Origin of the sequence: Thauera carbonicopians (assembly GCF_025699485.1) — a bacterium.
Lineage (GTDB): Bacteria > Pseudomonadota > Gammaproteobacteria > Burkholderiales > Rhodocyclaceae > Thauera.
Window position 1 is genome coordinate 1 of the sequence record NZ_JANUXN010000020.1, and the last position, 56,301, is coordinate 56,301.

The 56,301-nt window shown below is 66.6% G+C and carries 51 protein-coding genes and 1 tRNA gene (1 of these 52 only partly in view); 21 read left to right on the forward strand and 31 right to left on the reverse strand.

Going from position 1 to position 56,301, the window contains the following annotated elements:
* Positions 1-440: 440 nt before the first annotated feature.
* The 4 genes from NX068_RS18120 to NX068_RS18135 form a co-directional block, all read right to left on the reverse strand.
* Positions 441-1,682: an ATP-binding protein gene (locus NX068_RS18120; protein WP_263462669.1), complete on the reverse strand. Its 1,242-nt coding sequence runs from the start codon at positions 1,680-1,682 to the stop codon at positions 441-443.
* An 84-nt stretch (positions 1,683-1,766) separates the two neighbouring features.
* Positions 1,767-2,150 (reverse strand): DsrE family protein, encoded by a 384-nt coding sequence (locus tag NX068_RS18125; RefSeq protein WP_263462670.1) that lies wholly within the window; start codon positions 2,148-2,150, stop codon positions 1,767-1,769.
* Positions 2,147-2,629, reverse strand: a complete 483-nt coding sequence (locus tag NX068_RS18130) for a glycine cleavage system protein H (RefSeq protein ID WP_263462671.1) — start codon at positions 2,627-2,629, stop codon at positions 2,147-2,149. The genes NX068_RS18125 and NX068_RS18130 overlap by 4 nt, the downstream gene beginning before the upstream one ends.
* Positions 2,630-2,648: 19 nt before the next feature.
* A tRNA-Sec gene (locus NX068_RS18135) sits at positions 2,649-2,745 on the reverse strand.
* Positions 2,746-2,803: 58 nt separating this feature from the next.
* Between NX068_RS18135 and NX068_RS18140 the strand changes: the two genes are divergently transcribed.
* From NX068_RS18140 to NX068_RS18155, 4 genes are all read left to right on the forward strand, one after another.
* Positions 2,804-3,283, forward strand: a complete 480-nt coding sequence (locus NX068_RS18140) for a DUF2946 domain-containing protein (protein ID WP_263462672.1) — start codon at positions 2,804-2,806, stop codon at positions 3,281-3,283.
* 177 nt (positions 3,284-3,460) lie between these two features.
* Positions 3,461-3,940 carry a copper chaperone PCu(A)C gene (locus NX068_RS18145; RefSeq protein WP_263462673.1) on the forward strand — a complete coding sequence of 160 codons (480 nt, stop codon included), beginning with the start codon at positions 3,461-3,463 and terminating at the stop codon, positions 3,938-3,940.
* Positions 3,941-4,006: 66 nt separating this feature from the next.
* Positions 4,007-4,408: a DUF2946 family protein gene (locus tag NX068_RS18150; RefSeq protein WP_263462674.1), complete on the forward strand. Its 402-nt coding sequence runs from the start codon at positions 4,007-4,009 to the stop codon at positions 4,406-4,408.
* A gap of 130 nt (positions 4,409-4,538) precedes the next feature.
* Complete coding sequence (locus tag NX068_RS18155; protein ID WP_263462675.1) at positions 4,539-6,617, forward strand: TonB-dependent copper receptor; 2,079 nt, start codon at positions 4,539-4,541, stop codon at positions 6,615-6,617.
* A 62-nt stretch (positions 6,618-6,679) separates the two neighbouring features.
* Here the strand turns inward: NX068_RS18155 and selB are convergent, their stop codons facing one another.
* A complete protein-coding gene (gene selB, locus NX068_RS18160) occupies positions 6,680-8,638 on the reverse strand; it encodes a selenocysteine-specific translation elongation factor (protein WP_263462676.1) in 1,959 nt (652 codons plus the stop codon).
* Between the two features lie 290 nt (positions 8,639-8,928).
* Between selB and NX068_RS18165 the strand changes: the two genes are divergently transcribed.
* Positions 8,929-9,270: a helix-turn-helix domain-containing protein gene (locus tag NX068_RS18165; protein ID WP_263462677.1), complete on the forward strand. Its 342-nt coding sequence runs from the start codon at positions 8,929-8,931 to the stop codon at positions 9,268-9,270.
* Between the two features lie 74 nt (positions 9,271-9,344).
* On the opposite strand, the gene NX068_RS18170 is transcribed toward NX068_RS18165, so the two are convergent.
* On the reverse strand, positions 9,345-9,533 hold the full coding sequence (locus tag NX068_RS18170; protein WP_263462678.1) for a hypothetical protein: 189 nt from the start codon (positions 9,531-9,533) through the stop codon (positions 9,345-9,347).
* A 94-nt stretch (positions 9,534-9,627) separates the two neighbouring features.
* Positions 9,628-14,034: a toll/interleukin-1 receptor domain-containing protein gene (locus NX068_RS18175; protein ID WP_263462679.1), complete on the reverse strand. Its 4,407-nt coding sequence runs from the start codon at positions 14,032-14,034 to the stop codon at positions 9,628-9,630.
* Between the two features lie 211 nt (positions 14,035-14,245).
* On the opposite strand from NX068_RS18175, the gene NX068_RS18180 reads away from it, so the two are divergent.
* Positions 14,246-14,470, forward strand: a complete 225-nt coding sequence (locus NX068_RS18180; protein WP_263462680.1) for an AbrB/MazE/SpoVT family DNA-binding domain-containing protein — start codon at positions 14,246-14,248, stop codon at positions 14,468-14,470.
* An 87-nt stretch (positions 14,471-14,557) separates the two neighbouring features.
* Here NX068_RS18180 and NX068_RS18185 read toward each other — a convergent pair whose 3' ends face one another.
* The 8 genes from NX068_RS18185 to NX068_RS18220 all read right to left on the reverse strand — a co-directional run bounded on the left by NX068_RS18185 (position 14,558) and on the right by NX068_RS18220 (position 25,256).
* Complete coding sequence (locus NX068_RS18185) at positions 14,558-15,937, reverse strand: FAD-dependent oxidoreductase (RefSeq protein ID WP_263462681.1); 1,380 nt, start codon at positions 15,935-15,937, stop codon at positions 14,558-14,560.
* Between the two features lie 237 nt (positions 15,938-16,174).
* Positions 16,175-17,587, reverse strand: coding sequence for an L-seryl-tRNA(Sec) selenium transferase (gene selA / locus NX068_RS18190; RefSeq protein WP_263462682.1), 1,413 nt, complete (start codon positions 17,585-17,587; stop codon positions 16,175-16,177).
* Between the two features lie 139 nt (positions 17,588-17,726).
* Entirely contained in the window at positions 17,727-18,674 is a 948-nt protein-coding gene (gene fdhE / locus NX068_RS18195; RefSeq protein WP_263462683.1) for a formate dehydrogenase accessory protein FdhE, read from the reverse strand.
* 77 nt (positions 18,675-18,751) lie between these two features.
* Complete coding sequence (locus NX068_RS18200) at positions 18,752-19,375, reverse strand: formate dehydrogenase subunit gamma (protein ID WP_263462684.1); 624 nt, start codon at positions 19,373-19,375, stop codon at positions 18,752-18,754.
* Positions 19,372-20,259 (reverse strand): formate dehydrogenase subunit beta, encoded by an 888-nt coding sequence (gene fdxH, locus NX068_RS18205; protein ID WP_263462685.1) that lies wholly within the window; start codon positions 20,257-20,259, stop codon positions 19,372-19,374. The genes NX068_RS18200 and fdxH overlap by 4 nt, the downstream gene beginning before the upstream one ends.
* 10 nt (positions 20,260-20,269) lie before the next feature.
* Positions 20,270-23,326, reverse strand: coding sequence for a formate dehydrogenase-N subunit alpha (fdnG, locus tag NX068_RS18210; protein ID WP_263462686.1), 3,057 nt, complete (start codon positions 23,324-23,326; stop codon positions 20,270-20,272).
* A 156-nt stretch (positions 23,327-23,482) separates the two neighbouring features.
* A complete protein-coding gene (locus NX068_RS18215; protein ID WP_263462687.1) occupies positions 23,483-24,433 on the reverse strand; it encodes a DMT family transporter in 951 nt (316 codons plus the stop codon).
* 82 nt (positions 24,434-24,515) lie between these two features.
* A complete protein-coding gene (locus tag NX068_RS18220; protein WP_263462688.1) occupies positions 24,516-25,256 on the reverse strand; it encodes a helix-turn-helix transcriptional regulator in 741 nt (246 codons plus the stop codon).
* A gap of 251 nt (positions 25,257-25,507) precedes the next feature.
* Between NX068_RS18220 and NX068_RS18225 the strand changes: the two genes are divergently transcribed.
* Positions 25,508-26,212, forward strand: coding sequence for an SDR family NAD(P)-dependent oxidoreductase (locus NX068_RS18225; RefSeq protein ID WP_263462689.1), 705 nt, complete (start codon positions 25,508-25,510; stop codon positions 26,210-26,212).
* Positions 26,213-26,277: 65 nt separating this feature from the next.
* On the opposite strand, the gene NX068_RS18230 is transcribed toward NX068_RS18225, so the two are convergent.
* Positions 26,278-27,033 carry an enoyl-CoA hydratase gene (locus NX068_RS18230; protein ID WP_263462690.1) on the reverse strand — a complete coding sequence of 252 codons (756 nt, stop codon included), beginning with the start codon at positions 27,031-27,033 and terminating at the stop codon, positions 26,278-26,280.
* Between the two features lie 19 nt (positions 27,034-27,052).
* Positions 27,053-27,778, reverse strand: coding sequence for an NAD(P)H-dependent oxidoreductase (locus NX068_RS18235; RefSeq protein ID WP_263462691.1), 726 nt, complete (start codon positions 27,776-27,778; stop codon positions 27,053-27,055).
* Positions 27,779-27,949: 171 nt separating this feature from the next.
* Between NX068_RS18235 and NX068_RS18240 the strand changes: the two genes are divergently transcribed.
* Positions 27,950-28,945 carry a GlxA family transcriptional regulator gene (locus NX068_RS18240; protein WP_263462692.1) on the forward strand — a complete coding sequence of 332 codons (996 nt, stop codon included), beginning with the start codon at positions 27,950-27,952 and terminating at the stop codon, positions 28,943-28,945.
* 79 nt (positions 28,946-29,024) lie between these two features.
* Here NX068_RS18240 and NX068_RS18245 read toward each other — a convergent pair whose 3' ends face one another.
* Both NX068_RS18245 and NX068_RS18250 read right to left on the reverse strand, forming a co-directional pair.
* On the reverse strand, positions 29,025-29,480 hold the full coding sequence (locus tag NX068_RS18245) for a universal stress protein (RefSeq protein ID WP_263462693.1): 456 nt from the start codon (positions 29,478-29,480) through the stop codon (positions 29,025-29,027).
* Positions 29,481-29,727: 247 nt separating this feature from the next.
* Positions 29,728-30,204, reverse strand: a complete 477-nt coding sequence (locus NX068_RS18250) for a cytochrome P460 family protein (protein ID WP_263462694.1) — start codon at positions 30,202-30,204, stop codon at positions 29,728-29,730.
* A gap of 313 nt (positions 30,205-30,517) precedes the next feature.
* Here NX068_RS18250 and NX068_RS18255 point away from each other — a divergent pair, with 313 nt between their 5' ends.
* A complete protein-coding gene (locus NX068_RS18255) occupies positions 30,518-31,045 on the forward strand; it encodes a hemerythrin domain-containing protein (RefSeq protein WP_263462695.1) in 528 nt (175 codons plus the stop codon).
* A gap of 43 nt (positions 31,046-31,088) precedes the next feature.
* On the opposite strand, the gene NX068_RS18260 is transcribed toward NX068_RS18255, so the two are convergent.
* The 4 genes from NX068_RS18260 to NX068_RS18275 form a co-directional block, all read right to left on the reverse strand.
* Positions 31,089-32,717, reverse strand: coding sequence for a peptide chain release factor 3 (locus tag NX068_RS18260; protein ID WP_263462696.1), 1,629 nt, complete (start codon positions 32,715-32,717; stop codon positions 31,089-31,091).
* 290 nt (positions 32,718-33,007) lie between these two features.
* The gene (locus NX068_RS18265) at positions 33,008-33,226 is read right to left on the reverse strand and encodes a YMGG-like glycine zipper-containing protein (RefSeq protein ID WP_068637205.1); all 219 of its coding nucleotides are present in this window, start codon (positions 33,224-33,226) and stop codon (positions 33,008-33,010) included.
* Between the two features lie 334 nt (positions 33,227-33,560).
* Positions 33,561-34,961 (reverse strand): sensor histidine kinase, encoded by a 1,401-nt coding sequence (locus NX068_RS18270; protein WP_263462697.1) that lies wholly within the window; start codon positions 34,959-34,961, stop codon positions 33,561-33,563.
* On the reverse strand, positions 34,954-35,625 hold the full coding sequence (locus NX068_RS18275) for a response regulator (RefSeq protein ID WP_263462698.1): 672 nt from the start codon (positions 35,623-35,625) through the stop codon (positions 34,954-34,956). The genes NX068_RS18270 and NX068_RS18275 overlap by 8 nt, the downstream gene beginning before the upstream one ends.
* Before the next feature lie 196 nt (positions 35,626-35,821).
* Here NX068_RS18275 and NX068_RS18280 point away from each other — a divergent pair, with 196 nt between their 5' ends.
* From NX068_RS18280 to NX068_RS18315, 8 genes are all read left to right on the forward strand, one after another.
* The gene (locus NX068_RS18280) at positions 35,822-35,989 is read left to right on the forward strand and encodes a hypothetical protein (protein WP_263462699.1); all 168 of its coding nucleotides are present in this window, start codon (positions 35,822-35,824) and stop codon (positions 35,987-35,989) included.
* 140 nt (positions 35,990-36,129) lie between these two features.
* Positions 36,130-37,110, forward strand: coding sequence for a Bug family tripartite tricarboxylate transporter substrate binding protein (locus NX068_RS18285; protein WP_263462700.1), 981 nt, complete (start codon positions 36,130-36,132; stop codon positions 37,108-37,110).
* Between the two features lie 134 nt (positions 37,111-37,244).
* Positions 37,245-37,709, forward strand: coding sequence for a tripartite tricarboxylate transporter TctB family protein (locus NX068_RS18290; protein WP_263462701.1), 465 nt, complete (start codon positions 37,245-37,247; stop codon positions 37,707-37,709).
* Positions 37,710-37,712: 3 nt separating this feature from the next.
* A complete protein-coding gene (locus tag NX068_RS18295) occupies positions 37,713-39,233 on the forward strand; it encodes a tripartite tricarboxylate transporter permease (RefSeq protein ID WP_263462702.1) in 1,521 nt (506 codons plus the stop codon).
* Positions 39,234-39,403: 170 nt separating this feature from the next.
* Complete coding sequence (locus NX068_RS18300; RefSeq protein ID WP_263462703.1) at positions 39,404-40,561, forward strand: sugar diacid recognition domain-containing protein; 1,158 nt, start codon at positions 39,404-39,406, stop codon at positions 40,559-40,561.
* 153 nt (positions 40,562-40,714) lie between these two features.
* Positions 40,715-41,869: a glycerate kinase gene (locus NX068_RS18305; protein ID WP_263462704.1), complete on the forward strand. Its 1,155-nt coding sequence runs from the start codon at positions 40,715-40,717 to the stop codon at positions 41,867-41,869.
* Between the two features lie 32 nt (positions 41,870-41,901).
* Positions 41,902-42,837 (forward strand): AEC family transporter, encoded by a 936-nt coding sequence (locus NX068_RS18310; protein ID WP_263462705.1) that lies wholly within the window; start codon positions 41,902-41,904, stop codon positions 42,835-42,837.
* A gap of 90 nt (positions 42,838-42,927) precedes the next feature.
* Entirely contained in the window at positions 42,928-43,878 is a 951-nt protein-coding gene (locus NX068_RS18315) for an AEC family transporter (RefSeq protein WP_263462706.1), read from the forward strand.
* A 15-nt stretch (positions 43,879-43,893) separates the two neighbouring features.
* Here the strand turns inward: NX068_RS18315 and NX068_RS18320 are convergent, their stop codons facing one another.
* A complete protein-coding gene (locus NX068_RS18320) occupies positions 43,894-44,415 on the reverse strand; it encodes a hypothetical protein (RefSeq protein ID WP_263462707.1) in 522 nt (173 codons plus the stop codon).
* 138 nt (positions 44,416-44,553) lie between these two features.
* On the opposite strand from NX068_RS18320, the gene NX068_RS18325 reads away from it, so the two are divergent.
* The 3 genes from NX068_RS18325 to tpx all read left to right on the forward strand — a co-directional run bounded on the left by NX068_RS18325 (position 44,554) and on the right by tpx (position 47,262).
* The gene (locus tag NX068_RS18325; RefSeq protein WP_263462708.1) at positions 44,554-46,158 is read left to right on the forward strand and encodes a glycoside hydrolase family 19 protein; all 1,605 of its coding nucleotides are present in this window, start codon (positions 44,554-44,556) and stop codon (positions 46,156-46,158) included.
* A gap of 144 nt (positions 46,159-46,302) precedes the next feature.
* Complete coding sequence (locus NX068_RS18330; protein WP_263462709.1) at positions 46,303-46,656, forward strand: hypothetical protein; 354 nt, start codon at positions 46,303-46,305, stop codon at positions 46,654-46,656.
* A gap of 105 nt (positions 46,657-46,761) precedes the next feature.
* Positions 46,762-47,262 carry a thiol peroxidase gene (gene tpx, locus NX068_RS18335; protein WP_263462710.1) on the forward strand — a complete coding sequence of 167 codons (501 nt, stop codon included), beginning with the start codon at positions 46,762-46,764 and terminating at the stop codon, positions 47,260-47,262.
* Positions 47,263-47,359: 97 nt separating this feature from the next.
* Here the strand turns inward: tpx and NX068_RS18340 are convergent, their stop codons facing one another.
* The 5 genes from NX068_RS18340 to NX068_RS18360 form a co-directional block, all read right to left on the reverse strand.
* Entirely contained in the window at positions 47,360-48,187 is an 828-nt protein-coding gene (locus NX068_RS18340; protein ID WP_263462711.1) for a hypothetical protein, read from the reverse strand.
* Positions 48,188-48,268: 81 nt separating this feature from the next.
* On the reverse strand, positions 48,269-48,886 hold the full coding sequence (locus NX068_RS18345) for a tetratricopeptide repeat protein (RefSeq protein WP_263462712.1): 618 nt from the start codon (positions 48,884-48,886) through the stop codon (positions 48,269-48,271).
* Positions 48,887-49,092: 206 nt separating this feature from the next.
* On the reverse strand, positions 49,093-50,421 hold the full coding sequence (locus NX068_RS18350) for a hemolysin family protein (protein WP_263462713.1): 1,329 nt from the start codon (positions 50,419-50,421) through the stop codon (positions 49,093-49,095).
* Between the two features lie 492 nt (positions 50,422-50,913).
* Positions 50,914-52,410 carry an AMP nucleosidase gene (locus tag NX068_RS18355; protein WP_263462714.1) on the reverse strand — a complete coding sequence of 499 codons (1,497 nt, stop codon included), beginning with the start codon at positions 52,408-52,410 and terminating at the stop codon, positions 50,914-50,916.
* Positions 52,411-52,468: 58 nt separating this feature from the next.
* On the reverse strand, positions 52,469-52,966 hold the full coding sequence (locus NX068_RS18360; RefSeq protein ID WP_263462715.1) for an LEA/WHy family protein: 498 nt from the start codon (positions 52,964-52,966) through the stop codon (positions 52,469-52,471).
* A 236-nt stretch (positions 52,967-53,202) separates the two neighbouring features.
* On the opposite strand from NX068_RS18360, the gene NX068_RS18365 reads away from it, so the two are divergent.
* Positions 53,203-53,856: a DUF1294 domain-containing protein gene (locus NX068_RS18365; protein ID WP_263462716.1), complete on the forward strand. Its 654-nt coding sequence runs from the start codon at positions 53,203-53,205 to the stop codon at positions 53,854-53,856.
* 38 nt (positions 53,857-53,894) lie between these two features.
* Here the strand turns inward: NX068_RS18365 and NX068_RS18370 are convergent, their stop codons facing one another.
* Together NX068_RS18370 and NX068_RS18375 are read right to left on the reverse strand one after the other, a co-directional pair.
* Positions 53,895-54,401: a DUF302 domain-containing protein gene (locus NX068_RS18370; protein ID WP_263462717.1), complete on the reverse strand. Its 507-nt coding sequence runs from the start codon at positions 54,399-54,401 to the stop codon at positions 53,895-53,897.
* 6 nt (positions 54,402-54,407) lie between these two features.
* Positions 54,408-56,301 carry the 3' portion of a TonB-dependent receptor family protein gene (locus NX068_RS18375; protein ID WP_263462718.1) on the reverse strand. The gene runs 203 nt beyond the window's last position, so the window shows 1,894 of its 2,097 coding nt (coding positions 204-2,097); the start codon falls outside the window, past its right edge; it ends in the stop codon at positions 54,408-54,410.

Here is a 56,301-nt window from a genome sequence, read left to right on the forward strand (position 1 = left end):
ATTGATGGAGCCAGCGACGAAGCATGCTTAGAAATGATTCAGCACCGATGAAAGCGATTTATTCAGCGCTTCCCTAACGAGTGTAGTAGACGGAACGGGTGGGCAGTTGGGTAGACGGAATCCACATACTACCTGCTCCAAATTATCCTACTTTCATTTAAATGCCCGCTTTTTACGCTCCTACGCTGCATCGGAAACGAGGTTAGTTCAGGCTCATATCGTGGTCAAAGCAATACGTCACGGTCGTTCGCTTTTGCGTAAGTGTCGGTTTCCACTAGGCAAACCCGGTGTAGCCTGTATCCGCGCTGTCAACGGCCAGCGGATCGCCAGCCACTCGGTGGCTGCCGTGGAGGCTTGGCTGTGGGAGAGCTGGGGAAGACGGGGATCGACCGTCGTCCGCTAGATCACGGCGCCATGCTGTAAGCCTCGCGCCTCGATGTTCAGCGCGGCTGCGCCCACCACATCGACATCGGCACCGCGAACAGCTTCTCGCCGAACGGGACTATGTCCCGCCCGGTGTAGAGCACGATGCCGCGCTGGAAGCGTTCCGGCTCGGTCTCCTGCAGGTGCTTCAGCCCTTTGAAATCCTTCCGGTCGACGCTTGCGGCGGCCTTGACTTCGATGCCGGTCAGCCGGCCCTGGCGGTCTTCGAGCAGGAAGTCGACCTCGACGCCGGTCTGAGTGCGGTAATGCCATAGCGACAGCCCGCGCGCCGAAAAGGCGAGATGCTTGAGCAGTTCGGCGGCGACGAAGGTTTCGACCAGATCGCCCGGCAGGCCCTGGGCGGCGTCGAGGGCGGCGGCGCTGTGGCCGCAAAGATGGGCGAGGAGGCCGGAATCGGGCAGGAAGATCTTGGGCGCCTTGACCAGCCGCTTGGCCGGGTTGCGTTCCCAGGCGGGAATGCGCTGGACGAGGAAAAGCGTTTCGAGCAGGGTGAAGTAGCGTTTGAGCGTGGTCTGCGCCAGGCCGCTGCTGCGCGAGAGTTCGGCGAAATTGAGCAGGCTGGCACTGCGGTGGGCGAGAAGCTGGACGAGATTGGGCATCTCGGTGAGCTGTTCCAGATGCGCCAGTTCGCGCACGTCGCGCTGCAGCACGGCTTGCAGATAGCTGTCGAACCAGGCTTCGCGGCGGCGTGGCGTGCTGCGTGCCACGGCTTCCGGAAAGCCGCCGGCGAGCAGGGTGTCGATGAAGAACTCGCGTTCGCAGGGCGGCAGCGGCTGTGCGGCGATATTGCCATCGAAAAGCCAGTCGGCCCGATTGAAATGTGGGAAACCCGCCTGTTCCGCGCAGGACAGCGGCGTGAGCTGGACGATTTCCATGCGTCCGGCGAGCGAGTCGGCCAGCGCCGGCAGCAGCATGACGTTGGCTGAACCGGTGAGCAGGAAACGCCCTGGTTGGCGGTTGCGATCCACCGCCGCCTTGATGGCGAGAAAGAGTTCGGGGGCGCGCTGGATTTCGTCGATCGCAATTGGGCCGGCGAGGGCCGTGATGAAGCCGCTCGGATCGGAGCGCGCGGCAGCCAGCGTGGTGTGCTCGTCCAGCGTCAGGTAGCGGCGCGGCGTGGCTTCGCGCAAGGATTGGGCGAGCGTGCTCTTGCCGGTCTGACGCGCGCCGTTGATCAGGACGACGGGCGTATCGGCCAGGGCTTCGAGCAACTGGGGGGTGATGTGGCGATCGAGCATGGTCCCCACTCTACGCCGCTGAGTGGCCGAAAATCAACCGTTGAATGGCTGAAAATCATCCATTGAGTGGCAGATTTTCAGCCATCAAAACGTCAGTGTCCGCCATGCCGGATCGAGCGTCCGGCCGATGAAGGCGGCGGCGCCGGCCTGGCCGTGGACTTCGGTGCGCAGCGCTTCCGGCGCCACGCCATGGGCCTGCATCGCCGTCGGGCAGGCGTACAGGTGGGCGCCGTAGCGGACGGCTTCGTGCAGGAAATGGGACAGCGGCGGCATGTCGCTGCCCTGCCCGCCCGGATGCAGCGTTTCGGCCACACCGGGCATCAGCAGGCGCACCGAGCGGGCGGTGAAGTACATCTCGACTTCGGCATCCATCGCGGCGGCAGCGGCGGCGAAGTGGAAAGGCGTGGCGCACAGATGGGGGCTGTCCGGATCGGCGGCCCAGACGAGGATGGCGAGGCGCTCGCTCATTCGCGCAGGCCTTTCGCGCCTTCACCCAGCAAGGGTGCCTGGAAACCCTGCAGGTCGTCGAAGCGCCACAGGTCCATCTGCGCGGCGATGCCGGCACAAGCCTCTTCCCAGCGCAGCAGGTGGCTGGCGGCATCCGCCGGCGCGATGCGCAGGCGCACCAGCCAGGCGGCATAGGCGTCGGTGTTCATCTGTGCGGCGGAACTGGACAGGACCTCGTTGCCTTCGACCAGCATGGCCTCGACCGGCGTTTTTACCGGGAATACGGTCTTGCCCGCTTCGAGCAGGCCGAAGGCGCGCCCGGCGGCCAGCGTGCGCCCGGCCGGCTTGGGGGTGAACAGAAGAATCTCGCCGGCGATGGCGACGCCAAAAGGTGTCACGCCGACGCGCCAGACATCGTCCGCCTCGGCGGCAAACCACAGGTGGTTGGCCGGGTCGTAGCGGAGGTCTTCCGGAAAGCTGCAGCCGCGGAGTTCAGCCATGGCGGATCGTCGGAAAGGATGGCGGAAGAGAATGGGAGTCGAACCCACCTGGGACCGGCTGACGGCCCCACCTGGTTTTGAAGACCAGTCGCCCCACCGGGGAACGCCTCTCTTCCATCGGAATGGGGATTGTAGCCCGCAGGGCTGGATTCTTCACCAGGCGAAAGTTCGTTCTTGATCTCTGTCATTGCCGCATGCCCAAGGGACTGGAGAGACTGGAAACGTGGCTATAATCGGCCCGCTCTGAACAGCATTGCTGCCATGACCATTGCCCGCCCTTCGCGCTTTACCGCCTGGATCGCCGCCTTCGCGGTGGTGCTGGCTGCGCTGATGCCCACGCTTGCCCAGGCGTCGGCTGGCGGTGGGCAGATGAAATGGATGGAAGTGTGCACCGTGGCCGGCATGAAGCTGGTGGCCGTGCAGGACAGCGACCATCCGGCCGGCTTCGGCAGTGACGGCTCGACCATCCTGAAGGTCGAGCATTGTCCTTACTGCTGTTCACATGCCGGCAGCTTTGCCCTGCCGCCTTCAGCAACACCTCTGCTGGTGGCGCCGCTCGCCACCTATCGGCAACCTGCCTTCCTGCCGACGGCCCCCAAAGCGCTCCAGCGCTGGGGCATCTTCCTTTCCCGCGCTCCCCCGGCACTTTCCTGATCGCATCGTGCTGCACGCCACCGTCGTTCGCTCGGAACACGGTGAATCGGCTGCCATGTCGGCAGCACGCGCATTCATACGCAGCGAGCACCTGCATGCCCGCTGCTCCGCTCGACTGGTGCGTCCTCGATCCCGAGGGCGCTGCATAGGGGGCAATCCCCCGCAAGGAGAGGAAGCATGAAAAGGAAAGTCGTCGTATCGCTGTTCGCCGCATTGCTGTCGTCCGCCGCATTGGCCCAGGTGGAGGTGGCCGAACCCTGGGTGCGTGCCACGGTTGCGCAGCAGAAAGCCACGGGCGCCTTCATGCGGCTGACCGCCGCCAGGGATGCACGCCTGGTCGAGGCTCGATCCCCGGTTGCCGGCGTGGTGGAGATCCATGAAATGAAGATGGAAGGCGACGTGATGAAGATGAACGCCATCGCCGCGCTCGACCTGCCTGCCGGCAAGGCGGTCGAGCTCAAGCCTGGCGGCTATCACGTGATGCTGCTCGATCTGCATGCCCAGGTGAAGGAAGGCGAGATGGTGCCGCTCACGCTGGTGGTCGAGGATCGTGACGGCAGGCGCGAACAGATCGAAGTGCAGGCACCGGTGCGCCCGCTGGCCGCAGGGCGCGGAAGCCAGCGCGATCATGGCCATGCCATGGAGCACAAGCACTAGAGAGGCGTTCGCGCAATCCGCCGGCCTGAGCGCCGCTTCTCCCTTCTGTCCATGATGCCGCGTTCCTTGCGTCGTCTCCGCCTGTTCGCCCGTTTCGCCGCGCTGGTGATTCTGGTGGGCACGCTCGCGCCCTCGCTGATGCAGGCCGGCGTGCGTGCGGCCGATGCCGAGCGCTGGATGGAAGTGTGCTCGGTTGCCGGCATGATCCGCGTCGCCAGTCCACCGGTCGATGCGGACGGCGATGTCCGATCAGGAAATTCGCTCGATCTGCGCTATTGCCCGCTGTTCGTTCCGCTGGGCGGCCATGTGGCGCTACCCGGCAGCGTGGCATGGCTGCCGCCGACGCTGCCGAAGGTGCATGTACAGCCCGTCCATGCCGACCTGCCCGCGACTACTGCGCGAACCTGGCGGAAGACCTGGCCGCGTGGCCCGCCGGATTCCTCGATGCCGTTCATCGCTTTCGCCTGAAAGCGCCCGGCTCCCTCTTCGGGTGCCGGTACACCTGCCTTTCCCGACGACACCGCACATCGCCACGCCGGCTGCGCATGGCGGCGCCCGTCCGTGTCGATCGGTCGAACCCGCTTCAAGGAATCCGACAATGAAATCCCTGCCGTCTCCCAGCCGTCTGGCTCTGGCGCTATACGCCATGCAGGCCGGCATGCTTGCCTCTCCGGCGGTATTCGCCGCCGATACCGAAAACGCCTTGGGTGCCGTGGTGGTCACCGCTCCCACCAGTACCGAGCCGCTTACCGTGGTCACCGACCCGAAAGCGCCGCGCCAGCCCATTCCCGCGCACGACGGCGCGGACTTCCTGAAGAGCATTCCGGGCTTCTCGGTGATCCGCAAAGGCGCCACCGACGGCGATCCGGTCTTCCGCGGCATGGCCGGCTCGCGCCTGGGAATCTTCCTCGACGGCCAGGAAATCTACGGCGGCTGCGGCGGCCGCATGGATCCGCCGACGGCCTATGTGTATCCCGAGTCCTACGATCGTGTGACCGTGCTGAAAGGGCCGCAGACGGTGCTTTACGGCGCGGGTTTTTCGACCGGCGCGGTACTGTTTGAGCGTGACCTGCGCCCTTTGAAGGAAACCGGCTGGAGCCTGAACGGCAGCCTGACGGTGGGCAGCTTCGGGCGCAACGACCAGGTCATCGACGTGAAGGGCGGCACGCCGCAGTTCCAGGTTCGCGCGGGCGCCACCTACGTGGATTCCAACGACTACGAGGACGGCGATGGCACCCGCATCCACTCGCACTACCGGCGCTGGAACACCCAGGCCGCATTGGCATGGACGCCGGACGAGCACACCGCGCTGGAGCTGTCGGCGGCGCGCAGCGACGGCAAGGCGGCTTATGCCGACCGCGGCATGGATGGTTCGCGCTTCGCGCGCGACAACGTCGCGCTGAAGTTCGAAAAGCGCGAACTGTCGCCGCTGGTGCAGAAAATCTGGGCACAGGCCTACTACAACTACGTCGATCACGTGATGGACAACTACAGCCTGCGTGATCAGCCGCTGGCCAACCGCTTCTCGGCGATGAACCCGGATCGCATCACCGTGGGCGCACGCGCCGGCATCACCCTGACGCCGGGCGAAGCCTGGAGCGTCACCCTGGGTGCCGACACCAAGCGCGATACGCATCGTGGCCGTAACGTCATGAACGCATCCAGCAGCGATGCCGCGAAGGCTGCCTTCCGCGATCAGCCGTATGAGGAGGACATGAGCTTCCGCCAGTTCGGTGTGTTCGGCGAGATGGCCTACACCATGGCCGACGGCGACCGCGTGGTGGGTGGTCTGCGCGTGGATCGCCATGCGGCCAAGGACAGCCGCCATTGCGTCAATGGCATGTCCATGAACGGCATGTGCATGATGGCACCGATGAACCAGACCCGCGGCAAGACCGACCGCGACACCCTGAGCAGCGGTTTCCTGCGCTACGAGGGCCTGTCCGAACTGGGCAACTGGTACGTCGGCCTCGGCCATGCCGAGCGCTTCCCCGATTACTGGGAGCGACTGCTGCGCGACGAGGACACGCTGAACAGCGCCTTCCTCAGCATCGAACCGGAAAAGACCACCCAGCTCGACGTGGGCATGAACTGGCAGCATGGCGCATGGAACGGTTCGGTATCGGCCTACTACGGCAAGGTGCAGGACTACATCCTGCTGAAGTGGGTGGCGCCTGCCCGCGTGCGCAACGTCGATGCCACCATCTACGGCCTGGAAGCCGATGCGAGCTGGCGCTTCGCGCGCAACTGGAGCACGACCGCCACGCTGGCCTGGGCGCAGGGCGCCAACGACACCGACGGCAAGGCGCTGGCCCAGCAGCCCCCGCTGGAAGGCCGGCTGTCGCTGGACTACGACGACGGCAGCTTCTCCTACGGTGCGCTGCTGCGCGTGGTCGCAGCGCAGAACCGCGTCGATATCGGCTCCGGCAACATCGTCTCGAACGGCCAGGACATCGGCAAATCCTCCGGCTTCGGCGTGTTGTCGCTGAACGCCGGCTGGCGGCCGAAGAAGGGCGTGCTGCTGACCGCCGGCATCGACAACGTGTTCGACCGTAGCTACGCCGAGCACCTGTCGCGCACCGGGGCATCGCTGCCGGGTTTCGTATTCCCGGCCGACACCCGCATCAACGAGCCGGGCCGCAATGCCTGGCTGAAGCTGCAGGTCGCGCTGGATTGAAATCTGCGCGGTGTCTCGTTTGCAGCAGTGCCGCGGGTGGCATTGCTGCAAGCCCTGTCGGGCTATGCGTCCTCGGTGACAGGCGGTTCGCCGCGCAGGATGTGGGCGCGCTGGCTGCCTTCGCCGACGCGGCGGGTGAAGCCGAAGCGGTCGAAGAATTCGAGGATCTGGATGGCGCGCTTGCGGCCGCCGCCGATGCGGTCGCGGAAGTCGGCGGCGCGGATGCGGCCGTCGTTGCCGGTGGCCAGTTCGCGGACGATGCCGACCATCCGGGCGACGGTTGTGCGCGGATAGAACAGGTCGCGGACGATCTGGAACACTTCGCCGCGCATCGCCACGCGGCGCAGCAGGCGGCGGACGTCGGCCTCTTCCATGTTGCAGCTCGCGGCGAGATCGCGCACCCAGGGCGGATCGAAAGCGCCGTCGGCCAGGCGTCGCAGGATTTCGTCGGCACGAACCCGCTCGGCGGGCGAAAGCTCGGCGGTATGGGTCGGCAGATGCCAGGCCGAGCCGGCGCGGCGCAGGCGCTCGTCGACCAGCAGGCTTTCGAGGCGGGCGAGGAAGATCGCCGGCGGCAGTTGTGGGGCGCACATCCGGCGCAGGCGTTCGCGTTCCACGCCCGGTTCGTCGGCAAAGGCTTCATGGTGCGCTGCCAGGCGGGCGAGGATGCGCTCGGCGAGTGCTTCCCAGGCCACAGGCGAGAACAGCCGGGTGCCGCCCTTGGTGGCGACCACCTGCACTTCGGGCAGGCGTTGCTGCCAGGATGGTGCATCGGCACCGTACAGGTTGTGGGCGGCAGCCAGTTCCTCGGCGTCGGCGCCGAGTACGGCGGCGTCGATCAGCGCGCGCAGGCGAACGTCGACATCGCGGTGTTCGAGCGCCGCCAGCAGGGCGAGGCGTTCCGGCCGGCGGCGGTGGCGCGCGGGCGGGAAGGGGTCGAGCACGACGCCGCCGCCCAGCGTCTCGCGGCCGGCGGCATCGCGGATCACGATGCGGTCGCCGCAGCAAGCGAACAGCGGCCGGTCGAGCACGGCCTGCACCAGGCCGTCGTCCCCGCCCTTCAGGCCGCCCGCCTCCAGCGCGCCGTCGAGCAGCACCAGCCGCGCCATCGCGTGGCCGCCGGCATGGTGCAGGGTCACGCCTGCCCACTGCCCGAGCTTGCGCCGCAGCTCCGGCAACAGCTGCAGGCGCAGGTCGAGGCGGTCGGTGCTACGTACCGGATGCGGCGACAGTAGCCAGTCGCCGCGCTCGATGTCGCGGTATTCGATGCCGGCGAGGTTGACCGCGCAACGGCTGCCCGGCCCGCCGGCCTCGGCCTTGCGGTTGTTGACGTGCAGCCCGCGCACCCGCAGTTCGCGCGCCTCGCCGTCCGGCCGGGCCAGCAGCACGGTATCGCCGACGCGCAACTGGCCGGCATGCACGGTGCCGGTCACCACCGCGCCGGCGCCGGCGATGGCAAAGCGGCGATCCACCACCAGGCGCAGGCCGCCCTGCACGCTGCGCGCGTCTTCGGCGGTCGCGATCGCTTCGAGATGGGCGCGCAGCGCTGCCACGCCCTCCCCGCTCTGTGCCGACACCGCGAACACCGGCGCATCGGCCAGCTGGGTCGGCGCCAGCAGTGCCGCCACTTCGGCGCGCACTTCCTCGATGCGCGCTGCCGGCACGCGGTCGCTTTTGGTGATCGCCACCGCGCCGCGGTCGATGCCGAGCAGGTGGACGATGGCGAGATGCTCGCGCGTCTGCGGCATCACGCCGTCGTCGGCCGCCACCACCAGCAGCGCAAAGTCGATGCCGCTGGCGCCCGCCAGCATGGTCGGGACGAACTTCTCGTGCCCCGGCACGTCGATGAAAGCCAGCGTCCGCCCTTCGCCATCGTCCGCCAGCGGCGCATAGGCATAGCCCAGTTCGATGGTGATGCCGCGCTGCTTCTCTTCCGGCAGGCGGTCGGTGTCCACCCCGGTCAGGGCGCGGACGAGCGTGGTCTTGCCGTGGTCGATGTGGCCGGCGGTGCCGATCAGCATGGGGAGGCTTCCTGTGTCGGGGCGAAGGAAAGGTCAGGCTCAGGCCAGCCTGAGATACCGCTGGTGGTGCGTGAGATCTCTGCTCATGCAAGCTCTCTTTACTTTGCGGCTCTTTTAGTTAAAGAAAACACAGTATCTTTAACTAACGAACAGCTCAAGGTAACGGTCGAAAGCATAGACCCGGCTGCGCTGCTGACCCATGATCTCAATCAGAATCTCTTTATCGATCAAAGATTTGATCAGGCTGTTTCGGTTGAAGGTCGCCGAGGTTTTTGTGCAGGAGCTACGAAATGCAAAGAAGGGTCATTGACGGCATCGAGGTTCAACGCAGCTCGGGCAATGTCTTTGCCGATCTGGCATTGCCCGACGCCGAGAAGCTCAAGCTCAAGATCAAGACCGACCTGGTGATCGAGATCCGGAAAGCCATGCGTACCCTGGGGCTGACCCAACAGGAAGCAGCCAAGCGCATGGGTATCTCGCAGCCGAAGGTGTCGGGCATGATACGCGGTGATTTCACCAACCTGTCCGAGCGAAAGCTGATGGACTGCCTGAACCGCCTCGGGTACGACATCGAGATCGTCGTGAAACCCGCTTCGGAGCGGATCGGCCACCTGACGGTCGCTGTGGCATAGCGTATATGCTTCCGACCACAGTTCGATGTCGACGAGATCGTCCATACCCGATGGCCGGGCCTTTTCGCCGCCGTTCATGCTTGCCGCTGCTCCCTGCGTAGTTCTTCCGCCGTGATGTGCACAGGCTTGCCATCCTTCACCACGACGATTTCCGTATCGGTCTGAATGGCGGTCTTGCGCGCCATCTCCGCTGCACGCCGCATGGCGACCAGCGAGGCGCGCAGATCAGGGTTGGTCGCCTTGGACAGTTCCTGTTGTGTCATCAGCTTTTGTCGCGCATGCCATTTCCGATACGAGTGGTAATGCGGTAAGTCTCAATGCTTCAGCACTGCAGTAACCAACAGCGTGAATCGATAGCTACTTTCTGAATGCCCATCCAAGCAGGCGCTCCAGGGCGTCGTTCCACCACTGCGTTACGGGTATGGCACATACATCCTCTCCTTCCCGGCCAAGCAGAATTGGCACGGCTTCTGTTGTGTGCCGGTCAAGCAGGCGAGGAAAAGGTGTGTCGTGGCCATCCTTGGCTTTTGCCAGGCTGCCGCCCAATTTGGTATCGCATGCGTTGGAGACCAGTTCTGGCGTTGCATGCGTGGTCATGGCCCAGTTCACCGGCCAAATGCGTGTTACCCCTTCTGAATCCCAAGTCAGGATCTTGGCACCGTGCAGAAATTTAGCGCCCCTTCCGTTTGGATGCCGAATGTCGACACCGGTCTGCATACCGGTTGCTACATCCCAGAGCCGAGCTCCGGTTCCATCCCAAGTCAGAATCCGGGTGCCATCGGCCGAGAAGATGGCCACTGGCATACCCGCATGGCGGATGTCATTGCCGATCTGCTTTGTGCTTGTCGCATCCCAGAGTCGGACGGTTCCTGCCCAATCCCACGTCATAACCCGGGTACCATCGGCCGAGAAGATGGCCTTTGACATACCCGCATGGCGGATGACATCGCCAATCTGCTTCGTGCTTGTTGTATCCCAGAGCCGGGTGGTTCCGCCCCAAGCCAAGGTCAGGATTCGGGCGCTATCAGGCGACAAAATGGCCTTTGACATATTCTCATGGCGGATTTCATTGCCGATCTGCTTGGTGGTTGCTGCATCCCAGAGCCGAGCGATGCCTTCTCCGCCCCAAGTCATAACCCGGGCACCATCGGCTGACAAGATGGCCTCTGACATATTCTCATGGCGGATGTCATCGCCAATCTGCTTTGTGCTTGTCGTATCCCAGAGCCGGGCGATGCCCTCTCTACGACTCCAAGTCATAACCTGGGTGCCATCGGCCGATAAGATGGCCTCTGACATATCCTCATGGCGGATGTCACCGCCGATCTGCTTGGTGCTTGCTGCATCCCAGAGCCGGGCGATGCCTTCTCCACGACTCCAAGTCATAACCTGGGTGCCATCGGCCGACAAGGTGGCATCGGACATAGCTTTGTGGTGGATATCCTTCCCGATCTGCTCGCCGGTTACCGCATTTCGGAGCCGCGCGGTTCCTTCCTCATCCCAGGTCAGGATTCGGGTCCCATCAATTGACAAGATGGCCTTCAGCATACCCTCATGACGCATGCCGTTCCCGATTTGGCCGGTGATCGTTGCATCCCAGAGCCGGGCGGTTCCCCTGCCGTCCAAAGTCAGGAGACGGGTGTCATCGATCGAAAAAAGTGCCCCCCTCATCCCTTCATGGCGCATGTCGATGCTGATCTGCATACCGGTTGCCGCATCCCAAAGCCGAGCGGTTCCAGCCCCATCCCAGGTCAGGATTCGGGTGCCATCGGCCGAGAAGATGGCCCCTGACATACCCGCATGGCGGATGTCATTGCCAATCTGCTCCGTGCTTGCTGCATCCCAGAGCCGGGCGGTTCCTTCTTCGTCCCAAGTCATGACTTGGGCGCCATCGGCCGAGAAGATGGCCCCTGACATACCCGCATGGCGGATGTCATTGCCGATCTGCTTGGTGGTTGCTGGATCCCAGAGCCGAGCGATGCCTTCTCCGCCCCAAGTCGCAACCCGGATGCCATCGGCCGACAAGATGGCCTTTGACATATTCTCATGGCGGATGTCATTGCCGATCTGCTTCGTGCTTGCTGCATCCCAGAGCCGGGCGATGCCCTCTCCATCCCACGTCCCCCAAGTCAGGATTCGGGTGCCATCGGCCGACAAGATGGCCTTTGACATACCCTCATGGCGGATGTTATCGTCGATCCGCTTCGTGCTTGCTGTGTCCCAGAGCAGGGCGATGTCCTCTCCATCCCCAAACCCCCCCCAAGTCAGGATTCGGGTGCCATCGGCCGACGAGGTGGCCTCTGACATACCCAAATGGCGGGTGTCATTGCCGATCTGCTTCGTGCTTGCTGCATCCCAGAGCCGGGCGGTTCCTTCTTCGTCCAAAGTCATAACCCGGGTGCCATCGGCCGACAAGATGACCTCTAACATATCCTCATGGCGGATGCCATCGCCGATCTCTATACCGGTTGTTGTATCCCAGAGCCGAGCGATGCCTTTTCCAAAAGTAATAACCCGGACGTCATCGGGAAACAGGACTGCTCCTGAGACGTAATCCCCGTGCACGAAAGTCATGTTGAAACGCGTTTCTTGAGCGCTGGAAGCAAAAGCTGCATGCGCTTCGGCTGTTGTGGGGGACAAGAACGTGTCTCGGGTGGCCAGAATGGCAAGGTGCAGTGCCCGCAGCCCGTCACCTTCTTTCAGCATCCGTTCAGACATGCGTGCAAGCATCTGTGATTGCGACTGAGCAACTTCCCGCCGCTCCTTGACGACGAACCAGGCACCATAGAAGAGCCCGGCGAAGCCTAGCATCAGGATTGCGGTGGCCGTCCAGCGCCATCGCTTGGCGCGCTGTTCTGCTTTCTGTTTCTGTCTTCTTTCGTCGTCCTCAATCTTTTGGCATGCTGAAAGATAAGACTTCGCGGACTCGAGCTGCGTGCGGAATTCTTCATGTTCAGCCAGCGACTCGGCGTCGGCAAGCCGTTCCCCGCGGCGGATGAGATCGCGGGGCTTGCAGCCATTGGTTTCCCACTGCTCGGCTTCCCGCCGTATGGCGTCACGCAAGATCAGCTTTTCTCTGAGTTCGCGCAGCCAGTCGCTGAGCGGGGGTTGTCGTAGCAGCGCTTCGTGGGCGACTTCCACGCTGTCTTCGCTTTCCGTGAGAAGCCGAACGTCGACAAGCGCTTCGACAAGTGGCCTGAGTGTGGCGCGTTCCTCGTCCAGCAAGGTGTTGCGTGCGACGCGCAGCCGCTTCGGCGCATCGGCTGTTTCATCCCAGGTGGCCAGTTCCGGAATGAAGAGGCGCCGCAGGGCTTGGTCGTCGCCTGCTATACCTGCAGCTCTGCGCGCGTCGGACAGTGCGCGGGAGATCGAACCGCTGACCCGGCCCATCTGCTCGTACTCGGCAAGTTCGAGCTTGCCGTCGGCACCGAAATCCCGATCCAGCCGAGCCAGCGTGAAGGCGAGCCATGGCAGGCCGTCAGCGCCTTGTGTTTCTTCGACCAGCGTGTCGATGAGCATGGGCTCGATCGACAGCTTGCGGCCCGAATGGTTGGCAACGCCGATGGGGCCGGTGATGATCGACCGATAGGCGCTGTGATCGAGAGGCGGCAGGATGAAAGCCTCGGCAGGCTCCAGGTGCCGTTCCTTCATTGCCGACACCAGTGGCCCAATGCTGTCGGCGCGGATTGCGAGCACGACCAGCGGCTGGATGCCGGTAGGCGGTTCCCGCATCAGCGTCGCCAGGTGGTCGAGGAATAGCGAGTTTTCAGAATGACCGTCGGTGGCGAAGAGTTCCTCGGCCTGATCGATAGCGATCACGATGGTGGGCACTGCTGCTGCCTCGTTTCCGACCCGGGCTTCGGCATGTGCGATTTCGGCCGCCTGTTTCAACAGTTCGGCGAGGCCTTGCGGTTGTTGGATGGTGGCGGCAATGTTTCCAGGGTTGTGTGCGAGTCTAGCGCGGGAAAACCATCTTGCCAGCTCCAAGCCAAGTCCTTCCGATCCCGATATGACGCCGCCTGCCGGACGGACGATCGCAAGCGGTGCAAATGCTGGGTTGCGATTCAGACGTGGCCACAGACCGGCACGCAGGAATGAACTCTTGCCTGCGCCGGAAGGGGCCTGAATCGCCAGTACGCGAGGACGCTCGGCACGGCGCAGCAGATTGAGCCGATCGAGTCCGCGCACGATGTCGGCATCGCGGCCGAAGAAGATTGCGGCGTCTGTTGCCCCGAAAGCTGCCAGCCCGGGGAAAACCGGTGCATCACGCCGATCCTTGGGCGGCCAGGGGAAGCTTTCCGGGGCGATTCCGATTGCGATCAGGCGTGTGCGCAGACTTTCGAGCGCGCTGCGTGCCAGCCGGATGGTGGCGGACGTTCCGTTGTGTTCGGCCTCGATTTCGACTTGCTCGCCCGCGGTTGAAAGGTCGACGATCTGTCTGTCCCGCCATGAGTTCAGCTTAGGATCATCGATCGCGAGGTCGCGGACGATTGCAGGGATGATCGGCTTCCCATAGTCCTCGGCCATGCGCAGTTCTACGGTGCATTCGTTCGAGGCCAGGGCCTCGGGCGACATCAGGAAAACGATCGCCTCGCAGCGGGCATTCGCGTCCTTCAGGGCTTTCTTCCAGCGCATACCGGCGCCGATGCCATGGAGGTCGAGAAAGACGTCGTCGGGACCCCAGCCATGGTTTTCCAGCCAGCGCTTGAAAGCGAGGGCGACGAAGTTGTCCTTGCTGGAATGACTGATGAAGATTCGTGCCATCGAAGGGGCTCCACACCAGATGCCTGAAACAGGCCAAAGCAATACTTCGCTGCCCTACCTGTCATGTCGGTCGAGGTGAGGCCGTGCCTATGGATGCAATATAAGCCAAGCACGCGTGATCCGCTTGGAGCCGGAAGTGGCGTTCGACATCGAGGACTGACCACGGTGACTTGTTGTCATACTGTCGATAAGCACTGTAAGGAGGCCGGAAATGTCCGAGGTCACGCTGACCAGCAAAGGGCGGATCACCATTCCTGCCGATATCCGGCGGGCACTGGGCGTCAGTGCGCACGATCGCATCACATTCACACTGATGCGTGATGGCACGGTGGTCTTGAGGGCCAAGAACAAATCCGTTCAGAGGCTCAAGGGTATGCTGAAGCCTCAGCGCGGTGCCAGCCTTGCGGTGGAAGACATGAGTCTGGGCAATCCTTGATGGCGGCGCTCAATACCAATATCTGACAACTTGGAAACCCGGCAGGCGGTCGGGGTAGTCACCTGCCGGGCAATCACGCAGGGCTTCTTATCCGAACATGTCCTCGTAAATCCCCCGCGCCCATTCGAAGTCCTCGCCCACCGTTTCCGGCTTGCGCTCGTTGAAGTCGATCTGGGTTTGCTCGATGATGCCGAGATCATTGACCTTGTAGTCGAACTTCACCGAGATCGCTTCCTGCGGCTGGGTGCTGACCATCATGAAGCACAGGTTGTCGGGCAGGCGGTAGCCCGGCTGGCGGTCGGCCTCGCGCTCGGCGATGTAGTGGGCGACGATGCGCGCGTGCTGGTTGGCGACGTGGCCGGCCTTGGGATAGAAGGAGAACTGCGGCGACACGTAGCCGACCGCGTCGCCGATCACGTACACGTCCTTGTCGTCCTCGGCGTGCAGGAACAGCGGGTCGACCGCGGCCCAGCCGTCCGGCCCGCCCTGGAAGGCTTGGCCGACGACGCCGGCTTTCCACGCCAGGTCGCCGGCCTGGTGCGGCGCCATCAGGATCGCGTGGTCGAAGTCGAAATCGCCGGCGGCGGTCTTGATGCGCTTGTTGAACGGATCGACTTCCTTGACGTGGGCGTTCGGCACGTAGGTGATGATGTCCTTGTACAGCTCCTGGAAGGCGGCCTTGAAGCCGGGGCCGATCGGCATCACGTCCGGCTTGTGGTCGAGGATGATGATCCGCGCGTTGAGCTTCTTCGCCTTGAACAGCGAGGCGATCAGGCAGGCGCGCTCGTAGGGGCTGGGCGGGCAGCGCTGCGGCGGCGGCGGCAGGGTCATCACCAGGTCGCCGCCCTTGAAATCCTGGATGGCCTGCTTGAGGCGGAAGTGCTCGGCGCTGGGGATGTAGGCTGCCGGGAAGCGGGCGCGGGTGGCTTCGGCCGCGCGGCGGTCGTTGCCGAACCAGGCTTCGTAGTTGTAGCGGATGCCGGGCGACAGGATCAGGTAGTCGTAGTCGAGCGCGCCGGCGGCGGTGACGACGCGCTTGGTGTCGCGCTCGATTTCGAGGATCTCGGTCTGGATGAAGCGGTAGCCGAGTTCCTCGGACACCTTCAGGTAGTCCTTGGTCAGGTACTGGGTGTCGACGACGTCCACCAGCCACTTGTTGCTCATCGGGCAGGAGAAGAAGTTCTGGTTGCGCTCCAGCAGCACCACTTCCAGATGCGGCACCTGCTGGCGCAGGTATCTGGCGGCGGTGATGCCGCCCCAGCCGCCGCCGCAGATGACGACCCGGCGCGCCTTGCCACGTGGGAGCAGGGTCTCGGTGCTGCGCCCGACCAGTGGCGGCAGCGGGCGTTCGGTGCCCGCGCGCGGCACTGCCGCCTGGGCCAGGCCGGGCGCTGCCAGCGCGGCGGTGGCGATGCCGCCGCTCGCCGCCAGGAAGCGGCGGCGTGAAGCATTGTGTCGATCAGTCATGGTGTTCCTCCCGATGGTGTTTTCAGCCGCCCCGGTGCGGGATGCCGCCGGGGTTTGATCGGCCGTGCGCAAGGCTCGGCCGTGGGGGTGGCGACCGGGGTCGCCTTGCCGGACGGCAGATATTCAGATCGGCCTGATGTGTCCGGCCGCCCGGGTGGCATGGCTGCCGTCCGGGCGGATTCTGCGAAGCGATGCCGGTCCGCGTGCCGGCTGCTTCAGTGCGCTTGCTGCGTTGTTTCAGCGCGGCCTGGCCGCGAGTTCGTGAAGCTGGGCGGCGAAGCGAGCTTCGTCGGTCTGCCGCAGGCAGCGCAGGTCCAGCCACAGCGCGTTGTCGGCGATGTGGCCGATGACCGGTACCGGCAGCCCGCGCAAGGCTTTTTCCAGCCGGTTCAGCACGCCGCCCTTGCGCTGCGGACGGCACACCAGCCCGGCGGAGGGCAGGCGGTCGACCGGCAGGCTGCCGGAGCCGATCTGCGAGCGCATCGGCTCCACGCTCACCGTCAGCGGCCACTCCGCCAGCGCGGTGGCCAGCGCCGGGTGCAGGCGTTCGGCCTGGGCGAGGATGTCGGTCTGGGCGCGGGTCAGCAGTCTCAGGGTTTCAAGCCGTTCCGGCAGGCGGTCGGGGTCGCGGTACAGGCGCAGCACCGCTTCCAGCCCGGCGAGGGTGATCTTGCCGACGCGCAGCGCGCGCTTCAGCGGGTTCTTCTTGATCCTGGCGATCAGTTCCCTGCGGCCGACCAGGATGCCGGCCTGCGGGCCGCCGAGCAGCTTGTCGCCGGAGAAGGTCACGAGGTCGGCGCCGGCGGCGATCGTTTCGCGTGGCGTCGGCTCGTGCGGCAGGCCCCAGGCTTCGAGGCCGGTCAGCGTACCGGAGCCCAGATCCTCGACGAAGGGCAGGCCGTGGGCATGGGCGATGGCGGCGATCTCGGCCTGCGGCACCGACTTGGTGAAGCCTTCGACCGCGTAGTTGCTGGTGTGGACCTTCATCAGCAGGCCGGTGCGCGGGCCGATGGCTTCTTCGTAGTCGCGCGCGTGGCTGCGGTTGGTGCAGCCGATCTCGACCAGCCGCGCGCCGGCCCGCTTCATGATGTCGGGTATGCGGAAGGCGCCGCCGATCTCGACCAGTTCGCCGCGCGAGACGACGACTTCCTTGCGCTGGGCCAGGGTGTTCAGCAGCAGGAACACCGCCGCGGCGTTGTTGTTGACCACGGTGGCGGCTTCGCCGCCGGTCAGCTCGGCGAGCAGGTCGGAGACGAGGTCGTCGCGGTCGCCGCGGCCGCCGGAATCGATGTCGTATTCCAGCGCGCAGGGGTGGCGGGCGGCCTCGACCATCGCGGCGATCGCTTCCTCGGGCAGGGTCGCGCGGCCGAGGTTGGTGTGCAGCACGGTGCCGGTGAGGTTGAAGACCTGGCGCAGCCGGGACTGGCTGTCGCGGGCGATGCGCTGGCGGATCGCGTCGATCAGGGCCGGGAGTGCCGGCAGCGCGGCTGGTGGGCTGCCGTTCCTGGCCGTTTCGCGCACCGCGGCAAGCTCGCTGCGGATGGCTTCGGTGACGAGCTGGCGGCCGTGGGTGGAAATTTCAGCGGCGATCGAGGGCTCGGTGAGCAGGCGGTCGACCGCGGGAAGGGAGGCAAGTGAGGATGTCGTCATGGCCTGGGCCCGAACCGGGCAACGAGGTCTATCGAAGATTGAAGCGTAGTCGATTCCGGGTTTCTCGGGTCGCACCGGCGGCCGGTGCTGCTGTAGCGTGATGGGCCGGCATTGCCGGCCCCGAACATCGTTGCCGTGCTCAGCCGTCCGTCCGGGATTCGGTGACGCCGCCCGGAATGAACAGCGGATTCGGCCCGCTGCGCAGGTAGCCGGCTTCATCGACCAGGATGTCCAGCGCCAGCGTGGCGAGGTCGTCGGCCACCGGGTCGGCGCTGGCGTCCTTGTCGCGCAGCACCTGCTTCAGGTAGCTGTGGCAGTCGTCGCAGACTTCGGCGCGCACGGCGTCGTGGGTGGTGTTGCCCTCGGCTTCGAGCACGCGGTAGGACACCTTGTCGGTTTCGCCGCAGCTCGTGCAGTTGGCGCGCACCAGGTTCCATTCGGTGTTGCACAGCGAACAGTGCAGGTAGCGCGCGCCGGTGTATTGGCCGGCCTGGATCACGCTGGATACCGGCAGGCTGCCGCAGCAGGGGCAGACGCCGGGTACGTCGAGCCGGGCCAGGCCGGCCAGCGCGGGCTGGGCGGCCATCCAGGTCCAATACACCTGCAGCGCGGCGGCGATGAAGGGCAGGCGGGCGCTGTGCGCGGGGTCGTATTCGGTGCGCAGCACGCCATCGGCCAGGACTTCCAGTTCGGCTTCGCCGGCAGTGAGCAGCCCGGCCAGCACCGGGCGCAGCGCTTCGGGCGCATGGGCTTGCAGGCCGCCGGCGAGGGCGGCGAGGTGCTTGCGCCAGACCGGGTCACGCTGCCAGCCGTTGGCCGGCAGCACCGGCATGCCGTGTTCGCGCGCCTGCGTGCGCGCGGCATCGGACGGCAGGGGTACGGCCGGGTGGGCCTTCAGCAGGTCGTGCTGGATGCGGCTCAGGCGGGCGAGAAAGGCGAGCCAGTCGCCCAGGGCGTGGCCGTCGGCCAGGCGTTCGAAACGCGCGGCACGGTCGGCGAAGACACTGGCCGGCACGGGCTGCAGCACCGCGGGCGCTTCGGAGCCCTGCTGCAGATTGGCGCCGGCGGCGGTTTGGGGCAGGTTCATGTGCTTCCTCACAAGGCGCGGCGGGCGGGGCCCGGTCAGACCGGACACCGCCCGCCGTGGGTCGGGGACAGGACCGATCAGTCCTTGCCCGTCATCTGGCGGTACCAGCCACGGTGGTGCTGCTTGGCCCAGGCCCGCGTCACCGTGCCGTAGAGCATGGCGCGGATGGTGCCGCGGGTCCAGATCGCGGCATACACGTGCACGAAGATCAGGCCGATCATGAACGCGGCGGCGGCGGCATGCACCACCACGGCGATGCGCACCAGCTCGGTCGGGAAGTCGAACTGGCTGCGCCACATCACCACGCCCGAGACGGTGATCAGCACCATGCACAGCGTCAGCAGCCAGAACAGCAGCTTCTGGCCGCCGTTGTACTTGCCTTGCTCGGGCATGTCGTGGTCGTTGCCGTCCACCATCTTGCCGACCTTGGACAGCCAGTCCCAGTCCTTCCCGCCCATCAGGTTGAGGCTGGCGAAGCGGAAGAACATGATGACGAAGAACACCGCCATCACCACGCCGATCCAGGGGTGCAGGATGCGCGCCCAGGTGCCGCCGCCGAACAGATTGACCAGCGGGAACAGCGCGGGGTGGAAAAAGGCCAGACCGGACAGCGCGAGCAGGATGAAGCAGATGCCCACGATCCAGTGGTTGGCGCGCTCGGAGGCGTTGTAACGCTGCAGGTCACGCGGATTGCGGATCATTTTGCGTCCTCCTTTTCCATTTCCGCTTCGAGCTCCTTGGAGACCTCGTTCGGACCCTTCATGACGTAATGGAACAGGCTGCCGATGGCCGTGGCGCCCAGCGCGAGCAGGGCGAGCGGCTTGGCGACGCCCTTCCACAGCGCCACGGTCGGGCTGATCTGCGGGTTCTCCGGCAGGTCGGCGTACAGCGTCGGCTTGTCGGCATGGTGCAGCACGTACATCACGTGGGTGCCGCCGACGCCTTGCGGATCGTAGAGGCCGGCGTTCTGGTAGCCGCGATCCTTGAGGTCGTCGATGCGCGCCTCGGCGTAATGCACCATGTCCTCCTTGGCGCCGAACTTGATCGCGCCGGTCGGACAGGCTTTGGCACAGGCGGGTGCCTGGCCGACCGCGACGCGGTCGGAGCACAGCGAGCACTTGTAGGCCTTGTTGTCCGTCTTCGACAGCCGCGGGATGTTGAACGGACAGCCGGTGATGCAGTAGCCGCAGCCGACGCAGTTCTCCTGGTGGAAATCGACGATGCCGTTGGAGTACTGGATGATGGCGCCCGGCGAGGGACAGGCCTTCAGGCAGCCGGGGTCGGCGCAGTGCATGCAGCCGTCCTTGCGGATGAGCCATTCGAGCCTGCCGTTCTCCTCGACCTCGGTGAAGCGCATCAGCGTCCACGTCTTGTCGTCGAGATCCTGCGGGTTGTCGTAGATGCCGACGTTGTTGCCCACTTCCGGGCGGATGTCGTTCCACTCCATGCATGCCGCCTGGCAGGCCTTGCAGCCGATGCAGGCGGACACGTCGATGAGCTTGGCGACTTCGGTGGTTTCGCGCACCTTGGGCGCCTCGGTGGTGGTCGCCGAGCGCCGCGCGATGTCTAGCGATTGCAGTGCCATGGGACCTCCCCTATGCCTTCTCGATGTCCACCAGGAACGCCTTGTACTCCGGCGTCTGGCTGTTGGCGTCGCCCACGAACGGCGTCAGGGTGTTGGTGATGTAGCCCGGTTTGGTCTCACCCTTGAAGCCGTAGTGCAGCGGGATGCCCACCGTATGGACCTTGCGGCCCTCCACCGTCAGCACCGGGATGCGCCGGGTCACCACCGCCACCGCCTTGATGTGGCCGCGGTTGGAGCGCACGGTGACGACGTCGCCCTTGCGGATGCCCTTCTCGGCCGCCAGTTCCTCGGAAATCTCGACGAAGTGCTCCGGCTGGAGGATCGCGTTGATCTTCGAGGTCTTGGTCCAGAAGTGGAAGTGCTCGGCCAGGCGGTAGGTGGTGGCGACATAGGGGAATTCGTCGGCCTTGCCGAACACTTCCATGTCGCCCTTGTACACCCGTGCCGCCGGGTTGCTGACCACCGCGGGCACGTCCGGATGCATCGGGTTCTTGCCCAATGGCGTCTCGAACGGCTCGTAGTGCTCGGGGAAGGGCCCTTCCACCATGCCGGGCGCGAACAGGCGGGCAACGCCCTCGCCGGTCATGATGAAGGCACCGACGCCCTCTTCCGGCGCGGCGTTGGGCCGCATGTCGGGCACGTCGTTGCCGCCCCAGGCCTTGCCGTTCCAGTGGAGGATGTTGCGGCTCGGGTCCCACGGCTTGCCGCTGGCGTCGCAGGAGGCGCGGTTGTACAGGATGCGGCGGTTGGCCGGCCAGGCGAAGCCCCAGTTGAGCGACTGGCCGAGGCCGGTCGGGTCGCTGTTGTCGCGCCGTGCGGTGAGGTTGCCGGCCTGCGACCACATGCCCGAATACAGCCAGTTGCCGCAGGCCGTGGAGCCGTCGTTGCGCAGCACGGCGAAGCCCGCGACCTGTTCGCCGGCCTTGACCGTGACGTTGCCGCTGGCGTCGGCCAGGTCGCTGACCGCATAGCCGCTGATCTCGCGCGCCAGCTCTTCCGCGGACGGATGGCTGGGAATGCGGTAGGGCCAGTGCAGCTTCATCAACTGCTCGGGGAAGGCGCCGCCTTCGCTGGTGTACATCGCCCGCAGCCGGGTGAACAGCTGGCCGAGGATCTCGGTGTCCTCACGCGTTTCACCCGGGCCGTCGGCAGCCTTCCAGTGCCACTGGATGACGCGGCTGGAGTTGGTGAAGCTGCCCTCGTGCTCGGCGAACAGCGCCGCCGGCAGGCGGAACACCTCGGTCTGGATCTGCGCCGGATCGACCTTGTTCAACTCACCGTGGTTCTTCCAGAACTCGGACGTGTCGGTGGCCAGCGGGTCGATCACCACCAGGTACTTCAGCTTGGACAGCGCGGCCGAGACCTTGCCCTTGTTGGCGACCGAGGCCAGCGGGTTGAAGCCCTGGCAGGCGAAGCCGTTCATGCGGCCCTGGTGCATGCGCTCGAACATCGCCAGCACGTCGTAGGCGGTGTCCTGCTTGGGCAGCCAGTCGTAGCCGAAGTTGTTGTCGGCGGTGGCATTCGGGCCGTAGAAGGCCTTCAGCAGGCTGACGAAGAACTTGGAGTAGTTGCTCCAGTAGTTCATCTGCCCCGGGCGCAGCATCTTCGGCGTCCGCTTGGTGACGAAGCTCTCCAGCGTCGGCTCGGCGTCGGTCGGCTCGTGCAGGTAACCCGGCAGGCTCTCGCCGAACAGGCACTGGTCGGTGATGCCCTGCACGTTGGCGTGGCCGCGCAGTGCGTTGATGCCGCCGCCGGCCATGCCCATGTTGCCCAGCAGCAACTGGATCATCGCCATCGTGCGGATGTTCTGCGAACCCACCGAGTGCTGCGTCCAGCCCAGCGCGTACAGGATGGTCATCGTGCGATTGGGCGCCGAGCATTCGGCGATCATTTCGCAGACCTTCAGGAAGGCATCCTTCGGCGTGCCGGTGATGCGGCTGACGGTGTCGGCGTCGTAGCGGGCGAAGTGCTTCTTCATCAACTGGAAGACGCAGTTCGGGTCCTGCAGCGTCGGATCGACCCTGGCGTAGCCGTCCTCGCCCATCTGGTAGCTCCAGGTGGACTTGTCGTAGTTGCGCTTGTCGGCGTTGTAGCCGCTGAACAGGCCGTCCTCGAAACCGAAGTCGGGGTTGATCAGGAAGGGCGCATTGGTGTGCGTCTTCACGTACTCGTGCTGGATCTTGTCGTTTTCCAGCAGGTAGTGGATGACGCCCGACAGGAAGGCGATGTCCGAGCCCGCGCGGATCGGCGCGTAGTAGTCCGACACGGCCGCGGAGCGGGTGAAGCGGGGGTCGACGACGACCAGCCTGGCCTTGCGGCCCTGCTTCGCTTCCTGCACCCACTTGAAGCCGCAGATGTGGGCTTCGGCGGCGTTGCCACCCATGATCAGGACGAGGTCGGCATTCTTGATGTCGACCCAGTGGTTGGTCATCGAACCACGCCCGAAGGTCGGAGCCAGACTGGCTACCGTGGGAGCGTGTCAGATGCGTGCCTGGGTGTCGAATGCAACCGCGCCAAGGCCGCGCAGGACCTTGTGGGTGAGGTATCCCGGTTCGTTGGAAGCGGCGGAGCTGGCGAGGAAACCGAAGGTGTTCCAGCGGTTGACCGTCAGGCCGGCGTCGTTCTTCTCGATGAAGTTGGCATCGCGGTCGGCCTTCATGTGCCTGGCGATGCGGTCGAAGGCTTCGTCCCAGGAAATGCGCTTCCACTCGTTGCTGCCGGGTTCGCGCACTTCGGGGTGGGTCAGGCGCAGCGGGCTGTGGACCATGTCCAGCAGGCCGGCGCCCTTCGGACAGAGGCTGCCCCGGTTGACCGGGTTGTCCGGGTCGCCCTCGATGTGGAAGATCCGTGCCTTGGCGTTCTTCGACTTGTCGCCCATCGAATAGACCAGCGTTCCACAGGATACGGAACAGTAAGGACAGATGCTGCGTGTTTCGGTGGCGTGCGCGAGCTTGTACTGACGAACTTCGGCCAGTGCCGCGGTGGGTGCGAAACCCATCGTGGCCAGGCTCGAACCCGTCATGCCCGCCGCGCAGACCTTGAAGAATCCGCGTCTCGAGACGTTCATGGTTCCCTCCGCCTTCGTTGGTTTGCATGGCTGTGTGGACAGCTACCGCCAATGGAAACATAAAACCATATGAAATGTAAGGCATAGGTTTACCCTATGGAGGAGAGGGGCGATCCAGACGGGATAAACGATCGGATGCCATTGGTTTCGCCGGGGCTAGCCGTGCTGTCCGGCGGCCTCTCCGGGCCGCCGATGTGCCGCGATGCAGGACACCACGCTCATCGACACCAGCAGGAAGGCGGCGACTTCCAGCGCCGTCGGCAGCCGCTGCTCCCAGGCGAAGCCGTACAGCAGCGCGAATAGGGTCTCGAACAGGATCATCTGGCCGACCAGGGTCAGCGGCAGCAGGCGGCTCATGCGGTTCCACAGCGCGTTGCCGGCGATCGAGGCGAAGAAGGCCAGGCCGGCGGCGACGCCGGCGAGCCGGAGCCAGTCGGTGGTGGCATGCGACGAGTTGTCGAGCAGCGCGGCGAACGGCAGCAGCGCAAGCGTTAGCGCGCCGGTGACGACGCCGGTCAGCAGGTTCCAGTCGTGGGCGGCGATGCGTTGCAGCCGCGCCAGCCAGCGGCTGTTGGCGACGGCGAACCAGGTCCATGTCGCCAGCGCGCCCAGTGCGCACAGCAGGCCGGCGAGCTGGCGTTCGGTGGAACCCGAGGCCGGTGCCGCCAGCGCCTGCCAGCCGATGCACAATGCGCCCGCTGCGCAGAAAACGAGCGAGAGCGTGAGCTTGCGCAGCGGCACCGCACCGGCGTTGCGGCTGCCGATGATCGTCACCGCCACCGGCAGGAAGCCGATGACGAGCGAAGTCATGGCGATGCCGCCGAGCTGCACCGCGGTGGACAGCAGCGCGTAGTAGGCAATGTTGCCGACCAGCGCCAGGCTGCCGACGCCGATCCATTCGCGCCGAGTCAGCCCCGGCAGCACGATGCGCCGCCGCGGCGCGAGCAGCGCAGCGGACAGCAGGCCGTAGAACAGGTAGCGGCCGAAGGTCAGGTGCAGCGGGCTGAAGTCGCTGACCAGCTCGGGCGCCAGGAACACCAGGCCCCACAAGGCGCCGGCGCCAGCGCCGCAGAGGATTCCGATCGTGGTTTGCGAACCGCCCGGCATGTCTGTCTTCCTTGTCTGGTGAAGGCGACAGGCTAGGCATCCGCGCCGGGCGGGTCTTGTCGAAAGCTGCCGGGTTTTGGGCTCAGGCTCCTGCGGCTTTTCGCCGATAGGCCGCCGGCGTCATGCCGCAGGCCTTGCGCACTGCGCGGGTCAATGCGCTCTGGTCGGAAAAGCCGGCGCGCAGGGCGATTTCGGCGATCGGCAGTTCGGTCGTCGCCAGCCAGCGCAGCACCTGCTCCAGCCGGCGTTCGGCCAGCCAGGCATGCGGCGTGGTGCCGAGCTCCTCGCGGAACACCGCATGCAGGCGGCTGGTGCTCAGCCTGGCCTGCACCGCCATGTCGGCGACCGTCCAGCCGAGCGCGTGCTCGGTGCCCATGGCGGCGAGCAGCCCGGCGAGGCGGGAAACCGGCCGCGGCGGCGCCTCGGCGAGCGCGTCGAGCAGCAGCGGCGTCCACAGCGCCGTGTTTCGGGCCGGCACGCCGCCTTCCAGCGCAGCGCCCATGTAGTCGATCAGATGCGCTGCGGCCGGCGTGACGGTGACGAAACGGCGTGCCGCAAGGCTATCCATCGCCTGTGCGTCGGGGAGGTCGACCACCAGGAAGCGGTTCGGCTGGCGGCCTTCCTGCGCATGGCGCGTCCCGGCCGGCACGTAGGCCGCCCGCGTCCGATCGAGCCGCGCGCCCTGCCCTTCGAGCTCGATGTCGAGCGAGCCGGCGAGCGGCAGCACGAGCTGGGCGAAATCGTGGGCATGGGCGTGGCCGTCCGTACCGTAGCTGCGGATCGAGATTGCTGGCGGCGGGGTGTCGGGTTCGTTCTGGCTCATTGCTGGCGGCGTCCCGAATGGGGCAGGTGCGCATCGGGATGGCGGCTGCAGTATGTATCGTCTGTCGGGCTGTGGACAACCATCGCCGCGGCGGAGATGTCCGCTATCGGAGACGTCCCCCGCGCCGTCGATGCCCGGTGCCCGCACGTTTCCTCGAGCGGGAACAGCGCCTAACATGTGCGGCCTGGCCGCGGCCGACGCAAGTTCCGCGTCGTGGCACGAGTCGTTTGATCCGAAAGGAGCCGTTCATCATGACCCAGACCGCATCCGCCCCTTCCATTCTCATCATCGGCGCATCGAGAGGCATCGGCCTCGGCCTGGTGAGTGAATACCTGTCCCGGGGATGGCAGGTCATCGCCACCGAGCGCAAGCCCTCTCCCGGCTCCGCGCTCGGCCGCCTGGCGCAGGAGTCGGCAGGCGCATTGCGTGTCGAAGCGATCGACATCGACCAGCCCGATCAGATCGCTGCCCTGGCGGCGCGCCTGCAGGGCGTTTCGCTGGACGTCCTGCTCGTCAATGCCGGCGTGATCGACAGCCCCCGGCTGCCCATCGGCGAGGTCGGCACTGCGGAATTCGTGCGCCTGATGGTGACCAATGCCCTGAGCCCCTTGCGCGTCATCGAAGCACTGGCCGCGCTGGTCAAGCCCCAGGGCAGCATCGCCGCGATGTCGTCGGGGCTGGGCAGCATCGCCGGCAACACCGAAGGCGGTTCCGAGCTGTACCGCGCCAGCAAGGCCGCGCTGAACATGCTGCTGCGCAGCTACACCGCCCGTGCCGGCGGCGAGCGCACCGTGCTGGCCTTGATGCCGGGCTGGGTGCGCACCGACATGGGCGGTCCGGATGCGGCGATCAGCGTGGAAGAAAGCGCGAAGGGGCTGGCCGACACCATTGCCCGACACCAGGGTGAGCGCGGCACGATATTCGTCGATTACCAGGACAAGCCGATCCCCTGGTAAGGAGGTCGATGGCGTGCGGCGGTCGGCCGGGGCTGGGCGGGGCCCGGCCCGCCGCCCGCAGCGCTTCAGTCCAGGCCGGAGAAATCCGGCTTGCGCTTCTCGAGGAAGGCCGCGAAGGCCTCACGAGCTGCAGGCCCCTTCGTCCGGACCACGAAGGCGTCGGCTTCTCGCTTGATGCGGGCCAGCACTTCGTCGGTATTCCTGAGCAAGGCCTTGGTCTGCAGCACGGAGCCGGCGGGCAGCCGGCTCAGGCGCCGTGCCTGCGCCAGCGCGAAGTCCAGCACCGGCTGCTCGCTGACGACCCGATTGACCAGGCCGATTTCCCGGGCTTCGCCGGCGGACAGCGGGTCGCCGAACAGCAGCGCTTCGGCTGCCTGCTGATGCCCGGCGAGCCGCGGCAGCAGCAGGCTGGACGCGCCTTCGGGGACCAGGCCGAGGGCGACGAAGGGAAACGAGAAGCGGGCGCTGTCCTGCGCATAGACCAGGTCGCAGTGGAACAGCATCGTCGCGCCGACGCCGACCGCGAGTCCATTGACGGCGGCGACAATCGGCTTTTTCACTTGGACGAGCGCATTCAGGAAATGGAAGGGCGGCGCATCCACGCTGTCCGGGGGGTACTCTAGGAAGTCCTGGAGATCGTTCCCCGCCGAGAAGGCGTCGCCTCTGCCGGTGATCAGGATCACCGACACGGCGGCATCCGCGTCCGCCGCGACCAGCGCTTCACGCAGCTGGTCGTACATCGCCCCGGTGAAGGCGTTCTTCTTCTCCGGCCGGTTCAGCTCGATGACTTGGACGCCATGCTGGCGGGAGCACTCGATCATCCATGTTCTCCTGACGGGATCATTGGCCGATGGTAGCAGCGTTCGCAATCAGCGGACGGAGTCGGTCGTCGTAGTCGGCCAGGCGCGGAAACTCGAGCGGGACATCGCCGTCGAGCGAGCGGATGCGGGTCTTCCAGGTTTCCATGACCTGGTTTCGCGCTTCGCCGGAGAGATAGGGAATGTGCCAGCCGACGAAAGGAGGCAGCACCTGCAGTCCGGCATAGGCCAGCGTGCCCTGCAGGAAATGCTTCAGCATGTCCTCGATCGGCCCATGGATGCCTTGCACTTCGAACATGTGCTCCTGGCCACCCAGCGTGAGGCCGACGAGCGCGCGGCGCCCGGCCAGGCCGCCGCGGTCGTAGAAGCGCTTGCCGCCATAGACCTGGCCCGAGACGAACACCCGGTCGATCCAGCCCTTGAGGATGGCCGGTGTCGAATACCAGAACAGCGGAAACACGAACACCAACAGATCGCACCACAGCAGTTTGTCGAGCTCCGCACGGATGTCGGCGCCGAGCGTGCCGGTCTGCACGCCGTGGCGCTGTTCGAGCGCGTAGACGCAGTAGTCGGGATCGGCGCGCTGGTCGAAGTCGGCCGTCGAGGCCACCGGCTGGAAGCCCATGGCATACAGGTCCGAGACCTGGACTTGGTGGCCCTGCTGCTCGAAGGCCTCGACTGCGGCGGACTTCATCGCGGTGCAGAAGGACTTCGGCTCGGGATGGGCGTGGACGATGAAAACTTTCATGGATGGGCCCTCGTGTTCGGCAGGCCGCGCCCCTGCCGCTGCCGGCCGGGCGCGTCTTCCTGTTGGCAGCCGCTTCGGCTGAAGCATTTGCGGGTGCAGGCAGTTTAGAAATCCGGGCCTGCGGTGTAGAGTGGCAAAAGCGACTATCTATGTGCGAATTCCGCCATTGCCATGATCCACGCCGCGATCCTCGTACTCGAACAGTGCCATGCCTCCAGCGCCGGCGGCTTTGCCGACATCCTGCAGGTCGCGAACGCGCATCTGCGACGGCAGCAGGGCGCCGATGCCGTGCAGTTCGGCTGGCGCTTCGTGGCCTTTTCGGACAGGCCCGTCACCGCGAGCAACGGCCTGCAATTGCAGGTGCACAAGCTGGAGCCGGGCGAGCGCTACGATCTCGTCTTCATCCCCGGCCTGCATTACGAGGGCCGTGCGCGATTCGACCGCCTGCTCGAGCGCCAGGCCGAGGCCTGCGCCTGGCTGGCCGCGCAGTGGCGAGCCGGGGCGTGGATCGCCGCCAACTGCACCGGCACGTTCGTGCTGGCGCAGACGGGGCTGCTCGACGGCAGGACGGCGACGACGACCTGGTGGCTGGAGCGCCAGTTCCGCGCCCGCTATCCGGAGGTGGCGCTGCAGTTGCGCTCGGTGATCACCGAGTCGGAGCGGATGGTCTGCGCGGGCGCTTCGGCCTCCTACCTGCTGCAGGCGATCCGCGTCGTCGAACGCTTTGCCGGACCGGCCGTTGCCGCGCAGACGGCCAGGAGCCTGTTGATCGACGTCAGCCAGACCAGCCAGGTCCCCTACCTGCCGCTGCTGGCGGAGCGGACGCACGCGGATTCGCTGGTACTGCGTGCACAGCACTGGCTGCAGCGCAACATGGCGCGGGAGCTGCGGATCTCCGAACTCGCCGCGGCGCTGGCGGTCAGCGACCGCACTCTGATCCGGCGCTTCAAGGCCGCACTGGAGCAGGCGCCGCTGGCCTACCTGCAGGATCTGCGGCTCGAGGCCGCCCGCAGGCTGCTGGAAACCGGCGACCAGAGCCTGGACGCCATTGCCGGCCAGGTCGGCTACACCGACACGAGTTCGTTCTCGCGGCTCTTCCGCCAGCGCATCGGCATGAGCCCCGGAGCGTACCGGAATCGGTTCCGGGTCGATCTGACGTCTGGCTGACCGCCAGTCGACCGGATGTTTCAAAGGCAGGACGGCTGCCGGGAATTGCAGGCCTGCGCCCTGCCGCGAGCATCAGCGCTCAGTCTTTTCCCTTTTCCGATTCGCGCACCGTCAGCACCGGGATGGGCGAACTGCGCACGATCTTTTCCGCCGTCGAGCCCATCAGCAGCTTTTCCAGCCCGGTGCGGCCGTGGGTGCCCATGACGATCAGGTCGGCGCCGATCCGCTCGGCCTCGCGGAGCAGTTCCTCGTGGGCGGAGCCAAAGACGACGTGGGTGGTGCTGTCGAGACCGGTGAAATTGGCCTGGCAGAACTGCTGCATGTCCTCCGCCGCATTCTGCTTGATCTCGCCCATCATGTTGGAGAGCATCGCCGAGGAGACACGGAGATTGCTCCTGTCATGCAGCGTGGTGATGACGTGCAGGACGTGCAGGCGGGCGCCCGACAGCGTGCACAAGGTCCGCGCTAACTCGCTCGCCTGGGCAGAACCCCGCGAAAAATCGGTCGCGAACAGGATGGTTTCGATCTTGGCCATGACATCTCCTAGCAGTGGATTGGCACGGGAGGAGGTGCGTTGTCGCTGTTTCCTCGCAATGCCCCGACCATAGCAGAGCGGCCTGACGCAAACAGTGCGCTGGATCAAGGTATCGGCACGTCATCGCGGCCCCAGGTTGGCGGCGGGCAGCCGCATGCCGGGGCACAGGATGCTGCGCCCCGGGGGCCGGACGCTACTTCATGTCGTGGCGTTGGCCGGCCGGCTTTCCGCTGGCCGAATCCGGCCGCTATTGCCCGCGGGTGAACAGGTAGTCGTTGTCGGCCAGCGGAATGTGACAGGAGAAGCACTGGATGCCGCCATCCGTCACCGCCCTGGCATTCGGGTCGCCGCCCTTGAAGGCCTGGAAGCCCCAGCCGCCCGTTTCGGGGTAGCGCTCGTCGTCCTTGACCATCACGGCGACGACCTTGCGCGCGGCCTGGGACAGCGAGTGGTTGTCGTCCGCGGAATAGGCGAAGCGGTCCACGGCGAAGATGGCGCCCTTGGCGAACTTGCCGGTCTTCAAACCCTCCCGTGCGGCGGCATCGGCATAGACGTGCTGGATGCCGACGTTGCCTGCCGGTTCGTGCCCGTCGAGGTTGACGGTCGAATGATGGTGGTGCCAGTCGCGGTAGCCTTCCGGGAAGGGAATCTGGCTGGTGTCCTGCGCGGCCAGCGCAGTGCCTGCGCCGCTGAGGGTGATGGCAATTGCCAATGTCCTGAACATTTCGTCGCCTCCTGATTTTTTTCGGGAACGGGTCCGGCGACGGGCCGGAGTCCGTGTTCTCATGGGTCATGCCCGGCTTCAGCCTACACAGGATGTGCTGCGCCTGGTATCGCCCGGATCGGCAATCGAAGATCGAGAAAATCATGATCCGGCGCGCTGCGATGCCGGCCGCCGGAGCGAGCCTGCGGGCGGCATACACCTGTTGCCGGCATGGATTTGATCCATCACATGGAAAGCGATGGGCGTCCTGCTTTAGCGTCGCAATTCATTCCGCGACCGGCCGCCGCGGCGCGGCCATCCACAGGAGCTTTCCATGTTTCTGCTCGATTGGCTGTTCGGCAGGCGTCATGACGAGCCGCAGGCCGCGCCTGCCCATGCCGCGCCGGAGGCCGGGCCTTGTGCGCCGGGCACGTCGATCCGCTACAGCGCCGACCTGATCGAACATCTGGTGCGCGACCACCGCAGCATGCTCGACTGCGTCGGCGAGATCGGCCGCGCGGCGCGCAGCGGGCGCCTGGACGAGGCCGTGCCGCTGCTGGAGCGTTTCCGTACCGACCTCCACGGCCATCTGCTGGTCGAGAACGTGCGGCTGTACGTCTATCTCGAACATACGCTGGCGAGCGATCCCGCCAGCCATGCGCTGATGCACGAGTTCCGCCACGACATGGACGAGATCGGCAAGAAGGTCGTCGCTTTCCTGACGCGCTATGCCCGTCTCGGCGAGGATCCTTCGCTGGCAGCCGGTTTCGTCGCCGACCTCGACGTCGTGGCCGCGGCCCTGGCAGACCGCATCCGGCGCGAGGAGGACGTGCTCTACCCGCTCTACGCGCCGGCGGCCTGAGGCGGCCGGCCGGCGATCGCGGACTGCGGATGCCGGAGGCCGCTCAGGCCAGCACCTGGCCGTGCTCGCGAGTGGCGTGGAAGGTGACTTTCGGCCACTTCTCCGCCGTCACTTCGAGGTTGTAGCGGCTGGTGGCCAGGTACACCGGGTTGCCGTCGATGTCCTTGCCCAGGCGCAGCGCCTGCTCGCGCTCGAAGTTGCGGCGGGTGAGGTCGTCCGGGAAGGTCAGCCAGCGCGCGGTGTGGATGTCGGCCGGCTCGAAGATCGCATCGACCTTGTATTCGTCCTTCAGGCGCTGGGCGACGATCTCGAACTGCAGCACGCCAACCGCGCCCAGCAGCATCTGGCCGCCCTCCAGTTCGAAGACCTGGATCGCGCCCTCCTCGCCCAGCTCCTGCAGGCCCTTCTGCAACTGCTTGGACTTCAGCGGGTCGCGCAGGCGGGCGGCGCGGAACAGTTCGGGCGAGAAATACGGAATGCCCTTGAAGCCGATGTTCTCGCCTTCGCTCAGGGTGTCGCCGATCTGCAACTGGCCGTGGTTGTGGATGCCGATGATGTCGCCGGCGACGCCGTCTTCCATGATCACGCGCTCGTTGGCCATGAAGGTCAGCGCGTTGGCGAGCTTCATGTCGCGGCCGGCGCGCACGTGCCTGACCTTCATGCCCGAGCTGTAGCGGCCCGAGCAGATGCGGAAGAAGGCGATGCGGTCGCGGTGCTTGGGATCCATGTTGGCCTGGATCTTGAACACGAAGCCGGTGAAGGCCGGCTCGGCGGGCTGCACCATGCGCGTGTCGTCGCCTGTCGAACTGGTGCCCGCAACGCGGGGCTGCGGCGGCGGCGCCCAGTCGATCAGTGCCTGCAGGATTTCCTGCACGCCGAAGTTGTTGATCCCGGAGCCGAAGAACACCGGCGTCTGTTGGCCGGCGAGGAATTCGGCGAGCTCGAAGGGCGGCGAGGCGCCGTCGATCAGCTCCACGTCCTCGCGCAACTGGCCGATCTCCAGCGGGAAGCGGCTGTCGAGTTCGGTATTGTCCAGGCCCTTGATGATCTCGCCGTCGCTGCGGCGCTCCTGGCCCGGAGTGAAGGTCAGCACCTGCTTCTGCAGCAGGTGGTAGACGCCGCGGAAAGCCTTGCCCATACCCAGCGGCCAGCTCACCGGCGCGCAGGTGATCTTCAGCACCTCCTCGATCTCGGCGAGCAGGTCGAAAGGCTCGCGCACTTCACGGTCGAGCTTGTTGACGAAGGTGATGATCGGCGTGTTGCGCATGCGGCAGACGTTGAGCAGCTTGATCGTCTGCGCTTCCACGCCCTTGGCGGCGTCGATCACCATCACCGCGGCATCGACTGCGGTCAGCACGCGGTAGGTGTCTTCCGAGAAGTCCTCGTGGCCCGGCGTGTCGAGCAGGTTGATGGTGTGGCCCTGGTACTCGAACTGCATCACCGAACTGGTCACCGAAATGCCGCGCTGCTTTTCCACTTCCATCCAGTCCGAGGTGGCGTGGCGGGCGGACTTGCGCGCCTTCACCGTGCCGGCGAGCTGGATCGCGCCGCCGAACAGCAGCAGCTTTTCGGTCAGCGTGGTCTTGCCCGCGTCGGGGTGGGAAATGATGGCGAAGGTGCGGCGCTTGTCGACGTCGCGCAGCAGCTCGGGCGGGAAGGGGGTGGTCGTCATCGGGATTCGTCAGCGAAAAGAAAACCGCCTGCGCGCGATGGTGCGAGGCGGGGCGGTGGCGATTCTACCAAGGATGCGACGGGCTGCTGTGGCGCCGTGCGGCTGGCGGCGGCGTGGAACGGGCAAGAAAATGGGCATCGGCGCCAGGCGGGGCGTCGATGCCCGAGGCGGCTCCAGGGCGGGAGCAGAGGAGAAAGGAGCGGCCGGCGATGCTTGGTCGATGCGGAGCCGGCAGCCGAGTGCAGCCGCAGGACCGATCCCCGGGACCGCCCCTGCGGCGATGTGCGGACTTACTTCTTCTTGCCGACCTGATCGCCGATGACGCCGCCGATGGCCGCGCCGCCCACGGTGCCGAGGACGCCGCCATCGGTGATGACCGCGCCTGCCACGCCGCCGACCGCGGCGCCGGTGACGGCGCTCTTTTCACGCGAGGACATGTTGTCCCAAGTCGCGCAACCCGTTGCGGCGATGGTGATCAGAATGGCGGGAATCAGGCTGTGGATCTTCATGCTGTACTCCTGTCTTGTGCTTGTTGCTCGGCAGGAACGCCCTTGTTCCCCCGATCGTTGAGTCCATGGATGGGAACACGGCGCGGGCGGAAAACTCCGCGGTCAGCGTGACGACTTGTTTCAGCGCCGAGGCGGTGCGGCAGGCCATACCGGCGCGGTTCCCGCGGACGCTGGCGGCAGGCGCGGCGGCTTGCGCGCTCGACCGGTGCCCGGCGGCTTAACATTTGGACGCAGCTTGGCGGCTGGCCAGGGCGCCCAGAAGCGGGAGCTCGCCGGTTTTCGGCTGCCGGGCGTGCCCGCATGCCGTGTTCCGCTGCGGCCGATCCGATGGCGCTCAGGGCTGGCCGGCGGCCTGCGCGGGAAACTCCACCCGCACCCGCAGCCCGTTCGGCGTTCCTTGATGCAGGCTGATCGTCGCGCCGTGCGCGCGGCAGATTTCGCCGACGATGGCCAGGCCCAGGCCCGCGCCGCCTTCCCGCGTGCCGCGCCGGTAGAAGCGCTCGAACACCCGCTCGCGGTCCGCCTCGGGAATGCCGGGGCCGTCGTCCTCCACCTCCAGCGCCGCCGGCGTCTGCACCCGCAGCACCAGGTTGCCGCCGGCCGGCGTGTGGGCCAGGGCGTTGTCGATCAGGTTGTTGAGCAACTCGTTGAGCAGGATGGGCTCGCCGTCCACCCACACCGGCTGGTCGGCCTCCAGTGCCAGCGCGACGCCGCGCTCATGGGCCAGCGGGGCGAGTGCCAGCGCCAGTTCGCGGCTCAGCAGGCTCAGGTCGATGCGTTGTGCGCCGCCCTCGCTGATCGCCCGCGCCCCGCTTTCGATGCGGCCGAGCGAAAGCAACTGGTTGGCGAGGCGGGTCAGGTCGTCGCTGTGCTGCGCGGCTTGTTCCAGGGTCTGGCGCCATGCTTCCGGCTGTTCGGCGCGCAGGCCCAGCGTGATGCGCGCCTTGAGCGCCGCCAGCGGCGTGCGCAGTTCGTGGGCGGCTTCGGTGATGAATTGCGACTGGCGCTCGAACAGGCCGCGCAGGCGGGCATTGAACTGGTTCAGCGCTGCCACCAGCGGGCGCAGCTCGCGCGGCAGCCCGGCATCGGGCAGCGGCCGCAGGTCGTTATTGGTGCGTTCCGCCAGCGCGGTGCGCAGGCGCTCCAGCGGCCGCAGTGCGGCGCTCACCGCCAGCCATACCAGGATCAGCGCGGTTACGGCCAGCAGGCCCATGCGCCACAGCGTGCCGATCAGCAGTTCGCGCGCCATGCGCTCGCGGGCGCCCTGGGTTTCGGCGACGCGGATCTCCGCCACGCCCTTGATGCCCGGTTCGCTGACCGGCTGCAGCAGGCTCACCACGCGCACGCCCTGGCCGCGATAGACGCCATCGTAGAAGCGCGCCAGGGCCGGGTAGTCGTCGGTGCGCGGCGTGCCCGGCGGCGGTGCGGGCAGGTCCTCGTAGCCGGACACCAGCTCGCCGTCCATGCCCAGCACCTGGTAGTAGATGCGTCCGGCGCTGTCGTAGGCGAAAGTGTCCAGGGCCACGTAGGGCACGTTGGCCAGCAGTTGGCCGTCGTTGCTGTGCAGGCCGTCGCCCACCGCACGGGCGGAGGCCAGCAGGGTGCGGTCGTAGGCGGTGTCGGCGGCGTGGCGGGCGCTCCAGTACGCACTCAGGCTGCTTGCCAGTAGGATCAGCGCCAGCAGCAGAGACAGGCGCCGCAGCAGGCGCCCCCGCAGGCTGCCGTGCTCAGCCATCGGCTGCCTTCAGCAGGTAGCCCAGGCCGCGGAAGGTGACGATGTGTACGCCGCTGCCTTCGAGCTTCTTGCGTACCCGGTGGATGTAGATCTCGATGGCGTCGGGGCTGGCTTCCTCGTCGAGGCCGAACACCTGGGAGGCCAACTGCTCCTTGCTCATCACCCGGCCGGGACGGGCGAGCAGCGCTTCCAGCACCGCGTGCTCGCGCGCGGTCAGCGCCAGCGTCGCTCCATGCAGGCTGAAACGCAAGGTATCCAGGTCGTAGACCAGGGCGCCGCAGCGCTGCTGGCGGTTTCCCCCCTGGCGCGATCGGCGCAGCAGGGCCTTGACGCGTGCTTCCAGCTCGGACAGCTCGAAGGGCTTGGCGAGGTAATCGTCGGCGCCCAGATTGAGCCCGTGGACGCGGTCGCTGACTTCGCCGCGGGCGGTCAGCATCAGCACCGGCAGAGTCTCGCCGCGCTTGCGCAGATGCGTCAGCACCTGGAAGCCGTCGCGCCGCGGCAGGCCGACGTCGAGGATCGCCAGTGCATAGCCCTCGTTGGCCAGGGCCAGATCGGCGGCCACGCCGTCATGCAGCACGTCTACCGTCCAGCCGGCGCTCTTCAGCGCCTGGGCGATGCTCTCCGCCAGTTGCGGGTGGTCTTCGACCAGCAGAATCCGCACGGCCACCTCCTGCCACGAAGCTCGTCAGAAGCGCGCAGTGTAGCGCCCAGTCCGGCCCGCCAAGAACTTTCGGACGTGAAAGCTTGGCGAAAGCTAAGGCCCATAGCCTAGCAGCGTGTGAAAGGCGGCTCGAACCGTCCTGCACACGGCCCGCGCGGGCGATGCGCGGGTATGACAAGAACGAGAGGAGACCAGCATGATTTCTGCCCTGAGGCCGGTATCGCCGACCCTGCGGCCGGGCTGCCCGGCCATGGCCGGCACCGTGTCCGTGCCGCCGGGTGAAGCCGCTTTCGCTCACAGCGCGTCGGTGGTCCAGGATGCCCGCATCATCGACATTCAGCACCCGTTTCAAGCAGCGCACTGACGAATTCCAGTCTGCATGCATATGACATGTAGCTAGAATCATTCCGTCCGCAAAAAGCGACGGACAACGCCCGATCATCAGCGACTGCGAGCCGAGCTGATGAAGCCTGGGCCACATATAAACACATAGGAGACAACATCATGAAAACTGCCCTGATCCGTGCCACCCTGGCAGCCGCCTGCCTGACCATCGCCGGCCAGGCCCTGGCTTCCGAGCCGAAGCGGCCCGAATGTATCGCCCCGGCCGCCCCCGGTGGCGGCTTCGATCTGACCTGCAAGCTGGCGCAGACCGCGCTGGTCGACAGCAAGCTGCTGACGTCGCCGATGCGCGTCACCTACATGCCCGGCGGTGTCGGCGCGGTGGCCTACAACGCAGTGGTCGCCCAGCGTCCGGCCGAGGCCGGCACCATCACCGCCTTCTCCAGCGGCTCGCTGCTGAATCTGGCCCAGGGCAAGTTCGGCCGCTTCGACGAAAACGCGGTGAAGTGGCTGGCCGGGGTCGGCGTCAGCTACGGTGCGCTGGCGGTGCGTACCGATTCGCCCTACAAGAACCTGGACGACCTGGTCGCCGCGATCAAGGCCGATCCCACCAAGGTCGTGATCGGCTCCGGCGGCACCGTCGGCAGCCAGGACTGGATGCAGACCGCGCTGATCGCCCGCGCCGCCGGCATCGATCCGCGCAAGATGCGCTACGTGGCGATGGAAGGCGGCGGCGAACTGGCCACTTCCCTGCTCGGCGGGCACATCCAGGTCGCCAGTACCGACATCTCCGACTCGGTGCCGCACATCGAAAGCGGCGACATGCGCATCCTGGCGGTGTTCTCCGACGAGCGCCTGCCGGGCAAGATCGTGTCCGCAATCCCCACGGCCAAGGAACAGGGCTACGACGTGTCCTGGCCGGTGATCCGCGGCTTCTACGTCGGCCCCAAGGTCAGCGACGAGGCCTATGCCTGGTGGAAGAACGCGTTCGACAAACTGCTCGCTTCGGAAGAATTCGCCAAGCTGCGCGAGCAGCGCGAGCTCTATCCCTTCGCCATGACCGGTGACGAACTGGACGCCTACGTGAAGCAGCAGGTTGCCCAGTACAGGGAACTGGCGAAGGAATTCAACCTGATCCAGTAAGGCCGCCGGGGCTGCGCCATCGCTGCCCCGGCGATGGCAGCAGCTCCGGAATCCTGTAGCACATGGCTCCCGGGAAAGCGCCGTTCACGCCGCCGCCATCCCGGCAGGCAATCCATCACGAGGAATCCCTCATCATGTACCAACGTATATTCGGCCTGGTGCTGCTGCTCATCTGTATAGGCTTGGCCATCGTTGCCTGGGACTATCACGCGCCGTTTTCCTACGAACCGGTGGGACCGCGTTCCTACCCGCTGCTGCTACTGCTGCTGATGGGGCTGGGGGCGATCTATCTGATCGCGACCAAGCCGGCGGGCGTCCACGAACCCGCCGACGAGCATGATCATCCGCTGGACCGCCACATGCTGATCAAGGTGGCCACCTGCGTGGTGGTGCTGACGATCTACGCCGCGCTGTTCGAGCTGCTCGGCTTCATTCCGGCGGCCATGCTGTTCGGCATCGTCATGTCCCGTCTCTACGACGGCACCTGGCTCGCCAGCGTGATCTCCGGCGTGGTCCTGGCCGTCGGCCTTTACCTGCTGTTCGACAAAGCCCTCGACGTACCGCTACCGCTCGGCATCCTCGCCGGTCTGGAGAACTGAACCATGGATACATTCAGCTACCTCGGCCAGGGCTTCGGTGTCGCCCTCAGCCCCTACAACCTGTTCACCGCGCTGTGCGGTACGCTGATCGGCACCGTCGTCGGGCTACTGCCGGGTCTCGGCCCGATCAACGGCGTGGCGCTGCTGATCCCCATCGCCTTCGCTCTCGGCCTGCCGCCGGAAAGCGCACTGATCCTGCTCGCCGCCGTGTATCTGGGCTGCGAATACGGTGGGCGGATTTCCTCGATCCTGCTGAACATCCCCGGCGAAGCCTCGGCGGTGATGACCACCCTCGACGGCTATCCGCTGGCGCGCCAGGGCAAGGCCGGCGTGGCGCTGTCGATCTCGGCCTGGAGCTCCTTCCTCGGCGGTTTCATCGCCACCTGCGGCGTGGTGATCTTCGCCCCGCTGCTGGCGAAGTGGGCGGTGGCCTTCGGTCCTGCCGAATACTTCGTGCTGATGGTGTTCGCCATCGTCTGCCTGGCCGGCATGGCCGGCAACAGGCCGATGAAGACCGCCATCGCGTGCTGCATCGGCCTGTTCCTGTCCTGCGTCGGCATCGACTCCAACAGCGGCGTGTATCGCTTCACCTTCGGCAGCCTGGGCCTGGCCGACGGCATCCAGTTCGTGGTGCTGGTGCTCGGCCTGTTCTCGGTCAGCGAGATCCTCGTGCTGCTCGAGCGCACGCACCGCGGCCAGAAAGCCATCGAAGCCAGCGGCCGCATGCTGTTCAACCTCAAGGAAGGCGCTTTCGTGCTGGCCACCAATCTGCGCAGCGGCGCCCTCGGCTTCGGCCTCGGCATCCTGCCCGGCGCCGGTGCCACGCTAGCCAGTGCCGTGGCCTACATGAGCGAGAAGCGCCTGGCGCACAAGGACAACCGCTTCGGCAATGGCGACCTGCGCGGCCTGGCCGCACCCGAAACCGCCAACAGCGCCTCGGCCTGCGGCTCCATGGTGCCGATGCTGACGCTCGGCGTGCCCGGTTCGGGCACCACCGCGGTGATGCTCGGCGCGCTGACGCTGTACAACATCACGCCCGGCCCGCTGCTGTTCCAGAACCAGCCCGACATCGTCTGGGGCCTGATCGCCTCGCTGTTCGTCGCCAACGTCATGCTGATCGTCATGAATGTGCCGATGATCAAGGTCTTCACCAAGATCCTTGCCGTGCCCTACTGGGCGCTGGTGCCGGCGATCGCCATCATCACGTCGATCGGCGTCTATGCGGTGCATGCGACCACCTTCGACCTGTTCCTGATGATCATCATCGGCGTCGTCGGCTACATCCTGCGCAAGCTGGACTTCCCGCTGTCGGCGATCCTGCTCGGCTTCATCCTCGGCGGGCTGATGGAGCAAAACCTGCGCCGCGCGCTGTCGATTTCCGACGGCAACCTCGGCATCCTGTTCGCCAGCCCGATCACCTGGGGCGTGTGGGTGCTGATCGCAGCGATGATCCTGCTGCCGATCTATCGTTCCTGGCGGAACAGCGTCAAGCGCGCCGACAGGCCGGCAGCCGCCGACGCCTGATCGCCTGAGCAGTCGATCGACCGGCCCGGCCGGCGGCGCGTCCGCCGGCCGGGCCGGTTTTCGTTCATGCCGGCAGCCTGGCGGCATTGCCGGGCGGTCTCGACGCTCCGGCTTGTCCGCGCCGGCCTTACGCGGCAGCATGCAGGCATTCTCCGCGCCCTGGTCCCGCCATGTTGCTGCTCGATGCTTCCCTCGCCCAGTCCATCGTCGATCGCACGATGCAGATCCTGCATGCCAATGTGAACGTCATGGACGCGCGCGGCGTCATCATCGCCAGCGGCGACGCGGCCCGCATCGGCAGCCTGCACGAGGGCGCGATGATGGTGCTGGCGCAGGGGCGCACGGTCGAGATCGACGATGTGCTGGCGCGCCGGCTGCACGACGCGCGACCGGGCATCAACCTGCCGCTGCGTGCCGAAGGCGGCATCGTCGGCGTGATCGGACTCAGCGGCGAACCCGATGCCATCCGGCAGTTCGCCGAGCTGCTGCGGATGGCGGCCGAAACCATGATCGAGCAGGCGCGGCTGATGCAGATCATCGCGCGCGATGCCCGCCTGCGCGAGGAACTGGTGCTGCAACTGGTCGGCCTGGCCGCACCTGCACCGGCGCTGGAAGACTGGGCGCGCCAGCTCGGTGTCGATCCGGCGCGTCCGCGCGCCGTGCTGCTGCTCGAATCCGATCCAGCGGCCGCCGACGTGGCGGCCGTCGATGCGGCTGCCCAGCTCGCCGAACAGCAGCGCCTGCTGGGTGTGCTGGCAGCCGAGCCGGGGGTGTTGTGCGCGCCGGTGTCGCTGCGCGAAGCGGTGGCGCTGCTGCCGGTTTTGGCGGCGGCGGACGAAGGGCAGCGGCTGCGCGAGCGGGCCGAAGCCCTGCTTGCACGCCTTCGGCGCGACGGCCATCCACCGCCGCGCCTGGCGCTCGGCGGCGTGTTTCCGGGCCGCGCCGGACTGGTGCGTTCCTACCAGTCGGCGTGTGCGCTGCTGCGTATCGGCCGTCGGCGCGGCGGCGCCTTGCACTGCTATGCGGACCAGACGCTGGCCGTGCTGCTGGCCGGCCTGGACGAGGGCTGGCAGGCGGACGAACTGCGCCGCCCGCTGCAGCGGCTGGCCCAGCACGACCGCGATGGCCTGCTGCAGCGTACGCTTGCCGTCTGGTTCGCGCACGACATGAAGTCGGCTGCCGCCGCCCGCGCACTGGGCGTGCACCGCAACACCCTCGACTATCGCCTGCGCCGGCTCGGGGAGTTGAGCGGGCTGGATCTGGCGCGGCTGGACGACTGCCTGCTGCTGTATATCGCGCTGCAACTGGCTCCAGCCGATCCGGAGTGATATTCGATTGTTGAAATGCACAAATAAATCTAAAAAAATGATGATAATTTGTGCGTTTTAATGAAGACTTCGCCGTGCATCCGGCTCTAATCTGTATCTGCCCTGCAAGTGCCGCCGGGCCTTGCATCCAATCCCCTGTCCGGAGCCACCGCCATGAAAAAGATCGTCATCGCCCCTGATTCCTACAAGGAAAGCCTGTCCGCGCTGGAAGTCGCGCAAGCGGTCGAAGCCGGCTTCCGCGCCGTCTTTCCGCAGGCCGAATACGTGCTCGTGCCGGTGGCCGACGGCGGCGAAGGCACGGTCGACGCGATGGTGGCCGCCACCGCCGGGCGCCGGCTGGAAGTCGCCGTCACCGGTCCGCTGGGCGACAGCGTGCCGGCTTTCTACGGCCTCACCGGCGACGGTGCCACCGCGGTGATCGAGATGGCGGCCGCCAGTGGCCTGATGCTGGTGCCGCCGGCGCAGCGCGATCCGCTGCGCACCACCTCGCGCGGCACCGGCGAGCTGATCCGCGCCGCGCTCGACGCCGGCGCACGGCGCTTCATCCTCGGCATCGGCGGCAGCGCCACCAACGACGGCGGCGCCGGCATGGTGCAGGCGCTGGGCGCGCGGCTGCTGGACGCCGATGGCCGTGAGCTGGGGCCGGGCGGCGGTCCGCTGGCCGAGCTGGAGCGCATCGACGTCTCCGCGCTCGATCCGCGCCTGGCCGAATGCCGCATCGAAGTCGCCTGCGACGTGGACAACCCGCTCACCGGCCCGCGCGGGGCCTCGGCGGTGTTCGGCCCGCAGAAGGGCGCGACGCCCGACAAGGTGCGCGTGCTGGACGACAACCTCGCCCGCTTCGCCCGCATCGTCGAGCGCGACCTCGGCATCGCAGTGGACCAGGTGCCGGGCGCCGGCGCGGCTGGCGGCATGGGGGCGGCGATGCTCGCCTTCTTCGGTGCGGTGCTGAAACCGGGCATCGAAATCGTCACCGCCGCGGTCGATCTCGACCGCCATGTGCGTGATGCCGACCTCGTCGTCACCGGCGAGGGCCGCATCGACTTCCAGACCGTGCACGGCAAGACGCCGATCGGCGTCGCCCGCGTCGCCAAGCGCTACGGCAAGCCGGTGATCGGCATCGCCGGCTCGCTCGGCGCCAACGTCGGCGTCGTGCATGAGCACGGCATCGACGCGGTGTTCAGCGTGCTCTGCCGTCCCTGCACGCTCGAAGAGGCGCTGAGCGATGCGGCGGCGAACGTCGAGCTTACCGCCCGCAACGTGGCTGCCACGCTGCGCATCGGCCCGGGCGCGCCTGCGTTACCATGAGCGCCCCCTGAGCTTCCGCCCACAGAGCCGTCTTGGACATCATCTTCGGCATCATCCTGCCGGTCTTCGGCACGCTCGGCCTCGGCTACGTCGCGGCGCGCTGCGGTGTGTTCGACGAGGCGGCCAATCGCGGGCTGTCGCTGTTCGTGTTCAACTTCGCCCTGCCGCTGATGCTGTTCCGCGCCATCGCCCAGGCCGAACTGCCCGCGGCGATGCCCTGGGGCTACCTGCTGTCGTACTACATCGGTGCGTTCGCGGTGTTCGGGCTGGCGATGCTGGCCGGGCGGCTGCTGTTCGGGCGCCGGCTGGACGAGCAGGCGGTGCTCGGCCTCGGCGCCGGCTTTTCGAACACCGGCATGCTCGGCATCCCGCTGGTGATGACGGCCTACGGCCCGTCGGCGGCGCTGCCGCTGTTCGTCATGATCGCCTGCCACAGCCTGCTGATGCTGCCGCCGACCACCGCGCTGATCGAGGCGGCGCGCGGCGGCCAGCAGTCGGCGGCGGCGACGCTGCTGAAGCTGGGCAAGAGCGTGCTGGCGACGCCGATCATCTGGGGGTTGAGCTGCGGCCTGGCGTTCGCGCTGTCGGGCGTGCCCTTGCCCGGTCCGGTCGATGCCGTGGCCGGCGGCCTGGGAGCCGCGGCCACGCCCTGCGCGCTGTTCGCGCTCGGCGCCTCGCTGACGCGCTACAGCCTGGGCGGCAACCTGCGCGAGCCGCTGGTGCTGGTGGCGCTGAAGACGGTGATGCTGCCGCTGCTGGTGTGGCTGCTGGCAACCCAGGTGTTCGACGTGCCGCCCTTGTGGGTGGCGACCGGTGTGCTGCTGGCGGCGCTGCCGGCCGGGATCACGCCTTATCTCTTCGCCCAGCGCTACAACGTCTGCCAGTCTTCGGTCGCCTCGGCGGTATTCCTGTCGACCCTGCTGTCGGTGCTGACGCTGACGGTGCTGCTGTTCCTGCTGCGGCCCTGAGCAGCCGCGATGCCGCGCATTGCCGTGACGGCCGCGAGTGCGTAGCATGCCGCGGTTCCCGCCGCCGGGCGGTATGTACCAGGCTGGCCGATGTCCGACTTTCTCGCGATCCTGAGCTTTTCCTTTTCGGTCACCGGGCCGATCTTCGTGCTGCTCGGCCTGGGTGTGCTGCTGCGCCGCACCGGCATGCTGACCGACGGCTTCATCGACGCCGGCTCGAAGCTGGTATTCACCATCGCCCTGCCCACGCTGCTGTTCACCAGCATCGCCAGGACGCGCATCGCCGAATCGGCCAATGCCGGCATGATCGCCTACGGTCTGGCGGCGACGCTGGCGCTCTACATCGTGCTCGAATGGGCGGCGAAATTCGTCGTGCAGCCCGAGCGCGACCGTGGCGTGGTGGTGCAAGGTGCGTTCCGCTCCAACTTCGGCGTCGTCGGCCTGGCCTATTGCGTCAATGCCTACGGTGACGCCGGCCTTGCCGCAGCCTCGCTGTATCTCGGCCTGGTGACGATCCTGGTGAATGTGCTGGCGGTCATCACCCTCAGCCGTTCGCTGCACCGCAGCCAGGGCGTGGGCAGGATCGTGCGCGGCATCGCCACCAATCCGCTGATCATCGGCATCCTGCTCGCGCTGCCGGTGTCGGCGCTGGAAATCCGCCTGCCGGAGCTGGCGCTGCGTTCGACCCAGTACCTCGCCGACATGACTTTGCCGCTGGCCCTGCTGTGCACCGGCGCCTCGCTGGATTTCCGCAGCCTGCGCTCGGAAATCGCCAGCACCGCGCTGGCCGCGCTCGGCAAGCTGGTGGTGGTGCCGGTGCTGCTGACGCTGGGCGCGGTGGCGTTCGGCTTTCGCGGCATCGAGCTGGGCATCCTGATGCTGATGGCTTCGGCGCCCTCGGCCGCGGCCGGCTATGTGATGGTGCGGGCGATGGGCGGCAACGCCACGCTGGCGGCGAACATCATCGCGCTGACGACACTCGGTTCGCTGCTGACCACCAGCCTGGGCGTGATGATGCTGCGCAGCGCCGGGCTGATCTAACCGGACCGGCCGGCCTCAGTCTTCGTCGAAGCGCTGGCAGCCGAGCGCCGCGACGGTGGGCGGGCTGCCTTCATGGGTGTAATACAGCGAGCCGATTGCCCGGCCGTTCTGCCACGTCTCGTGCAGCATCAGCGAGCCGCGCAGGCCTTCGAGGTCGAGTGCATCCGGCCTGAGCACGCCGAAATCCACGATTCGCAGCATGCCGTCCATGTCAGCCGTGGCGTGGATGGCCACCGTATCCAGCAGGGCCAGGTCGGGCGACACGTCGCTGCTGCCCGCGGGAAAGCGCGCGGTTTCAGGCTGGCCGGGGGCCGGCCAGAGGAATTCGGGCGTGACGATTTCCAGGCCGGCGATGCGGGGCGCGCCGGTGGTTTCGGCAGCACTGCTCGCGATGCTGAGCACGGCCCGGGTGTGGTCCGGATCGTCCAGGTCGGCGCAGATGATCCGGGTCTCCGCTGCAGCGGCGGAGCCGGCAGCAAGCGCTGCGAGGCAGGCAATCGCCGCCGCGCTCGATCGGCATGGCTGGTGCTTCGTCATCGTTCTGCTCCGCGGGAGATGCGGAACATTATGCATGCCGTGCACGGCAGGGATGTCGTCCGGCTTGAATTGCGCCCCGCGCTGAACTTTAGTGAAAGTGCGCAGACGCCCGTGGCAGGCAATTTCAGGGGGTGCAGCATGTTGATCACACGCGAGGTGCTTACCCGGATGGGCGCGACCAGCGCCAATGCCGACCGCTATGTCGATGCGCTCAACACCGCGATGGCGGCCCATGCCATCGACACGGTACCGCGCATCGCCCATTTTCTTGCCCAGGTGATGCACGAATCCGGCTGTCTGCGGCTGACCGTCGAGAATCTCAATTATTCGGCAGACGGATTGCTGAAAGTCTTTCCGCGGTATTTCAGCACGCGTGCCGAGGCGGAGTCCTGTGCCCGCAAACCGGAAAAGATCGCCTGCAGAGTCTATGGCGGGCGCATGGGCAACGGCGCCGAGGCGAGCGGCGACGGCTGGCGCTACCGCGGCCGCGGCCTGATCCAGCTGACGGGCAAGGACAACTATCGCGGTTTTGCGCGATGGTGCGGCCAGGACGTGGTGGCCGATCCGGATCTCGTCGCCGGCAGCCTAGCGGTCGATGCCGCAGTGTTCTTCTGGCAGCGCGAAAATCTCAATGCGCTGGCCGACGTCGACGACCTGAAAGCGGTGACGCGCCGCATCAACGGCGGCCTGAACGGCTTCGCCGATCGCCGCGAACTGCTGGAGAAGGCGCGCCAGGCGCTGCGTGACCTGGGGCTGGCCGGAACTTTCGCGCCGGCGATGTCTCCGTTCGCGCCGACGCATCGCGTCGTGCCCCTGCAGCTCAATCTGCGTTCCACGCCGCAGGTGACGCCGGCAAGCCTGCTGGCGCCGCTGGTGCAGGGCACCGAAGTCGAAGTGCGCGGCCCGACCGCGGTGGCGGGCTGGGTACAGGTGCGGGTGATGCTCAATGGCGTCGTGCGCGAAGGCGTGGTGGCCGAGCGCTATCTGGAGACGTCCGCGCCGCGTCCGCGCACGCGTGGCGGCCTGCGTTCCCGTGCCGTACCGGCTGCCGAAACGCTGCCGGCGCTGCCTGCCGCCCATCTGGAGGCCGATCGTCCGGACATCACCCGCGTGCGGGATGGCGGGCGGGCTTACCCGCTCGGCGAGGCCGAGCGCCCCGCGCGCAATGGCTCCGAAGACGCACGTGGTGCCGCCGGGCTGACGCGGATCGTCGATTACCTGGATGTTGCCAAGGCCGATCACTTGCGCTACCAGCCGCGCGCCGGCATGACTTTCTGCAACATCTACGCCACCGATTACGCCTGTCTGGCGGGCGCCTACCTGCCGCGCGTGTGGTGGACCGACTCCGCGCTGCGCCGCCTGGCGCTGGGCGAGCCGGTGGAGGCGACCTATGGCCAGACGGTGCGTGAACTGAACGCCAACGCCTTGTACGACTGGCTCGACGAGCACGGCACCGAGTTCGGCTGGGTGCGCGAACTGGATCTGACCCTGTTGCAGGCGGCAGCGAATGGCGGTGAGGTCTGCGTCATCGTCGCCAAGCGCCGCGATCTCAACAGTTCCGGCCACATCAGCGTCGTCGTGCCCGAGCAGGAGGTGATCGAAGCGCGGCACGCCGTCGACGGCGAGGTCCTGCGTCCGCTCGAATCCCAGGCCGGTACGCGCAACATCACACGCGGGGTGTCGTCCAGCGCGTGGTGGGCGGCGGAGCGCTTCCAGGCCTTCGCCTTCTGGCGGCATCCGTGACCGGCGGCCTGGCCGGCTTGCCGTCCTGCTGTTGCATGGCGAAACATGCCGGTGACGGAATCTTTTGTCCGGGCCGCGCCTCTGAGACGGTATCCTGCCGCTTCGGCCAGCCGTAGCGGCCCCGACACCTTGATGGGATGCCTCATGTATCGAGATCCGAAGTTCTCAGGCCTTTTCAACCAGTTCGGCGCCCGCGGCGGTACCCCACCCAGTCTGCTGCAGAAGATCGTCGCCGCGATCGTCACTGTTGCCGTGTTCGGCGTCGCGCTGATGTTCTCGGTCGTCTTCTTCGCCGTCGTCGTCACCGTCGGCGCCGTGGCCTGGGGCTACCTGTGGTGGAAGACCCGCGCGCTGCGCAGGCAGATGCGCGAGCATCCGCCGACCGGGCACGGCATGGTGATCGAAGGTGAGGTCATCCGCGAAGTCGAGATCGAGGATCGTCCAGGACGCGATCGTCCGGGACGCGCAGGTCCGGGCGAAGATCGCCCGCCGCGCTGATCTCCATCGCCCCATACGCCATTGGCTTGGTGTAGTCTGTCCGTCCCCGCCGCTGCGCCGCAAGGCCGGGAGGCGGAATCCCATACCAGACAGAGGACAACAAGCATGAGCACTGTGACCCTTGGCGGCAATCCGATCGATGTGGCTGGCCGTTTCCCCCAGGAGGGTGATGCCGCCCCTGCCTTCAAGCTGACCGGCGCCGATCTGGCCGACGTCGGTCTCGACGCCTTCGCCGGCAAGCGCAAGGTACTGAACATCGTTCCCAGCCTCGACACCCCGGTGTGCGCGGCGTCGGCGCGCAAGTTCAACGCCGAGGCCAGCAGCCTTGCCGACACCGTGGTGCTGGTCGTGTCCGCCGACCTGCCCTTCGCCGCCGGCCGTTTCTGCGAGGCCGAAGGCCTGAAGAACGTGAAGACGCTGTCGACCTTCCGCAACCCCGGTTTCGCCCGCGACTACGGCGTCGCCATCACGTCCGGCCCGCTGGCCGGCGTCACTGCGCGCGCGGTGGTGGTGGTCGATGCGAACGACAAGGTCGTGTATTCTCAGCTCGTGCCCGAGATCAAGGAAGAGCCGGACTACGCCGCCGCGCTGGCTGCGCTGAAGTAATCCCGTGCCGGGGCCGCGTTCTTGCGGCCCGGACGTGAAAAAGTCCCGCTGGCCTCAGGCCAGCGGGACTTTTTTTCCATCGAACGGAAGCCGGGTATCAGTTTCCGACTTTCAGCCGGCCGCCCTTGCCCAGGCCGCCCTTCACTTCCTGTGCCTTGTAGTTGCGCAGCGAGATCACCATGTTGTTGTAGGCATCCATGAAGGCGGCGACGGTGGCCTTGCCTTCGGGCGTGCGCGAGAAGCCGCCCAGCCCGCCGGCAGCGCCGCCGCCGATGGCGCCGATGGCTGCGCCGAAGTTGGTGGCCGTGGCGTTGCCTTCGGAGATCGAGATCTGCACGCCCGAGCGGATGTCGAACATGCTCAGCGTCACCACCGACACCTTGCTCTGCATGGCACCGCCGACGACGGCACCCACCCTGCCGAGCAGGCCGCCGACACCGGCAGCCATCTGGCCGGTGGCGTCGTTGTCGATGATGATGGCGGGCTCCATGAAATAGTCGGCCGCCACGCGCTGGCCCTTCTGCTGCTTGGAGCCGGCGCGGAATTCGCCTGAATTGCGTTGCTTGTCCGTGATGGCGCTGATCTTGCCTTCGGTGCGGTTGTTGCCGACCGAGGTGATGACGAAGCAGTTCGACTGCTGCACGGCCAGGCGGATCAGCGGTTCGATGCTGGTGACCTTGGTGGCGGCGCCGAAGCTTGCATACCATTCCTTGCCGCGGCCATCGTCCACGGCCAGCGTGCCCAGCGGCTCGTCGCAGCGTTCGAGGCTGGCGTTGGCGTTGACGCTGGTGCCGCCAGCGGCTGCACCCGTGGCGGCGGTGGGGCTGTCACCCGCGGACAGGAGGCCGCCGGCACCGGGAGTCACGCAACCGGCCAGAGCCAGCGAAGCCGCCAGCGCGGCCAGGGAGAGGGAGGTCTTGGACATGGAGAATCGTCCTTCGTAGTGTGTTGAAAGGAGGGATGTTGGGAAGGTCGGGATCTAGGGAAAGGAAAGCGTTTCGGCCGTTCAGCGCAGATACCAGCCGCTCGGTCCCCAGATCCAGTAGTACGGGTAATAGCTGTACCAGGCACCCCATGACTTGCGCTGTTCGTCACGGATGCGGTAGAGCTCGCGTTCCTCCTGCTTGGCCGCCTGGGCTTCGGCCATCAGCTTGTGGGCGTCCTTGTAGTTCATTGCAGCGGCACGGCTCAGCCAGGCTTCGGCCTCGGCCGGGTCGGAACCCATTTCCTCCAAACCCAGCAGGTACAGGCGGCCCAGCGCGTATTGCGCTTCGGTGTGGCCGCGGTCGCCGGCCTTGCGCAGCCATTCGATGGCCTGGTAGCTGTCGCGCGTCACGCCGTCGCCGCGCAGCAGGCGCAGGCCCAGGTCGTAGGCGGCACGCGGGTCGCGCTCGGCGATCTCCGCCAGGGCCTGCAGACGGCGTTCGGCCTCCGGATCACCGGGATCGCCCTGGAAGGTGGCGGTATTGCGCGGCACGTCGGCGCACTCACTGCCGCTGCACAGGCGGACGGTATCCGAACGGGGGGCGATCTGCTCTTCGGCCGTCTGCGCGCAGCCGGCCGCTACCAGCGTGGCCAGCAGCATGGCCAGGGGAGTCACGATGGATGAAGCAGTGGCGCGCATGACAGGCCTTTCTCAAGGGCAGGGGACACTGAGTATATAGAAAATTTACAATTTGGCCGCCAGCTTTTTTATGGCTGCCAAGGCCCTGATTCGATACGGCATTCCGTCTGGAGCCGGCATGCTCCGACCATCATCCCGGGTTCGGCGCCGGGATGCGGCCGCCGTGAGCCGGCGCCGAACACGATCTGCCGGGCATCGGCCCGGGGCTACTCGGCGCTGCCGTCCTTGTCGTCGTCGGCCTGGGTTTCGGCCTCTTCCGGCACCGGGGTGGCCAGGACCTTGTCGATGCGCTTGCCGTCGATGTCGACGACCTCGAAGCGCCAGCCTTCCCATACGGCGATGTCGCCGGTGTTGGGCAGGCGGCCGAGCAGCCACATCATCATGCCGGACAGGGTGTGGTAGCGGCCCTTGTCCTCTTCCGGCACGTTCTTCATCGCCAGGCGGTCCTTCAGCTCGAGGATCGGGATCAGGCCGTCCAGCAGCCATGAGCCGTCCTCGCGCTGCACCGCCCAGGCTTCCTCGGCGTTCTCGGTCTGGAATTCGCCGGTGACCGATTCGAGCAGGTCGTGCAGCGTGACCATGCCCAGCACCTCGCCGTATTCGTCGATGACGAACACCATGTGGGTGCTGGAGGCGCGGAACTGGTCGAGCAGTTCCATGCCGGTCAGCGATTCGGGCACGTAGATCGGCGCCTGCAGTGCTTCGGTCAGGTCGACTTCGGCGCCGCGCAGGGTCTGGTTGAAGAGCTGCTTGGAGCTGATGATGCCGAGGATCTCGTCGAGGCCGCCGCGGCACACGGGGAAGCGCGAATGGGTCGATTCGGCCATCAGCGTCAGGTTGTCGTCGAGCGGGCGGTTGACGTCCAGCCAGACGATGTCCGAGCGCGGCACCATCAGCGAGCCGAGCTGGCGCTCGTCGAGGCGGAACACGTTGCGCACCATCTCGTGCTCGCTCTTCTCGATGATGCCGGCTTCCGAGCCTTCGTCGAGCATCGCGCGGATTTCCTCCTCGGTCACGCTCGGGCCGTTGATCTCGCGCTGGCCCATCAGGCGCAGCAGCAGCGCGGTCGAGTTCGACAGCAGATGCACGAAGGGGCGCGAGATGATCGCCAGCATGTTCATCGGCCGCGCGACCAGGCGGGCGATGCCTTCCGGGTTGATCTGGCCGATGCGCTTGGGCACCAGTTCGCCGATCACGATCGACACGTAGGTGATGACCATCACGACCAGCACGGTCGAGCCGATTTCGCTGGTGCGCTGCTCTACGCCCAGCGTCTGCAGCCAACTGGCCAGCGGGCCGGCCAGCGCGGCCTCGCCGACGATGCCGTTGAGGATGCCGATCGAGGTGATGCCGATCTGGATCGTCGACAGGAAGCGGGTCGGCTCCTCGCCGAGCTTGACGGCGACGGCGGCGGCGTTGTCACCCTCTTCGGCGAGCTTGGCCAGCCGCGCGCGGCGCGCGGTGACGAGGGCGATCTCCGACATGGCGAAGATGCCGTTGAGCAGGATGAGGGCGATGAGGACGAATATTTCCATTGAAGTGTTCGGTGGTACGGCGTTCAGACGTGCGGGTGCATCCACGCCGGGGCGGATGCAGAGAGCGACGGCATTGGGGGAGCGATCCCGGCGCCGGAATCAGCGCGGAATTCGGCACACGGCGCGGCACGCAGCGCAGGGCATGCGAGCGGGGCCTGCATCAGGGAGAGGGCGTGCGTCCGGCGTGCCGGATATGGCGGGACGCGCAACGGCAACCGGTGGGTGGCCGTGGCTGGCGATGCTGGATCGGGGCAAGATCGCCCGGTCGAGTCGCCATCGGCCGAGGATTCGTCCTCGGTGCGGGGCGGCTCGGAAGGGGGCGGAACGGAGTTCGACAGGGAATGCTGACTCATAGCGCGGAGCCGTTTTTATCGACCCCGCCTGGCCCTTGATTTGTTTGAGGAAAAATAATCATGCCGCAAGTGCCGGGAATTGTCACCTTTCGTGACCGGCGGCTTGCCGGCCTTGCCGGGACGTATCCACCGGAAGGCCTCACTGGAAGGCCACTTCGGCGAAGCTGCGCAGCTTGCGGCTGTGCAGGCGGTCGATGCCCTGCTCGCGCAGGCGTTCCAGCGCGCGGATGCCGATGCGCAGGTGCTGGTCGACGCGCTCGCGGTAGAACTGGTTGGCCATGCCCGGCAGCTTGATCTCGCCGTGCAGCGGCTTGTCGCTGATGCACAGCAGGGTGCCGTAGGGCACGCGGAAGCGGAAGCCGTTGGCGGCGATGGTGGCGGACTCCATGTCCAGCGCCACCGCGCGGCTCTGGCTGAAGCGCCGTTCAGGGCTGCTGGCCATGCCGTGCGAGGGCAGCAGTTCCCAATTGCGGTTGTCGGTGCTGGCGACGGTGCCGGTGCGCAGCACACGCTTCAGTTCGTAGCCGGACAAGCGGGTGATCTCCTCCACCGCCGCCTCCAGCGCGAGCTGCACTTCGGCCAGCGCCGGGATCGGCACCCACAGCGGCAGCTCCTCGTCGAGCACGTGGTCCTCGCGCATGTAGCCGTGGGCCAGCACGTAGTCGCCGAGCTGCTGGCTGTTGCGCAGGCCGGCGCAGTGGCCGAGCATCAGCCAGGCGTGGGGCCGCAGCACGGCGATGTGGTCGGTGATGGTCTTGGCGTTGGCCGGGCCGACGCCGATGTTCACCATCGTGATGCCGCTGCGGTCGCCGCGCACCAGGTGGTAGGCCGGCATCTGCGGCAGGCGCGGCGGCGCGGCGCCGAGCGCGTCGCGCTCGCCGGGCGGCAGGCCGCGGCGGCGGGTGAGGACCTCGCCCGGCTCGACGAAGGCTTCGTAGCCGTGGCCGGAGGCGGCATCGGCCATCAGTTCGCGGCCGAGCTCGATGAACTCGTCGATGTAGAACTGGTAGTTGGTGAACAGGATGAAGTTCTGGAAGTGCTCGGGCCGCGTGCCGGTGTAGTGGCGCAGGCGGTGCAGCGAGTAATCCACCCGTGGCGCGGTGAACAGCGCCAGCGGATGCGGTTCGCCGGGGCCGGGCTCGAAGGTGCCGTTGGCGATGCCGTCGTCCATCGCGCCCAGGTCCGGCAGGTCGAAACGGTCGCGCAGCAGCAGGCGGCGATCGGGGCCGAGCTGGCCTTCGAGATGATCATCTTCGCCGAGGGCGAAATGCACCGGGATCGGCTGCGTGCTGGTGCCGACTTCCAGCGGCATCTGGTGGTTGCGCAGCAGCAGGCCGAACTGCTCGAGGTAGTAGTCGGCGAACAGGTCGGGCCGCGTCAGCGTCGTTTCATAGACGCCGGGGCCGGCGACGAAGCCGTAGGACAGGCGCGAATCCGCCCGCGCCACGGTGTTGCTGCGGATCCGTACCAGCGGATAGCAGGCGCGCACATGCTGGCCGATGTCCCCGCCGGCGACATAGCGCTGCAGCGCATCGCGCAGGTGGCGGGTGCTGGCAGCGTGGATCTCGCGCACGCGCTCGAGGGCGGCGGCGGCATCGTCGAACAGGGCGGGGGCGAAGAAGGGTGCGGTATTCATGCTCGGAGGGCCGGAAGCAGTGCAGGCGGATGGACAGGGGCCTGGCGGCGCGTGGCGTTCAGCGCGGCGCCCTGAGTCTGTCGGGCAGGTTCAGCCGGCCTTCGTCCGAGAAGCGCACGCTGCCCAGCACGCCGCCGGCCAGCCGGCCGCGCAGGGTGTAGGGCACACCGTCGGCCATCGAGCGGCCTTCGATCATGCCGAGGGCCTGGCGCAGCACCGCGGAAGTCGACACGCTCACCGGCACGCTGACCACCGTTTCGCCGAAGCGCGGCACGGTGCCGCGCTGGTCGCTGACGCCGGTGGCGAAGGCCTTGCCGTCGAGATCGAGCTCCAGCGCCAGGCCGTCGAAGTCGATCGCGGCGTCGTTCGGGTTCTGCACCCGCAGCTTCAACGTGAAACGCATCTCCATGCCCTGCCCCGCCAGCGGCTCGAGGCCGACGACGTTGATGCGCACCGGCTCGCGGTGGGTCAGGCTGGCGCAGCCGGCCAGCGTCAGCGCGCACAGCAGCAGGCAGGACAGCCAGTGGAGAGGATTGCGGCGGGCGGCGTTCGGCATCGGTGGGCTCCGGCGGGTCACAGGGCGGCTTCCATTCTAACCGCCGCAATGTGCAGGCTTTCGGATCGGTGCAGGCTTGTTGCAAGGTCGGTTCAGCGTGGCCTCATGAACAGGCAAGCACATGTCCCGGGGCTGGCGTGCTGCAGGGTATTGCCGATGTTGCGTGATGTATTGGGCTTGGTGCGCTTGCGAGCAGGTGCTTTCATCTGCGACTTGGACGGCGTGGAAAGGGCTGCATGCGTTACCAGGGCAGGATTACGCAATGGAAGGACGAGCAGGGTTTCGGCTTCATCACCCCGAATGGAAGTGGTGAAGCCGTCTTCGTGCATATCAAGGCCTTCAATGATCGAAAACGGCGGCCTGTGGGCAACGAACTGGTGAGCTATGAGCTGTCGGTCGATGCGCGGGGGCGCGGGCGGGCCGAGAAGGTTGCCTTTGTCGGCGAGCGCGGAGCAGTGCCGCGACGCACTGGTGGAGCTGGATTGCCTGTTCTGGTGGTTTCGGCTTTTGTCCTTGCGCTGCTTGCAGGAAGCTTGTCGGGCGTGCTGCCGGTTGCGATTCTGCTGCTGTATGTCGTGGCAAGCGCAATGACTTTTGCCGCTTATGCGTGGGACAAAGCTGCCGCCAGGCGAGGACAGTGGCGTACGCCCGAGAGTACTCTTCATTTCTACGGCTTGATCGGCGGTTGGCCTGGCGCCTTCGTTGCTCAACGTCTGCTGCGGCACAAATCCAGCAAACGCGAATTCCAGTCGGTGTATTGGACGACGGTGGTCATCAACTGCATGGCGCTGGGTTGGCTGATTGGCGGGGATTACCTTCACTGGGTCGATCAGTGGCTGCAGGAGGCTCTGAAAGTTGCGCAAGCCTTTGCGATCGAGCTTGGACGATAGGATGTGCCGCGCGCTTTCTTCCTGACTGCATCAGGCAGTCATTTCAAGAATTCCGCGGTGCGATCCACGATACGTCCGAGCAGCGCGTCGACCGCGACGCCGCCTGCCGTCGAGGCGCTGCGGCGGTAGCCGAGATGGACCACCGGCGAGTCGGCCGCGATCCGATAGACCGCGATCGACAGCGGGCACAGGGCGATGTGGTGGGGTGATTCGGCGCTCAGGCGCGCGGCGGCGCTGGCGCTGCAGAAAGTGTAGATGCGGGCCTGGTCGAAGAGCGCGGGCGAATGGCCGAGATCCGGCGCGGTGCGCCGCAGCATGTCGCCGAAGTGGCTGACCGTCGGCGGCGTGATGCCTTCGGCGGCGATCGCATCGACGAGCGCGAAGGCGACGTCCTCGAATTCGGCACCGGCGATTTCCCGCGTGACGATGCCGGCTTCCGCCGCGGTTGTGCCGGCCTGCAGGGCAAGGAAGCAGGCGAAAAAGAACCCGGTACCGCGGCGGAGCAGATCCCGGTACCGGGGTTGCAGTAATCGTGTCGTGTTCACTCGGGTTCAGAAGCGGTAGCTGGCCTGTACGCCACCATACACATTTCTGCCCGGGCCGGGTTCGTAGAAGCGGCCGTTGCCGTCGCCGACGATGACCGAGGCGATGTGCTTGCGGTCGAAGACGTTGTCCAGCCGCAGCAACTGGCTGAAGGTCCAGGGCCCGGACTGCTGTTCCGCCGCCAGGCGCAGGTTGAGCAGCGTGTAGGACGGCGCGGCCTTGCCGGTGTTGGTGTCGTTGACCTCGACCGCGCTGCGATGCACCGCTTCCAGCGCGGTGCTGAGCCCGGCCATCGGCTTCCACACCAGTTCGCCCCAGGCCGAAACCCTGGGCACGCCCGGAATCCGCTTGCCGCTGTCGACGTTGTTGAAGGATTCGTCGTAGATCGCGCGCATCACCGTCAGTGCGCCGCGGGCGCTGAGTTTGTCGGTGAATTCGGTCTCGACGGCGAGTTCCAGGCCCTCGCGCAGGGTCTTGCTGGCGTTCCTGTACGAGGTGCGGCCGCCGATGGCACCGGCGCTGACGATCTCGTCCTTGGTCTTGATCTGGAAGGCCGCGAGATTGACTCGCGTGCGTTCGCCGACGTAGGCCTTCAGGCCGAGCTCGAACTGGCGGCTGGTTGAGGGCTTCAGGCCGAGGTTGAAGCCGCCGGTGGAGGAGTAGGCGATTTCGCCCAGCGTCGGTGTCTCGAAGCCGGTGCCGAAGCTGGCATAGAAGTTAAGCAGCGGGCTGGCGCGCCACAGCAGGCCGACGGCCGGCGTGGTCTTGCGGTAGCGCACCGAGCCGCTGTCGTCGCCGTTCGGACCGACGATGTAGTCGTCGTCCACTTCGAAGCGCACGTTGCTGTGGCGCACGCCGAGCGACCAGTCCCAGTCGCCCTGCTGCCAGGTGGCCTGCACGTAGGGGTCGGTACTGGTGACGGTATTGGTCTCGTCGCGCCGCAGCCTGCCCTTGACACCGAAATTGCCGCCGACGAAGTTCTCGTAGCCCTGGCGGTCGTCCTCGGCGCGGTCGTGGTCCACGCCGGTGGTCAGGGTCAGTTTGCCGGTACCGATGTCGCGCTGCATGATCCAGCGTGCGCCGATGCCGTGGAACTCGCGGTCGAAATCGATCACGCCGCCGGCATGGCGGGGGTTGGCCTGCGCGGCAGCGGGAATCGACTGGTACTGGATGACGCTGCGCTGCCCCGCATAGGCCTGGATCTGCAGCCGGTCCTCGCCGAAGCGGCGTTCGTACACCGCGCCGCCCTGCAGGTGCTTGATCGACTTGCGGGTCTTGTACTGCAGCGCGATCGGCTCGACGCCGCGTGCGTCGCGCTTGTAGGTGTTCCAGGTGACGCCGAGCGGGTCCTCGGTGTCGGGCTGGTGCAGGCTGCTGAACAGCAGCGTCAGCTTGCTGTCCTCGTCCGGCGCCAGCGTGATCTTGGCGAAGCTCTGATCGCGGCGGGCGGCGCTGTAGCGGCGTTCGCCGTCGGTCTCGAAGCGTGAGGCGTCGAGCACGAAGCCGACGCCGTTCTTTTCGCCTTCCGCGCCGATGCCGATCTTGTAGGTGCCGTGTTCGCCGGCGTACACACTGCCGCGGATGCGCGGCGCGCCCTTGCCGTCGCGCGAGAACAGCTGGATGACGCCGCCGGCATGGTTGCCATACACGGTGGCGAAGGGGCCGCGCAGCACCTCGATGCGCTCGGCGGTGTCGAGGTTGAAGGTGGCGGCCTGGCCCTGGCCGTCCGGATTGCTGGCGGGGATGCCGTCGGCGATCAGCTTCACGCCGCGAACGCCGAAGGCTGCACGCGCGCCGAAGCCGCGTACCGAGATCTGCAGGTCCTGGGCGTAGTTCTGGCGGTTCTGTACCACCACGCCGGGCACGCTGCCGAGCACTTCGGAGACGTTCACCCGCAGGCCT

What these genes read in the sequence shown, in the direction of transcription:
- NX068_RS18120 (WP_263462669.1), bottom strand. Translation starts at nt 1,682, where the DNA reads ATGCTCGATCGCCACATCACCCCCCAGTTGCTCGAAGCCCTGGCCGAT.
- NX068_RS18125 (WP_263462670.1), bottom strand. Translation starts at nt 2,150, where the DNA reads ATGAGCGAGCGCCTCGCCATCCTCGTCTGGGCCGCCGATCCGGACAGC.
- NX068_RS18130 (WP_263462671.1), bottom strand. Translation starts at nt 2,629, where the DNA reads ATGGCTGAACTCCGCGGCTGCAGCTTTCCGGAAGACCTCCGCTACGAC.
- NX068_RS18145 (WP_263462673.1), top strand. Translation starts at nt 3,461, where the DNA reads ATGAAAAGGAAAGTCGTCGTATCGCTGTTCGCCGCATTGCTGTCGTCC.
- NX068_RS18155 (WP_263462675.1), top strand. Translation starts at nt 4,539, where the DNA reads ATGAAATCCCTGCCGTCTCCCAGCCGTCTGGCTCTGGCGCTATACGCC.
- selB (WP_263462676.1), bottom strand. Translation starts at nt 8,638, where the DNA reads ATGCTGATCGGCACCGCCGGCCACATCGACCACGGCAAGACCACGCTC.
- NX068_RS18165 (WP_263462677.1), top strand. Translation starts at nt 8,929, where the DNA reads ATGCAAAGAAGGGTCATTGACGGCATCGAGGTTCAACGCAGCTCGGGC.
- NX068_RS18170 (WP_263462678.1), bottom strand. Translation starts at nt 9,533, where the DNA reads ATGACACAACAGGAACTGTCCAAGGCGACCAACCCTGATCTGCGCGCC.
- NX068_RS18175 (WP_263462679.1), bottom strand. Translation starts at nt 14,034, where the DNA reads ATGGCACGAATCTTCATCAGTCATTCCAGCAAGGACAACTTCGTCGCC.
- NX068_RS18180 (WP_263462680.1), top strand. Translation starts at nt 14,246, where the DNA reads ATGTCCGAGGTCACGCTGACCAGCAAAGGGCGGATCACCATTCCTGCC.
- NX068_RS18185 (WP_263462681.1), bottom strand. Translation starts at nt 15,937, where the DNA reads ATGACTGATCGACACAATGCTTCACGCCGCCGCTTCCTGGCGGCGAGC.
- selA (WP_263462682.1), bottom strand. Translation starts at nt 17,587, where the DNA reads ATGACGACATCCTCACTTGCCTCCCTTCCCGCGGTCGACCGCCTGCTC.
- fdhE (WP_263462683.1), bottom strand. Translation starts at nt 18,674, where the DNA reads ATGAACCTGCCCCAAACCGCCGCCGGCGCCAATCTGCAGCAGGGCTCC.
- NX068_RS18200 (WP_263462684.1), bottom strand. Translation starts at nt 19,375, where the DNA reads ATGATCCGCAATCCGCGTGACCTGCAGCGTTACAACGCCTCCGAGCGC.
- fdxH (WP_263462685.1), bottom strand. Translation starts at nt 20,259, where the DNA reads ATGGCACTGCAATCGCTAGACATCGCGCGGCGCTCGGCGACCACCACC.
- NX068_RS18215 (WP_263462687.1), bottom strand. Translation starts at nt 24,433, where the DNA reads ATGCCGGGCGGTTCGCAAACCACGATCGGAATCCTCTGCGGCGCTGGC.
- NX068_RS18220 (WP_263462688.1), bottom strand. Translation starts at nt 25,256, where the DNA reads ATGAGCCAGAACGAACCCGACACCCCGCCGCCAGCAATCTCGATCCGC.
- NX068_RS18225 (WP_263462689.1), top strand. Translation starts at nt 25,508, where the DNA reads ATGACCCAGACCGCATCCGCCCCTTCCATTCTCATCATCGGCGCATCG.
- NX068_RS18230 (WP_263462690.1), bottom strand. Translation starts at nt 27,033, where the DNA reads ATGATCGAGTGCTCCCGCCAGCATGGCGTCCAAGTCATCGAGCTGAAC.
- NX068_RS18235 (WP_263462691.1), bottom strand. Translation starts at nt 27,778, where the DNA reads ATGAAAGTTTTCATCGTCCACGCCCATCCCGAGCCGAAGTCCTTCTGC.
- NX068_RS18240 (WP_263462692.1), top strand. Translation starts at nt 27,950, where the DNA reads ATGATCCACGCCGCGATCCTCGTACTCGAACAGTGCCATGCCTCCAGC.
- NX068_RS18245 (WP_263462693.1), bottom strand. Translation starts at nt 29,480, where the DNA reads ATGGCCAAGATCGAAACCATCCTGTTCGCGACCGATTTTTCGCGGGGT.
- NX068_RS18250 (WP_263462694.1), bottom strand. Translation starts at nt 30,204, where the DNA reads ATGTTCAGGACATTGGCAATTGCCATCACCCTCAGCGGCGCAGGCACT.
- NX068_RS18255 (WP_263462695.1), top strand. Translation starts at nt 30,518, where the DNA reads ATGTTTCTGCTCGATTGGCTGTTCGGCAGGCGTCATGACGAGCCGCAG.
- NX068_RS18260 (WP_263462696.1), bottom strand. Translation starts at nt 32,717, where the DNA reads ATGACGACCACCCCCTTCCCGCCCGAGCTGCTGCGCGACGTCGACAAG.
- NX068_RS18265 (WP_068637205.1), bottom strand. Translation starts at nt 33,226, where the DNA reads ATGAAGATCCACAGCCTGATTCCCGCCATTCTGATCACCATCGCCGCA.
- NX068_RS18270 (WP_263462697.1), bottom strand. Translation starts at nt 34,961, where the DNA reads ATGGCTGAGCACGGCAGCCTGCGGGGGCGCCTGCTGCGGCGCCTGTCT.
- NX068_RS18280 (WP_263462699.1), top strand. Translation starts at nt 35,822, where the DNA reads ATGATTTCTGCCCTGAGGCCGGTATCGCCGACCCTGCGGCCGGGCTGC.
- NX068_RS18285 (WP_263462700.1), top strand. Translation starts at nt 36,130, where the DNA reads ATGAAAACTGCCCTGATCCGTGCCACCCTGGCAGCCGCCTGCCTGACC.
- NX068_RS18290 (WP_263462701.1), top strand. Translation starts at nt 37,245, where the DNA reads ATGTACCAACGTATATTCGGCCTGGTGCTGCTGCTCATCTGTATAGGC.
- NX068_RS18295 (WP_263462702.1), top strand. Translation starts at nt 37,713, where the DNA reads ATGGATACATTCAGCTACCTCGGCCAGGGCTTCGGTGTCGCCCTCAGC.
- NX068_RS18300 (WP_263462703.1), top strand. Translation starts at nt 39,404, where the DNA reads ATGTTGCTGCTCGATGCTTCCCTCGCCCAGTCCATCGTCGATCGCACG.
- NX068_RS18305 (WP_263462704.1), top strand. Translation starts at nt 40,715, where the DNA reads ATGAAAAAGATCGTCATCGCCCCTGATTCCTACAAGGAAAGCCTGTCC.
- NX068_RS18315 (WP_263462706.1), top strand. Translation starts at nt 42,928, where the DNA reads ATGTCCGACTTTCTCGCGATCCTGAGCTTTTCCTTTTCGGTCACCGGG.
- NX068_RS18320 (WP_263462707.1), bottom strand. Translation starts at nt 44,415, where the DNA reads ATGACGAAGCACCAGCCATGCCGATCGAGCGCGGCGGCGATTGCCTGC.
- NX068_RS18325 (WP_263462708.1), top strand. Translation starts at nt 44,554, where the DNA reads ATGTTGATCACACGCGAGGTGCTTACCCGGATGGGCGCGACCAGCGCC.
- NX068_RS18330 (WP_263462709.1), top strand. Translation starts at nt 46,303, where the DNA reads ATGTATCGAGATCCGAAGTTCTCAGGCCTTTTCAACCAGTTCGGCGCC.
- tpx (WP_263462710.1), top strand. Translation starts at nt 46,762, where the DNA reads ATGAGCACTGTGACCCTTGGCGGCAATCCGATCGATGTGGCTGGCCGT.
- NX068_RS18340 (WP_263462711.1), bottom strand. Translation starts at nt 48,187, where the DNA reads ATGTCCAAGACCTCCCTCTCCCTGGCCGCGCTGGCGGCTTCGCTGGCT.
- NX068_RS18345 (WP_263462712.1), bottom strand. Translation starts at nt 48,886, where the DNA reads ATGCGCGCCACTGCTTCATCCATCGTGACTCCCCTGGCCATGCTGCTG.
- NX068_RS18350 (WP_263462713.1), bottom strand. Translation starts at nt 50,421, where the DNA reads ATGGAAATATTCGTCCTCATCGCCCTCATCCTGCTCAACGGCATCTTC.
- NX068_RS18355 (WP_263462714.1), bottom strand. Translation starts at nt 52,410, where the DNA reads ATGAATACCGCACCCTTCTTCGCCCCCGCCCTGTTCGACGATGCCGCC.
- NX068_RS18360 (WP_263462715.1), bottom strand. Translation starts at nt 52,966, where the DNA reads ATGCCGAACGCCGCCCGCCGCAATCCTCTCCACTGGCTGTCCTGCCTG.
- NX068_RS18365 (WP_263462716.1), top strand. Translation starts at nt 53,203, where the DNA reads ATGCGTTACCAGGGCAGGATTACGCAATGGAAGGACGAGCAGGGTTTC.